At 30.8% G+C, this 45377-nt stretch carries 29 protein-coding genes and 1 pseudogene; 17 read left to right on the forward strand and 13 right to left on the reverse strand.

Features of this window, described 5'->3' with window-relative positions; genetic code table 11:
- From G507_RS0108430 to G507_RS16635, 3 genes and pseudogenes are all read right to left on the reverse strand, one after another.
- Positions 1-3312 (reverse strand): annotated as a pseudogene (locus G507_RS0108430) (DUF11 domain-containing protein); the annotation flags it as partial.
- Positions 3313-3315: 3 nt separating this feature from the next.
- Positions 3316-4704: a PorP/SprF family type IX secretion system membrane protein gene (locus G507_RS0108435; protein ID WP_084518955.1), complete on the reverse strand. Its 1389-nt coding sequence runs from the start codon at positions 4702-4704 to the stop codon at positions 3316-3318.
- 2 nt (positions 4705-4706) lie between these two features.
- The gene (locus tag G507_RS16635; RefSeq protein ID WP_035665891.1) at positions 4707-6902 is read right to left on the reverse strand and encodes a T9SS type B sorting domain-containing protein; all 2196 of its coding nucleotides are present in this window, start codon (positions 6900-6902) and stop codon (positions 4707-4709) included.
- Positions 6903-7143: 241 nt separating this feature from the next.
- Here G507_RS16635 and G507_RS0108450 point away from each other — a divergent pair, with 241 nt between their 5' ends.
- Positions 7144-8823, forward strand: coding sequence for a glutamine--tRNA ligase/YqeY domain fusion protein (locus G507_RS0108450; protein WP_026717094.1), 1680 nt, complete (start codon positions 7144-7146; stop codon positions 8821-8823).
- A gap of 8 nt (positions 8824-8831) precedes the next feature.
- Here the strand turns inward: G507_RS0108450 and G507_RS0108455 are convergent, their stop codons facing one another.
- The 3 genes from G507_RS0108455 to gltX all read right to left on the reverse strand — a co-directional run bounded on the left by G507_RS0108455 (position 8832) and on the right by gltX (position 12098).
- Positions 8832-9098, reverse strand: a complete 267-nt coding sequence (locus G507_RS0108455; protein ID WP_026717095.1) for a hypothetical protein — start codon at positions 9096-9098, stop codon at positions 8832-8834.
- A 458-nt stretch (positions 9099-9556) separates the two neighbouring features.
- Entirely contained in the window at positions 9557-10504 is a 948-nt protein-coding gene (locus G507_RS16640; protein WP_035665894.1) for an SPFH domain-containing protein, read from the reverse strand.
- A gap of 91 nt (positions 10505-10595) precedes the next feature.
- Positions 10596-12098 carry a glutamate--tRNA ligase gene (gltX, locus tag G507_RS0108470; protein WP_026717096.1) on the reverse strand — a complete coding sequence of 501 codons (1503 nt, stop codon included), beginning with the start codon at positions 12096-12098 and terminating at the stop codon, positions 10596-10598.
- Between the two features lie 207 nt (positions 12099-12305).
- Here gltX and G507_RS0108475 point away from each other — a divergent pair, with 207 nt between their 5' ends.
- The 6 genes from G507_RS0108475 to G507_RS0108500 all read left to right on the forward strand — a co-directional run bounded on the left by G507_RS0108475 (position 12306) and on the right by G507_RS0108500 (position 22166).
- Positions 12306-15623, forward strand: a complete 3318-nt coding sequence (locus G507_RS0108475) for a glutamyl-tRNA synthetase (RefSeq protein ID WP_026717097.1) — start codon at positions 12306-12308, stop codon at positions 15621-15623.
- Entirely contained in the window at positions 15623-16045 is a 423-nt protein-coding gene (gene ybeY / locus G507_RS0108480; RefSeq protein WP_026717098.1) for an rRNA maturation RNase YbeY, read from the forward strand. Before G507_RS0108475 ends, ybeY begins: the two co-directional genes overlap by 1 nt.
- Positions 16046-16146: 101 nt before the next feature.
- Positions 16147-18018, forward strand: coding sequence for a tRNA uridine-5-carboxymethylaminomethyl(34) synthesis enzyme MnmG (mnmG, locus tag G507_RS0108485; protein WP_026717099.1), 1872 nt, complete (start codon positions 16147-16149; stop codon positions 18016-18018).
- A 142-nt stretch (positions 18019-18160) separates the two neighbouring features.
- Positions 18161-19009 carry a class I SAM-dependent methyltransferase gene (locus G507_RS0108490; RefSeq protein ID WP_026717100.1) on the forward strand — a complete coding sequence of 283 codons (849 nt, stop codon included), beginning with the start codon at positions 18161-18163 and terminating at the stop codon, positions 19007-19009.
- 220 nt (positions 19010-19229) lie between these two features.
- A complete protein-coding gene (locus tag G507_RS0108495) occupies positions 19230-19799 on the forward strand; it encodes an OmpH/Skp family outer membrane protein (protein WP_026717101.1) in 570 nt (189 codons plus the stop codon).
- Positions 19800-19892: 93 nt separating this feature from the next.
- Entirely contained in the window at positions 19893-22166 is a 2274-nt protein-coding gene (locus G507_RS0108500) for a helix-turn-helix domain-containing protein (protein ID WP_026717102.1), read from the forward strand.
- 35 nt (positions 22167-22201) lie between these two features.
- Here G507_RS0108500 and G507_RS0108505 read toward each other — a convergent pair whose 3' ends face one another.
- Positions 22202-23341, reverse strand: coding sequence for a DNA polymerase III subunit (locus tag G507_RS0108505; protein WP_035665898.1), 1140 nt, complete (start codon positions 23339-23341; stop codon positions 22202-22204).
- 224 nt (positions 23342-23565) lie between these two features.
- Here G507_RS0108505 and G507_RS17325 point away from each other — a divergent pair, with 224 nt between their 5' ends.
- The 5 genes from G507_RS17325 (at position 23566) to G507_RS0108530 (ending at position 29925) form a co-directional block, all read left to right on the forward strand.
- Positions 23566-25518: a hypothetical protein gene (locus G507_RS17325; RefSeq protein WP_051191549.1), complete on the forward strand. Its 1953-nt coding sequence runs from the start codon at positions 23566-23568 to the stop codon at positions 25516-25518.
- Between the two features lie 97 nt (positions 25519-25615).
- Positions 25616-26803, forward strand: a complete 1188-nt coding sequence (locus G507_RS0108515) for a phosphoglycerate kinase (protein ID WP_026717104.1) — start codon at positions 25616-25618, stop codon at positions 26801-26803.
- Between the two features lie 68 nt (positions 26804-26871).
- Positions 26872-28395, forward strand: a complete 1524-nt coding sequence (locus G507_RS0108520) for a lytic transglycosylase domain-containing protein (protein ID WP_026717105.1) — start codon at positions 26872-26874, stop codon at positions 28393-28395.
- 22 nt (positions 28396-28417) lie between these two features.
- Entirely contained in the window at positions 28418-29395 is a 978-nt protein-coding gene (locus G507_RS0108525; protein WP_026717106.1) for a DUF4837 family protein, read from the forward strand.
- Positions 29396-29481: 86 nt separating this feature from the next.
- Positions 29482-29925, forward strand: a complete 444-nt coding sequence (locus G507_RS0108530; RefSeq protein ID WP_026717107.1) for a GNAT family N-acetyltransferase — start codon at positions 29482-29484, stop codon at positions 29923-29925.
- 9 nt (positions 29926-29934) lie between these two features.
- Here G507_RS0108530 and G507_RS0108535 read toward each other — a convergent pair whose 3' ends face one another.
- The 6 genes from G507_RS0108535 to G507_RS0108560 all read right to left on the reverse strand — a co-directional run bounded on the left by G507_RS0108535 (position 29935) and on the right by G507_RS0108560 (position 37358).
- Positions 29935-30723 carry an OmpA family protein gene (locus tag G507_RS0108535; RefSeq protein WP_245575610.1) on the reverse strand — a complete coding sequence of 263 codons (789 nt, stop codon included), beginning with the start codon at positions 30721-30723 and terminating at the stop codon, positions 29935-29937.
- Between the two features lie 35 nt (positions 30724-30758).
- A complete protein-coding gene (locus tag G507_RS0108540; protein WP_026717109.1) occupies positions 30759-32390 on the reverse strand; it encodes a S41 family peptidase in 1632 nt (543 codons plus the stop codon).
- Positions 32391-32461: 71 nt separating this feature from the next.
- Positions 32462-32833, reverse strand: a complete 372-nt coding sequence (rnpA, locus tag G507_RS0108545) for a ribonuclease P protein component (RefSeq protein WP_026717110.1) — start codon at positions 32831-32833, stop codon at positions 32462-32464.
- A gap of 60 nt (positions 32834-32893) precedes the next feature.
- Entirely contained in the window at positions 32894-34774 is a 1881-nt protein-coding gene (locus tag G507_RS0108550; RefSeq protein ID WP_026717111.1) for a M1 family metallopeptidase, read from the reverse strand.
- A gap of 79 nt (positions 34775-34853) precedes the next feature.
- A complete protein-coding gene (locus tag G507_RS0108555) occupies positions 34854-36440 on the reverse strand; it encodes a S8 family peptidase (RefSeq protein WP_026717112.1) in 1587 nt (528 codons plus the stop codon).
- A gap of 54 nt (positions 36441-36494) precedes the next feature.
- The gene (locus G507_RS0108560; RefSeq protein WP_026717113.1) at positions 36495-37358 is read right to left on the reverse strand and encodes an MBL fold metallo-hydrolase; all 864 of its coding nucleotides are present in this window, start codon (positions 37356-37358) and stop codon (positions 36495-36497) included.
- Positions 37359-37522: 164 nt separating this feature from the next.
- Between G507_RS0108560 and G507_RS0108565 the strand changes: the two genes are divergently transcribed.
- From G507_RS0108565 to G507_RS0108585, 5 genes are all read left to right on the forward strand, one after another.
- A complete protein-coding gene (locus G507_RS0108565; RefSeq protein WP_026717114.1) occupies positions 37523-37852 on the forward strand; it encodes a HesB/IscA family protein in 330 nt (109 codons plus the stop codon).
- Between the two features lie 16 nt (positions 37853-37868).
- A complete protein-coding gene (sufB, locus tag G507_RS0108570) occupies positions 37869-39317 on the forward strand; it encodes a Fe-S cluster assembly protein SufB (protein WP_026717115.1) in 1449 nt (482 codons plus the stop codon).
- Between the two features lie 36 nt (positions 39318-39353).
- Positions 39354-40103 (forward strand): Fe-S cluster assembly ATPase SufC, encoded by a 750-nt coding sequence (sufC, locus tag G507_RS0108575; RefSeq protein WP_026717116.1) that lies wholly within the window; start codon positions 39354-39356, stop codon positions 40101-40103.
- A 74-nt stretch (positions 40104-40177) separates the two neighbouring features.
- Positions 40178-41494 carry a Fe-S cluster assembly protein SufD gene (sufD, locus tag G507_RS0108580; protein ID WP_026717117.1) on the forward strand — a complete coding sequence of 439 codons (1317 nt, stop codon included), beginning with the start codon at positions 40178-40180 and terminating at the stop codon, positions 41492-41494.
- Between the two features lie 301 nt (positions 41495-41795).
- On the forward strand, positions 41796-45377 hold a 3582-nt coding region (locus tag G507_RS0108585; RefSeq protein WP_157496534.1), incomplete at its 3' end, for an IgGFc-binding protein.

Here is a 45377-nt window from a genome sequence, read left to right on the forward strand (position 1 = left end):
ATATTGATAAGGAGCTGTTCCACCAGTTACATTAAAGGCTTGAATAGTCCCTGTAGTTATACAAGTTAATTGTTGGGTTACCTGTGATTGACCTGTTATAGGAGTAGGTTCTGTTATTGTAACGTTAATTGTGTAATCACACTCATGTGTTGGTTTAGTGTATTTTATATCAATTGTATAAGTTCCAGAAGCTAATCCAGTAAAAACATTTGAATTTTGAAAAGTAATTCCTCCATCAATACTATAAGTTATGGCATATCCATTTGAAGGTAAAGCAGAAATAGTAGCTGTTCCATTACTCAACCCATTACATGTTACGTTTGTATGAGTTTCGGTAATTGTTACTGTTGGTTCAGCTGTAACTGTTACTATATTTGATAACGAAGTACAGTTATTACTATCAACAATTATATATTGATAAGTTCCAATTTGAGTTATATCATACTCAAATATTTCGTAGGTTTGATAAGCATAGTTTCCTGATGCTACTGGGATTCCATTGTAACTATAAACAGCATAATTGTATGGAGCTAAACCACCAGATGGTGTTAAAGTTACTTGACCATTTACACAACTAATATTTTGTGTTACTGCTGCACTAACTGCTAAGTCTGATAAATCTTGTATAGTAACTTGTTCTGTATATGTACAACCATCATCTGTAGTTGCTGTTACTGTATAATTTCCAGGGTTTAAATTAGAAAATAAATGATCATTATCTGTTGAAGGCCCAAAAGTTGCTATTGTCGTTGCTCCTTGCGAAATTTGAAAATAATACTGTGGCTCTACTCCATTAGTTTGCACTCTAATACTTCCAAAACCATCATTACAAAGTTTATCTGTAACAATTACATCAACATCTAAAATTTGATTTAAGATATTAATATTTGGAAACTCAAAAAGACATCCTCCAGTTACTCCTGTTTGTTGAATGTATACAGTATAATTCCCAGCAGTTGTTATAGGAATTACATTGTTTGATGAAAAAGGACCTGTAGGAGATAAACTGAATTCGTATGTAGAAGGAATATTATTTATAGTAATTGAACCAGGTGTTGTACAAATAATATTTGACGTTACAATATCAGGATTTAATGTGTTTTGGAAAACATTGAAATAAAAATTTCTAAAACACCCATTCTGGTAGTTAAATATAACTTGATATTCACCAGCAGTAGTTACGTTAAAGTTTGGCCCAGTTCCAACAGTATTCCATGTGCAACTAGGATTTGTATTAGCACAGTTATTAATTCCAACTGGAGCACAACTTCCAGGTACTAATTGTTGCCATTGAATGCTGATAGCATTGTTTACTCCAGATTGTATTAATACAGAATCATTCAATCCACATAAAAATATTTTTGGTAACTGTGAACCATCATTTGGACAAGTTTCTACAACGTTGGCATAAGGTATTGCCGGATTTGAACTTATCGCATTATTAAAATCAACAACTGTTACGGTTTCATAAATGGATACACAAGGAGGCGGAATTGACAAAAACACAGTATAAGTTCCTGTAGCATTAACAGTTATTGTTTGTGTATTTCCAATTGTATTTCCTGAAGAATCTTGCCATAAATACGTATCGTAACCATCAGCTCCTGTTAATTCTAAAGTATTTCCACATAAAATTTCTGTTCTTGTAAAAATACAATCATCAATATTTGCTATAAAATTAGTTGTTCCTGGTGTTGGATAATTACAATTGTCATATCCATTAAAACTAGGATTATCTGTAATAACTTGACTGTTTAATTCTCCATTATAAGAAACATAAGCTTGATTAATTACTTGATTAGTACAAGCGTCTCTAAAATCCTCACAATTTAAAGGCAACTTAACCTTAATTTTTATTGTATAAGCTGGATCTCCAATTTCAACTAAATTATTTGGTATGGAAAATGTAAATTGATTTGTTGTTGGGTTAAAAACATAAGTAACTCCTGGTGGTAAAATTAAATCTCCAGGCTGTATAGTTCCGTTTGCTGGAAATATTGCGTTACTCGGTAATATATCTGTAAGGGTAAAATTCAATGCATTATCATTTCCAGTATTTTGAAAAGTTAAGGTATAAAAAATTTCTTGACCCAAACTTAAGGTTTGGCCGTTAACATTATTGCCAGAAATATCTTCAACTTGTTTAATTAATGGAATTTGTGGTTCAATAATTTCAACATCAAAAGAAGTAAAAAACACATCATATTTATCACCACTTGAAACCGCTCTCAATGTTACACCAGTCTCATTATTAGGAATTACGCTATTTCCGGGATTATTAACTCTATTTAAGTGAGCATCCCAACCAAGTGTATTTAAACTATTTGGATTTCGGGCATTAAAAAAAGCACTATTTAAAGTAATTGAAGAATTAAAATAATTAGTTGTAACTGGAGCTGCAGGTGGCGGTGTATTTGACAATGTAGTGTATCCACCTACTGAATTTGCTTTAATTCTTAATTGATCACCTGTAACTCTATTATCACCTTCTAAAGTAGATATTCCTAATTTTGCTCTTACTGGAAAAGGTGCAGGTAAAGTAGAAAACCCAGAAACAGGAATATCTAAATTTCCTGCATTTGAAGCTACTACCGCATATCCATCAAAAGTTGATATTTTTTTACCAGGTAAATTAATGTTTTCATATACAATTACTAATGTCCATCCACCTGCTACACCTCCCGGTATAGAGAAAGATCCTGAACTACTTCCATTTGTACTTACTCTAATATTCCCAACAAAATAGGTTCCGTTTGGATTAGCTAATCCAGATATTAAAGTAGTTACATCAGCAAAGCATCCATAAGGACCATGCGTTACATTTGTTTGATTAGCATCAGCAAAACCATTATATAAAACTTCATCAGCAATTACATCAACATAAGCACCACCGGGTACTCTAAATTTTACTTGATTCCAATCTGTTTCTCTTCCACTAGAGGGATCATTACCAATATTATACCTGTAAGTTGCCGACCAATATAACCCTGCATGAACAATTTTTGAACATGAAGCATCAGCAATTGTTAAGTTTGCACTACTAGAGTTAAATGTTTGTGTTGAACCATCAATATCAATAAATTGCATATTGGTTTGGTCATTATAAATAGACGAATTTCCTGTAGTATTGTATGCCGTATTTGGGTTTGGACTTCTATTAACAATATTGTTAGAAATCATGGTTAAATCTCCTCTTACTGTTGTTTGAAATCGAACATCAAAAGGGTTTTTAATTTGTGCTGAAGACGTAATTGTTCCTAATGCTAAAATTAGAATAGCAACAAATTTTTGAGATAGGGTAATTTTTCTCATAGGTTATAGTATTGGTAAAATCCACATAGTTTCGGGGTACTTATTGTTGAATTTTGTTTGATATGCTTTTTTGGCGGCTTCATAACTTTCAAAACGTTCTATGTAAACATAGTTCCATTGATTTCCAGATGTTTTAAATGATCCACTTTTGTTTAATCCTTTTTTCTTTAACTCACTTATAAATTTCGACGCTTTCTTTTTATCTTTATAAATAGTAGCAATCACATAATATCCTTTCTTAACTCCTGTATTTTTTTCTGGGAGTAGTAAATAATTAATGTTATCGTTCTCAGCATTTAATACAAACTCTTCTAGTTTTTTAACAATTGTATTGTTAGTTTCTACAATAGTCTGATTATAAATATTTTGTTTAAACCTGTCAATTTCCTCTTGTTCTAGGGTTTGGTTTTTAAGTCTTTCAGCTTCTTCTTGTTTATCAACTTTTGGCTTTTTGGCATAAGCTGAAAATTCTTCATTACTATCTAATGTTAGGGCCAAAAATATTTCGTGAGTAGCTCCTAAATTTGTAATTTCTTTACCTAATCCTCTTTCATAATTATAACCTAAAGCAATTTTTTGTGAGATATTTATTCCTAAACCACCCGAAACACCATAATAATCACTATAAGAAGCTTGTATCCAACCTGCTCTTGGAACATTGTATAAGACTCCACCAGAGTAGTCAAAGTCTTCCATAGCTATATATTTTCCTCTTCCTAAAAAGGTTAAACTACTATTTTCAAATAAATTTGAAGCATTCTCCAAAGTGTATATATACGACAAATGACTTGATATCGTTTTTTCTCCAAATTTGGTTTGCATTTCACCTAACTTAAAATTATAATCCACCAAATTATCACCATAAACACCAAAGTTAAACTTTCCGATTTGAACAGATAATCCTGGATTTAACATCAGCATACTTGTATTATCATATTGTTCCAAATACGGATCTGCTTCACCAGTTATTATTTTACCTCTGTTTAAACCCGAATTAAAAAAGACCATATTAAATCCAAAAGACAATATAGTTTCGTCATTTAAACGGACTCCTTTTGCATAATTAGCAATAGCTCCAATGCTTTTCCAGACGCCTACTTCTTGTTGATAAATACCTAAACCATAACCACTATTTTCATAATTGTTGCCAGAATAATTTACCATGTAAGTTTTTGGCGATTCACCATAATCAAACCATTGATTTCTATGATAAGCTACATATTCTGATTTATAACTATTAAATATTGATAACGTTGGGTTAACTAAATTTCTATTAAAGCGCATAAATGTCTGAGACGGCATTATAAACTCATCACTGCTATCAGTTTGAGCATTAGTCATAACACAGCTTAAGGCAAGCCCTATAATAAAAAGAAGTTTGTGTCTATTCATTCTTATTGTATTACTGATATCGTTCCTTGATATATGGTCGAATTATCGCGTATTATTTTGTAATAAAAAATTCTATTATTTTTTGAAACTGGTTCAAATGGCCAATTATTCTGATAATCATTTGATCTATAAACAATTTGCTGATTGGATGAAAATATTACAATCTCAACATTATTTTGATAAGCAAGTTCCTCTGTAATTATCCAAGTATCATTTTTCCCATCATTATTTGGAGTTATAGTATTTGGAATTATAGCACTAAAAACTTTAGGTTGAATTAAAACAGTAAAATTTCTAATAATTTCACAGCCATTAAGTTGTGCAACTAGTTGAATCGTAATTTCTTGATTAACTATAATTTCGTTAGTTGAATTTTCTAAAACACCATCGATAAACCATTCATAAGAATCTGCCCCAGAAGCAGTAATTGTTATTTCCTCACCTTCATTAATGTAAATGTCTTCATCATAATTTGTTACTAATAGATTTTCATCTATTGTTGCAACGGCTATTATATCTGAATTTAATTCACAGCCTAAAAAAGATATTTTTAAATAGTAATCACCTGCTAAGGTTGCAATAAAAGTAGTATTTGTCCCTAAAACTGTAGCATCACCATCCATAAACCATTGATAAGTAAAAATTGGATCTGTAATAGATGAAGTAATTGTAACATCAGTATTAGTACTACATAAAATACCATCTGTTGTTAAGTTTATAGTTTCGTCAATTTTTAATTTAACATCCAAAGCATTTGAAGAAACTATTTGACCGTCTGTAAATTTAGCTTCAACACGATAATTTCCATTTTCACTATAATTAGGTATTGTATAGCTAGAAGAATTAGCTCCAATTATAGCAATATTATTTTTATACCATATATAAGTTACACCAATGTTTGATGGAACTGCAACTGTCAGTAAATTTGAACTTGCTTCAAAATCTTGAACTTTGAGAATTTCTGTAATATTCTGACAACTTGAATAATCCGCATCGTGAATTATTGTTAAATTAAATGAAGTATATAGAGTAACTAACGTAGAAACATCTTTTTCAAGAATACAGCCTGTATTTTGTTTTACTAAAACTTTATAAACTCCTGTTTGAGTTATGGCTAAAGAATTACTTACTTCTCCAATAATTTCTATGTTATTTTTATACCATTTATAGGTAGGACTTATTGCATTAGTAGTACAAGTTAATGTTTTACTTTGTCCAGGCAGCAAGTTAATTTCTGCTCCTGAATCTAATGAAAGAGTAAAACTATTTTCTGTTAGAGCTAAAACATTTGAATTAATCACACAAGCCGAATTTGAAGCCACTAATGAATAACTTCCCGCTTGCGTTGCATTATATGTTGCACTAGTTGCACCACTTATTGACATATTGTTTAAATACCATTGATATGTATAACCCGAACTAGCAATCACACTTGATAATAATAAACCTGTTGAAGGGCAAATATTTGTAGCGTTGCCTTGCGAGCTAATAGTTAATGTCTCTGATGGAGCTACGTTAACTGATACAGCATTGGAGTATGAATTATAATTACATGTTCCATTTCCATAATTGACGCTAGCAAAATAACTACCTGAATCTGTAATGAGTAAACTTGGACCAGTTTGTCCAGAAATAATCACGTTATTTTTTCTCCAAACATATGTTAACTGAGAAAAATTTAGAGGACTATTCGGTCCGCTATCAATAGTTAAATTGAAAGTTGAAGTGCTACAAATTGATTGGTTAAAAACACCATTGTTTATAGTAAAAGGTTGGTTATAGACAGCGTAATTTGCTGAAAAGGCAGAACTTGAAGGACTAGTACTTACTGGAGAAGAACTTTTTACACGAATTCTATAATTTGTTCCATTAACATCTGTTGGAAAAGGAAAAGAAACATTAACAGGAGAAGTTATTGCACTAGAAGTTGTTAATACTGTAGGTGAAGAAAAACTCCCAGCGGCATTAGATAATTCTATAGTAAATAAATTTCCCGAACCTAAATTTGAAGTAGGAGAAAATGAAAAACTAAGATTGTAATTGTTAAAAGTTGTTGAAGCACATACCGCGGTAAATCCTAAAGTAGGTGTGTTTATTGTAATTTGCGCTGTGGCAATAATACAACTTATTAACAAGGCTGTTGTTAAAAAAACTTTTTTGTTCAACAAAGCTAACGGGGCAATTAACTTTTGTAACATATTGATTTCTAATTTAATATAAGTATCCGCATATTATAATCACAAATATATAAAATTTTGTTAACAACCAAGTATTTTTTATCAACATTTCTTGTTGATAACCGTTAAAATCGATTAAAATACCCTTTTCTACGGTAAAACCACACTTTTTAAACTGCGAAACCGTATCAATATAATATTATATACCAATTCAATTTTTAGCCTTGATAATTTTAGTTATTTTTGCTAAAAATATACCGAAATGTCAGAACAAAAATCATTAAATTTCATAGAACAAATTATTAATGAAGACTTAAAAAACGGTTTATCTGATGATAAATTACGTTTTCGTTTTCCTCCTGAGCCAAATGGTTATTTACATATTGGTCATGCTAGTTCTATTTGTCTTAATTTTGGATTAGGATTAGATTATAAAGCTCCTGTTAACCTACGTTTTGACGATACAAATCCTGCAAAAGAAGAGCAAGAATTTGTTGATGCCATTAAAAAAGATGTAGAATGGCTTGGTTTTCAATGGGATAAAGAGTGTTATGCATCAGATTATTTTCAACAATTATATGATTGGACAATTGAATTAATCAAAAATGGAAAAGCTTATGTCGACAGTCAATCTTCTGAAGAAATGGCTATTCAAAAAGGAACTCCAACACAATTTGGTACAGATTCTCCTTTCAGAAATCGCTCTATTGAAGAAAATTTAGATTTATTCGAACGTATGAAAAATGGTGAATTTCCAGAAGGAACTCACGTTTTACGTGCTAAAATAAGCATGAACGCAACAAATATGTTAATGCGTGATCCATTGATTTATAGAATTTTACATAAAGAACATCACAGAACTGGAAACAATTGGTGTATTTATCCAATGTATGACTGGGCTCATGGCGAAAGTGATTATATCGAACAAATTTCACATTCATTCTGTACCTTAGAATTTTTACCCCACAGAGAATTATATGACTGGTTCTTAAATCAGATTTATGATGAGAATAAAGTAAGACCAAAACAACGTGAATTCGCGAGAAGAAATTTATCACACACTGTTGTTAGTAAACGTAAATTAGCTCAATTAGTTAGTGAAAATCACGTTTCAGGTTGGGATGATCCAAGAATGTCTACGATTTCTGGAATGAGAAGACGTGGATATACTCCAAAAGCCATAACAAATTTTGCCAATGCAATCGGAATCGCAAAACGTGATAACCTTATAGATGTTTCATTATTAGAGTTTTACGTTCGTGAAGATTTAAATAAAATTGCGCCTAGAGTAATGGCCGTTTTAAATCCTGTTAAGTTGGTAATAACTAATTATCCTGAAGGAAAAGAAGAACTTTTAGAAGCTGAAAATAATCAAGAAGAAGAGGAAATGACTTATAGAGAAGTTCCTTTTTCTAAAGAATTATATATTGAAAGAGAAGATTTTCAGGAAGAAGCACATAAGAAATTTTTCCGTTTGACTTTAGGCACAGAAGTTCGTCTTAAAAATGCGTATATTATTAAAGGTGAATCGGTTATAAAAGATGCTGACGGAAATATTACTGAAATTCATTGTACTTATGATGAAGATTCTAGATCAGGAAGTGGTTCAGAAGCAAGTCAAAGAAAAGTAAAAGGAACCATTCATTGGGTTTCTACAAATCATGCTGTTGAAGCAGAAGTCAGAGTTTACGACAGGTTATTTACGCACGAAAATCCTGATGGCGATAAAGAAGTAGATTTTAAAGAATACATAAATCCAAATTCATTAGAAGTTATAACTGGTTATGTAGAACCTTCTTTAGTAAATGCAAAAGAATTAGAACATTATCAATTTCAACGTTTAGGCTATTTCTGTGTCGATAGAGATTCAACAGCAGAAAAATTAGTTTTCAATAAAACAGTTGGATTGAGAGATACTTGGGCAAAAATTAGTAATCAATAAAAGCATTTTTATATAAGAGTATGTCTGTTTTTGCGAAGGTTATAATTATAATCCATTACAAATTTTTTAATACTCTCTTTATATTTTTTTTCTAAATTGATTTTTTCTTTTTTACCATTTTTTAGAATAACAACTAAATAATATTTTTTAAGAGAGAACAACCATTTTTTTTTAAAATTGACATATATTTTTTCAATTTCTATAGTGTTATAATTATAATTATTTTTATTACTACTTATTTTTATGACACTATTATTCTCTATTTCTATTTTCATCCTTTTAATATTTATTTTAAAAGTAATATTACTTTTTACTAATATTTCATTAAAAAGATGAATTATAGAAAAGCTATCGATAATTTACTTTTTTAATAGATGAACAACAAGTTTTCTCCATTTCCATTTATTATTTGAATTTAAAAAATTTCACTAAAAATCGTATTAATCAATTGATTTATTTAAAACGATAGTTTTTATCTATTAAAAACAACCTTCATAAATCAATTTTAAGACATTTTTAAATTTGTTCTACATGCTTTATTAAGTTTGCTAATTTTCTTTCAAAAACATCTTTTATTTGAGTTTTTAACTTCAAAAACATCTTTTATCAAATTAAGATTTATTTTTTTTGAGTTTGACTCTTTTTTCAACTTTCATATAAAAAAAAAGACCACTTTTTTTCAAAAGCAGTCTTTTTGTAATTTAGAATTTCCGAATTTGTAATTTCTTAAAATCTATTTTTCATTTTCTGAATCTTCAGCTTTTTTTCTTTTTGTAGAATTTGCTCTTTTCATAGATTCACCAACTTGGTTACTTGCCGTAAAACTCGCTACCATGTTATTCAACATTTCACTTCCAGCTTGTGGCGAATTTGGTAATAAGATTAAATTACTATTTGAATCTGCACCAATTGCTTGTAAAGTATCATAATGTTGTGTCACAACAATTAAAGCAGAAGCTTCTTGCGAATTAATTCCAACTCTGTTCAATACATCTACAGATTCTACCAATCCACGTGCAATCTCTCTACGTTGGTCAGCAATACCTTGACCTTGAAGTCTTTTACTTTCTGCTTCAGCTTTTGCTTTAGCTACAATTCTAATTCTTCCTGCTTCCGCTTCATATTCTGCAGCTGTTTTTTCTCTATCAGCAGCATTAATTCTGTTCATCGCATTCTTAACTTGAATATCTGGATCAATATCAGTAATTAAAGTATTGATAATATCATATCCGTAACCTGACATTGCTCCGTTTAATTCTCTTTTTACGGCAACAGCAACATCATCTTTTCTTTCGAAAACATCATCCAGTTTTAATTTTGGAACTTCAGCACGAACTACATCAAATACATAAGACGTAATTTGATCATGTGGATATTCTAATTTATAAAATGCTTCATAAACACTTTCTTGTAATACTTTAAATTGAACTGAAACTTTAAGTTTAACGAATACGTTATCTTTAGTTTTAGTTTCAATCATTACGTCTAATTGTTGAATACGAAGATTTACTCTTCCGGCAACTCTATCAATAATAGGTAATTTTAATTGTAAACCTGAAGTACGAGTACTTGCATATTTACCAAAACGTTCAATAACTGCTGACGTTTGTTGTTTTACTGTAAAAAAGGATGAAAATAAAATCACTACAGCTAAAAAAAGGAGAATGTAAATTCCGTACATAGTTTGTTTTTTAAATGGGTTATGTTAATTATACGTTTAATGTTGTGAAAAGTTACAAAAAAAAATCCCGAAACTTTCGGGATTAACTTTTTTATAAGGTTTGTATTGCTTTTTCAATACGTTTTATACTTTCTTCTTTGCCAATCATTTCAATGATATCGAATAAATGAGGTCCTTTTAAAGCGCCAACTAAACTCAATCGTAAAGGTTGCATAACTTTCCCCATTCCAATTTCATTAGTTGTCATCCATTCTTTTAATAAAGATTCAATGTTTAAAGATGTAAAATCTGAAATGTTATTCAGCTCAACAATCACTTTATTCATTAATTCAGGAGTTTCTTCTTTCCAATTTTTCGATGCTTTTTCATCATATGAAGTTGGTGCTTCAAAGAAATAGTCTGATAAATCCCAAAGTTCATTTACGAAATTGGCTCTTTCTTTTACTAATCCAACGACTCTTGTTATATCTAAATCTGTTGAAATTCCTTTAGTTGATAATTCGACTTTAAATAATTCAGCTAATTTATCATCTTCTTTAGTAATCAAATATTGGTGATTGAACCATTTGTTTTTCTCTGGATCAAACTTCGCTCCTGCTTTGTGAATTCTATTTAAATCAAAAGCATCAACTAATTCTTCTAAGGAATATAATTCTTTATCAGTTCCGTCATTCCAACCTAATAAGGCTAAAAAGTTAAGAACTGCTTCTGGAAAAAATCCTTGTTCTCTATAACCCATCGAAGTTCCTTCAGCCGTTTTCCAAGCTAATGGAAATACTGGAAATCCTAATTTATCACCATCACGTTTGCTTAATTTTCCGTTTCCAACTGGTTTTAGAATTAAAGGTAAATGAGCAAATTCAGGTGCTTCCAAACCAAATGCTCTATACAATAAGCTGTGTAAAGGCATACTTGGTAACCATTCTTCACCACGAATTACATGCGAAGTTTCCATCAAATGGTCATCCACAATATTCGCTAAATGATAAGTTGGCATTCCATCACTTTTAAACAAAACTTTATCATCTAATAAATTCGTGTCAAACTTAATATCACCACGAATAATATCTTTTAATTCTAAAATTTCATTCACTGGAGTTTTAAAACGAATTACATAAGCATCACCATTGTCAATTCTTTTGGCAGTTTCTTCTTTAGAAATTACTAACGATGTATCTAATTTTTCACGATTGTGCCAATTGTAAATGAATGTTTTTCCTTCAGCTTCGTGTTGTTTTCTGTGAGCGTCTAATGATTCAGCTGTGTCAAAAGCGTAATATGCCCAACCATTTTCAATCAATTGATCAGCATATTCTTTATAAATGGCCTTTCTTTCGCTTTGGCGATAAGGTCCAAATTTTTCATTTTTTCCAACTGTTTCATCTGGAGAAATTCCTAACCATTCTAAGGCTTCTAAAATATATTCTTCTGCACCTTCAACAAATCTTGTTTGATCTGTATCTTCTACTCTTAAATAGAATGTTCCGTTATTTTTTTTAGCAAATAAATAATTAAATAAAGCGGTTCTTACACCACCAATATGTAATCCTCCTGTTGGACTTGGAGCAAATCGTACTCTAACTGGTTTTGACATTTCTTAATTTTTTTCTGTTTTTTTACACTGAGCTTGTCGAAGTGTGGTGCAAAGATACAATTTGAATTTAGAAGTAAGAATTTAGATTTTGTAAATCTGCCACTTATCAACATAATATCAAGTTAAAGTTTTGCTAATCACTATTTAGTTTTGACATATTACATTTTAAGTTGTATTTTTATCGGTTATTAACAGATTATAAACAATTTGGAAACAAAAGCTATTATTTTTGTGAAATTAGAAGCCTTTATCAAGAGGTTTTACACCAATGAACTAATAAAAGGAGTTATTCTTTTTATTGGACTTGGGTTACTATATTTTCTATTTACCATTTTAGTGGAATATTTCCTTTGGTTACCAACTTCAGGAAGAACGATTTTGTTCTGGTTGTTTGTAACTGTTCAAATTTTCTTATTAGTTCGTTTTATATTTTTTCCATTGTTTAAATTGTTTAAACTTCAAAAAGGAATTAATTATGAACAAGCGTCAATAATTATTGGAAATCATTTTTATGAAGTAAATGATAAGTTGACGAATTTTCTACAATTATCAAATCAGAACGAGAATTCGGAATTACTTTTAGCTTCTATAAATCAAAAAGCTGAAACCTTAAGTCCAATTCCTTTCTCTAATGCGATTAATTTTAATAAGAACAAGAAATTTTTGCCTTATGCGATAGTTCCAATTTTATTATTGGCTTTGTTTTTTGTGTCTGGAAATTCAAAAGTGATTTCACAAGGATTGGATAGAGTTGTTAATTACAATACAAAATATGTTACACCAGCTCCTTTTCAATTTTTGATTTTGAATAAAGAGTTAGTGACACAACAAAACAAAGAATTCACTTTACAGGTTAAAACAGTAGGAAATATAATTCCTGAAAATGTTTCGCTTATAATTGGTGATGAAGAATATTTATTGGAAAACACGAATCCTGGAGAGTTTCAATATAAGTTTGATAACGTTATTTCGGACGTGAACTTTAGTCTGAAAGCAAATTCGATAAATTCTAAAGATTATAATCTGAAAGTAGTTAACGTTCCTACTATCAATAATTTTGAAATGATTTTATCTTATCCAAGTTATTTAAAACGTAAATCGGAAAGTATTAAAGGAACTGGAAATGCAATTGTACCAGAAGGCACGTCAATTCGTTGGAAATTATCAACTTTTGCGACAACCGACATTGCTTTTATTTCAAATAACAGCAAATCTGTTTACTCTTCAACAAATGGTGAGTTTAATTTCTCTAAAAATATTAGTCAAAATACTGAATATCAAATAGTAACATCAAATAAAAACGTAAAAAACTTTGAAAAACTAGATTATCTAGTAAATATCGTTAAAGATCAATATCCTTTTATAGCTGCTAATAAAGCTCCTGATTCCTTAAGCCTAAAAAAGAACTTTATTATAGGGCAATTGTCAGATGATTATGGGTTGAGTAAATTACAAGTTGTCTATTATCCCAAAGGAAAACCTCAATTAGTTAAACGTGGAACACTAGCTGTAAAAAACCAAACTGTGGATCAATTTGTTTATTCTTTTCCCACAGGTTTAAATGTAGAGCAAGGAATTGTTTATGAATACTATTTTGAAGTTTTTGATAATGATGCTGTGAATAATTACAAGTCAAGTAAGTCTTCAGTTTTTTCACATAATGAATTAACGGATGATCAAAAACAAGATGAATTATTAAAAGATCAAAATGATAATATTAATAGTTTAGAAAAATCATTAAACAATCAAGACAAGCAATTAAAAGAATTAGACAAACTCCAAAAAATGAAAAAGGAGAAAGCTAATCTTGATTTTAAAGATCAAAAAAAGATTGAAGATTTCATCAAAAAACAAAAAAATCAAGATGAAATGATGAAGGTGTTTTCTAAAAAACTTTCAGAAAATCTTGAGAATTTTAATCCAAAAGAAGAAGATAAACTTAAAAAAGAACTGCTTCGTCGTTTAGATGAAAGTCAAAAACAATCCGAAAAAAATGAAAAGCTTTTAAAAGAGTTAGAAGAATTACAAAAGAAATTACAAGACGATAAACTTTTCGAGAAAGCAGATAAATTAAAAAAGGATTCCAAAAATCAAGCTAAGAATTTAGAGCAACTTGTTGAATTAACGAAACGTTTTTACGTTGAAAAAAAGGCGGAACAAATTGCTGACAAATTAAATAAGTTAGCAGAAAAAGAAGATAAGCTAGCTAATGAAAATAAAAACAATTTAGAAGAACAGAAAAAAGTAGCTGATGAATTTGAAAAAATAAAAGAAGAGTTACAACAATTGGATATAGAAAATAAGGATTTAAAAAAACCTATGGATATTCCAAATGACAAAAATGAACAAGAAGATGTTCAAGACGATTTAGAAAAATCAGAAGAAGATCTAAAAAAGAATGATAAACCAAGTGCTTCAAAATCTCAAAAATCTGCGGGTAAGAAGATGAAAGAAATGAGTCAGAAAATGAGCTCTTCGATGGAAGGTGGAGAATCACAGCAAATGGAAGAAGATGCAAAAGCATTACGTCAAATTCTAGACAATCTTTTAGCATTTTCCTATGATGAAGAAGCATTAATTCAACCGACAAAATCATCTCAATCACGATCGTTGGCTTTGAATAAAATCCTTAAAAAACAACAAGAACTTAAATTACAGTTTAAACATGTGGATGATAGTATTTTTGCTGTCTCACTTCGTAACCCAATGATTTCAGAATTTGTATTAAACGAAATAGGTGAAATACATTATAATCTAGATCAATCTTTAGAAACCTTAGCAGATAATAATGTTTCTAGAGGAGCTTCTTTACAACAATATGTTCTATCAAGTGCCAATAAATTAGCAGATTTTTTAAGCAATGTTCAGAGCGATATGAATATGCAAATGTCTGGAAAAGGCAAAGGAAAAGGCAAAGGAATGCCAAGTCCGGGGCAAGGTAATCCTGGAAAACAATTATCTGACATAATTAAAAAGCAAGAAGGTCTTTCTGAAAAAATGAAAGAAGGAATGAAACCTGGTGAAAAACCCGGAGACAATCCAGGTGATAAGCCTGGAGAAAAACCTGGTGAAGGTAAGAAAGACGGCAAAGGAAAAGGAGAAAATGGAGAAGGTGAAGGTTCAGAAGGAAACGCTGGAAAGGTATTAGAAATTCTAAGAGAGCAACAACAACTTCGAGATGCTTTACAGAAATCTTTAGAGCAACAAGGCATTAATGGAAACAATGTTCTAAACCAAATGAAAGATATAGAGAAGCAGTTAATCAATAAAGGTTTTAAAAACGAAACCTTACAAAAGATGCTTAATCTTAAACATGAATTACTAAAATTAGAGAATGCAATTCAGCAACAAGGGCAAGATGAAAAACGTAAATCGAATACAACTGATGATAAGTTTTCTAACAACGCTTCTACCCTACCAAAGGAATTGCAAGAATATATTAAAAGCATAGAGATTTTAAACAGACAAAGTTTACCTTTGCAAAAAAATTACGACCAAAAAGTCAAAGAATATTTTAAGAAGTAATGATTACATTTAACTATGAAAATGATTTCCTTTTAGAGGATGAATCAATTTATCAAGATTGGATATCACGAATTATCCTTTCAGAAAACAAAACGGAAGGCGAAATTAATTACATTTTTTGTGATGATGAATATTTAATTAATATCAATAATGAGTATTTAAATCATGATACTTATACGGATATTATTAGCTTCGATTATTCCGTTGGAGACTTAATTGAAGGTGATATTTTTGTGTCTACAGAAAGGGTTGCTGAAAATGCAATTGAGTTTAATGTACCGTTTGATAACGAAATTAAAAGAGTGTTGTCGCACGGTATTTTACACTACTGCGGTTATAAAGATAAATCAGAAAATGAAGCATCAGTAATGCGTCAAAAAGAAGATGAGAAAATTGCTTTGTTCCACGTGGAACAAGAATAATCATCTATCAATATTAATTAAATGTTTCACGTGGAACATTATAAAAATTACATAACGAAGTTCGGACTTTCTGACTTCTGATTTTTAAATTTAAGATGAGTATATTTCAAGAAAAATACGATGTGATTGTAGTTGGTGCTGGGCATGCTGGTTCTGAAGCTGCGGCCTCTGCAGCAAATTTAGGCTGCTCTACCCTTCTGGTCACAATGAATCTACAAAACATCGCACAGATGTCTTGTAATCCTGCTATGGGAGGAATTGCAAAAGGTCAAATAGTAAGAGAGATTGATGCGCTAGGTGGTTATTCTGGAATTGTGTCTGATAAAACAGCTATCCAATTCAAGATGTTGAACAAGTCAAAAGGACCTGCAATGTGGTCTCCAAGAGTTCAAAGTGATAGAATGCGTTTCGCTGAAGAATGGAGATTGATGTTGGAGAGAACTCCGAATCTTGATTTTTACCAAGAGATGGTTTCGGGTTTGTTAATCGAAAATAATAAAATTGTCGGCATCAAAACATCACTTGGTTTGGAAATTAAAGCCAAAACAGTTGTGCTAACAAATGGTACATTTCTAAATGGTTTAATCCATATTGGCGACAAACAATTTGGTGGTGGTCGTGCAGGCGAAAGTGCTTCATTTGGAATTACAGAAGACCTTGTTAAAGTAGGTTTTGAATCTGGAAGAATGAAAACAGGAACTCCTCCAAGAGTTGATGGTCGTTCTTTAGATTATTCAAAAATGACAGAACAACCTGGTGATGAAAAACCACACAAGTTTTCTTATTTGCAAAGCATAAAACCATTAACTCACCAAAGGTCTTGTTACATGACTTACACTTCTCTTGAAGTTCATGATCATCTTCGTGAGGGTTTTGATCGAAGTCCTATGTTTAATGGAAGAATAAAAAGTATAGGTCCAAGATATTGCCCGTCTATTGAAGATAAAATAAATCGTTTTGCAGATAAAGACAGACATCAATTATTTGTTGAACCAGAAGGATGGAATACAGTAGAAGTTTATGTAAATGGATTTTCTACTTCTCTTCCAGAAGATATTCAATTTAAAGCTTTGCGTTCTGTTGCGGGTTTTGAAAAAGTAAAATTTTTCAGACCTGGATATGCAATTGAATATGATTACTTCCCTCCTACACAATTAAAACACACCTTAGAAACTAAATTAGTGGAAGGTTTGTATTTTGCTGGTCAAATTAACGGAACAACAGGATACGAAGAAGCCGCTTCTCAAGGATTAATGGCCGGAATTAATGCTGCTTTAAAAGTTCAAGAACGCGATGAGTTTATACTAAAACGTAATGAAGCATATATCGGAGTTTTGATCGATGATTTAATTACTAAAGGAACAGAAGAGCCTTATCGAATGTTTACTTCTCGTGCAGAGTATAGAACACTTTTACGTCAAGACAATGCGGATTCAAGACTAACCCCTAAAGGATTTGAACTAGGTTTAGCTTCAGATGAACGTTTAATTCGTATGGAAGAAAAGTTTTCGAAGTCAGATGCAATGGTTCAGTTTTTTAGAGATACAAGCGCAAAACCTGAAGAAGCAAATCCAATTCTTGAATCTAAAGGATCGAGTTTAATGTCTCAACCAGATAAGATGTTCAAAGTTTTTTCTAGACCACAAATAGATTTAGAAGACATTGTTAAGTTTGAGAAAGTTTCAGAATATATTAATACACATGTTTTGGATGATGAAATTATTGAGCAAGCTGAAATTGATGTTAAATATTCAGGTTATATTGAAAAAGAAAGATTACATGCAGATAAACTAAATCGTTTAGAAGACGCAATAATTCCCGATAATTTTGATTTTAATAAAATAAAATCAATTTCTACTGAAGCTAAAATGAAGTTTAATAAAATTCGTCCAAAGACAATTGCACAAGCTTCTAGAATTAGCGGAGTTTCACCAAGTGATATTTCTGTATTATTAATTTATATGGGACGTTAAAAAGTGCTTATTGTTCAGTCTTTAGTAAGCAGTTCTAACTGAATACTAAAGACTGAACACTGAATACTAAAAATTGTTTCACGTGAAACATACTTTGTTAACTCCTACATTTACTACCTTTGTTTAAGTTTTATTTTAAAATATGAATTTCTCACCCAACAATGTTTTTATAAAAGTTAAAGATCATTCTGTTTCAAAAGAATCATTTGATTTACTTTTAGACGAAGAGTTACAGTTGTTAAAAACTTCTCCTCAACCCTCTTTAGATAAACTTCCCTCCTATTACGAAAGTGAAGATTATATTTCTCATACAGACTCAAAACGAACTTTGTTTGAAAAATTATATCATTTAGTAAAAACAAATGCTTTAAAAAATAAAGTTGCATTAATCACTAGTGAAAATCCTCAAAAAGGAAATTTATTAGATATTGGTGCAGGAACTGGAGATTTTTTAAGTCACGCTAAAAAAGCTGGTTTCAACTGTATCGGAATTGAACCAAACGAAAAAGCAAAAAATATTTCTATTTCAAAAGGAGTTAGTTTTACGAATACTTTAGAAGAATTAGAAAACAATTCATTTGATGTAATTACAATGTGGCATGTTTTAGAACATGTTCCAGATTTAGAAAATCAAATCAAAACTTTAAAAAAATTATTAAAACCAAACGGGACAATTATTATTGCAGTTCCAAATTATAAATCTTTTGATGCTAAACATTATAAATCATTTTGGGCTGCTTATGATGTGCCAAGACATTTATGGCATTTTTCAAAAGTCAGTATTCAAAAATTATTTAGCAAAGAAGATTTACAATTAAATAAAGTTAAACCAATGTGGTTTGATAGTTTTTATGTTTGCCTTTTGTCAGAAAAATACAAAACTGGGAAAATGAATTTCGTTAAAGGGTTTTTCTACGGATTTGTATCAAATTGCTCTGGAATCTTCAAAAAGGAGTTTTCATCTCACATTTATGTGATAAAAAACATTTAGAACAGTATTTTAAACCGTTTTAAGAGCTTTTTTATAATTACACATGCATTTTATCACCTAGAGTAAGAAGATGTTTTAAAGATAAATTAAATACATTGTTTTTTATAAGCATTACCTATTTTAAAAAGAAAGAGTATAGTTATTTCTTATGCCTTAAAAATTAACTCTTGCATTACTATTTTCAATTGTTTACTTTTACCAAAATTTAGAAATAACGAATATGAAAAAATTATTATTTATTGCACTAGGATTTGCAATATTGTCTTGTAATAAACAAGAAGGACCTTCTGGTCTAAAAACAGCATATGTTGATACTGAAAAGTTAATGAAGGAACATCAACAAGCTATTGACATTGAAAATAAATACAAAGTAAAATCTGAAGAAATGGGACGTGAGCTTGATACAGAAGCAAAACAATTTCAATCAGATTATGAAAATGCTTTAAGACAAGCGCAAGCAAAAGGACCACAATGGGCTCAACAGAAAGCAGCAGAATTACAGCAAAGAGAACAACAATTGAATATTAAGCAACAATCAATGTATCAAGAAATTCAAACAGCAAGTAACGCTGAATTAGATTCTCTTGTAAAAGAAATTAAACTTTACATTAAAGATTACGGAAAAAAGAATAACTACGACTATGTATATGGTACTGGTTTAACTTCTCCTAGTATTTTATATGCTAAAGATTCTTATGATATTACAGATGAGATACTTAAAACTCTTAATGATAAATATAAACCAACTGAAGCCACTAAACCATTTGAAAAAGAAGAAGTTAAAAAATAATTTCTTTTAAAATCATTTAAAACCTCATTATTTTTTTAATGGGGTTTTTTATTTGTGTTTTTTTTATACTTTTATGGTGTTAAATATAAGCCAATGAATTCATTATCAGCCGTTGCAAGTTATACCTTGAAGTTTATTAATCAGACTAATAAATCTGTTTTTCTTACAGGAAAAGCAGGAACAGGTAAGACTACTCTACTCAAAGAAATTATTAAATCAACACACAAAAACACTGCTGTTGTTGCTCCTACTGGAATTGCTGCCTTAAATGCTGGTGGTGTAACTATTCATTCTCTTTTTCAATTACCGTTTGGCGGATTTATTCCAGATACAATTGCCCCGCATTTTAAAGACGCTGTTAAATTTGAGTCAAAAAGTACTCTTTCTCGTCATTTTAAAATGAGTGCTGTCAAACGAAATGTAATTCGAAACATTGAATTATTAGTTATTGATGAAGTAAGTATGCTTCGTGCAGATTTACTTGATGCAATCGATTTCATGATGCAATCTGTTAGAAGAAATAAACTTCCTTTTGGAGGTGCACAAGTTTTATTTATAGGAGATTTACTACAGTTGCCTCCAATTGTTAAACCAGAAGAATGGGATATCTTACGAAAATACTATCAAGGTAAGTTTTTCTTTCATTCTCACGTTGTGCAGCAAAATCCACCTTTATACATTGAATTAGATAAAATTTATCGTCAAACTGACAGTGAATTTATAGAAGTGCTTAATAATTTACGCAATAATACTATAACTAAAGATGACTTAAGTATTCTAAATCAATTTGTTAACCCTAATTTTGATTTAAAGAAGAATGAAGGTTTTATTACACTTACAACACACAATAGAAAGGCAGATTCAATAAATAATGAAGCTTTAAATGAATTAGAAGGCAAATCTTTCACTTATAAAGCTCAAGTTATAGATGATTTTCCAGATAAAATTTATCCTGTTGAAGATAATTTAGAATTAAAGGTTGGAGCTCAAATTATGTTTATTAAAAACGATCTTTCCTTTGAGAAAAATTATTTTAACGGCAAAATGGGAACAATTAAGTATTTGTCTAAAGATGAGATAACTGTTGAGTTTCCAGAAGAGAAAAAAACAATCGAAGTTGAACGATATGAATGGCAAAACATAAGGTATAAAGTCAATGAAACTACTAAAGAAATTCAGGAAGAAGTGCTTGGTACATTTACTCATTATCCCATAAAATTAGCATGGGCAATAACGGTTCATAAAAGCCAAGGATTAACGTTTGATAAAGCCGCACTTGATGTTTCAAGGGTTTTTCAACCTGGTCAAGCCTATGTTGCATTATCTCGTTTAAGATCTTTAAAAGGATTGGTTTTACTTGCACCAATTCAGATGAATGGACTTTCTAATGATAGTGATGTTATGCTTTACGCTGAACAAAAAGCTTCTGATGAATACATTCAAAAATCATTAGAACAAGAAACAAAAAACTATTTATTTAACTATTTAAAAGCGACGTTTGATTGGCAAGACTTAGCACAAGAATGGAGAAATCACAGATTTAGTTATAAAGAAGAAGCACCAAAATCACCAAAAGCTAAATATGCTAAATGGGCTGAAAACCAATCGAATAAATTTGATAATCTGGTTGTTCCTGCTCAAAATTTTATTAAGCAATTAAACAATATTTTTTCTAAAGAACCCTTTGAGGTTCAATACATTAATGAAAGGTTTCAAGCAGCGTACAACTATTTTTATAAAGATTTAGATAATTTTGTGTATGAATTATTACTTAAAATAGATGAAATAAAACGCATAAAAAAAGTTAAAACATTTTATGATGAATTAAATGATCTAGAAGATTCTCAAACTAAAACAATGCAACGTTTTATGAAAGCCAAATTGTTAATTGAAATGGTTGCATCAGGAAAAGAAATTTCGAAAGAAAATCTTATTTCTGAAGAAATACTTTCTTACAAAGCTATTAAACTTAAGAAAATCAAAGATTTCAACACTGTAAAACCAGGTGTTTTTGATGTTGATCCAGATGTTTCTTATTATGAACCAAAGGTTAAAAAACCAAAAGAAAGTAAAAAACCCACTATTGAAATCACTTTAGACTTTTGGAAAGAAAACCACACTATCAAAGAGATTTCTACCATTCGTAAGTTAACGGAAACTACAATTAGCAGTCATTTAGCAAAGTTAATTCAACAAGATTATATTGCCATTGAAGATGTTCTTTCAGCTGAAAAAATTAAACAATTACAAGTTTTGTTTAAATATTTTAAAGGAGAAAGTTTATCTGAACTAAAAGAAACCATTGGTGATAAGTTCTCCTGGGAAGAACTTAAGTTATACAAAGCAAGTTTGAAAGAAACACTTTAGTTTTATGTCCTTTATTGACTGAAAATCAATACTATCTATTTTTTATGAATTAAACGGGTCAATTTAATTGATAAATCAGTTAATATGATTTTACCGTTTCCATTTCGTTCAATATGGTAAATTGCCTCTGAAATTTCTTTAAAAATGTCATTTATATTACCGCCATTTACGAAAGGAGCAAATTTTTTCAACTCAAAACCGTCTAATCCTTCATCTAAATAGACCAAATCATCAGCTGTATAGTTCTGTAACATAGCTTGTCTAAAAAACTCAATACAATAATGTAAAAACTGCTTCTGAACTTCTCTTCCGTAGCTTGCCACTTCTTCGCTCCAACTTATTAAATCTAGAATAGAAGAAGCATTTCCTTTTGCTTTAAATGCAGATCTAACCCATTTGACGAACCATTCTTCAAATAACTTATCATCTTTTTCATTATTGGCTAATTTTAAGGCTTTATTGATGTCTCCTTGTGCTAAATGTGCATATTTCTTTGCAAGCGTTTCGGAAACGCCTTTTGTTTTTAATAAACCTTCAATTTCTTGTTGTTCAGGCTTTTTAAATTCAATGATTTGGCAACGAGAAGTTATAGTTGAGATGATTTCTTCAACATTTTCGGTAATCAATAAGAAGATTGTTTTTTGTGGCGGTTCTTCTAAAATTTTAAGAATTTTGTTAGAAGTGGCTGTATTCATCTTATCAGCCATCCAAATTATCATAATTTTATAACCACCTTCATACGACTTTAAAGAAAGCTTTTTTACAATCTCTAAAGCCTCATCTACTCCTATTTGTCCTTGTTTTTTTTCTACACCTAAATGTGTATACCAATCCTGAAGACTTCCAAAAGGTTGTTGATTAACAAATTCTTTCCATTCTTTTAGAAAATTATCACTGACAGGATGACTTTTTACGTTTTCAGTTGTAGTGACCGGGAATGCATAGTGAATGTCAGGATGAGACAGTTGGATGACCTTGTTTTGACACTTTTCACAATCAAAGTTTTCAACATTTTTACCATTACACAGTATATATTTTGCATAAGATATAGCAATTTGCAACAAACCAATGCCTTCAGGCCCAACAAATAGCTGTGCGTGCGCAAGTCTACTACCATCAACACTTGATGTTAAATAATCTACCGTTTTTTTATTTCCAATTACATTTTTAAACATTGTATAAGTGCTAAATTTTATATCTTGTTAATAACACAATAAAAATTGTTAATAAGTCGTTGTCTGTTGTTGATAAACCAAACACTATTCTTAATAGTTTAGTAAAAGATTTAAAAACATCTCTTTTATCATCATTTCGGAAGCATTTACTAACAAAAAAAGTAAATGTACACAAAAATAGTTGTTAATGAATCTTTAGTATAATAATTGTAAAACTAAGTATTATGTTAAGCAAAATTTCAAAATTAGGGTTAATGGTTGCAATTCTTTTTGCAACATCTTTTTCTTATGGTCAATTACCCGTTCCATTTAAAGTTAGATATCAATCTTACGTTAAAGGAGATATGACCGTGATTGCAAATAATATTGTGAACAGAAAAGATTATGGAAATAATCCAAATATGCCATACATGAATGCAACTAAAACAGCCAAACTTAATGATGAGTTTGAAATGTTTTATATTGATATTGATAGTGACATGTCTACTTTTAGTTCTAGTGCTGCAACATTATATCTTGAAAATGAAGAAAACAAAAAAATAGTTTACGCTGGTTTATACTGGTCTGCTACTTATAAATACAATAGCGGAATCAAAAAGAAACGCAACAAATTTAAGGCATTTGATAAAAACAGAGAAGAGTTTGATCAAATTAAATTAAAACTTCCTGGAGAATCTAAATATGTAGATATAAAAGGAAATATAATTTTTGATGGTTTAGACCAAAAAGGATTTGATGAAAGTGCTCCTTATGCAGTTTATGCCGATATTACTGATTTAGTTAAAGAATTAGGAAGTCCTACAGGTGAATATACAGTGGCAAACATTAAAGCAACTCAAGGAGTTATTGAAGGTGGTGTTTCTGGTGGATGGACAATGTTTTTTGTTTATGAAGATGATAATGAAACGGCAAAATTTATAACTTCATATGACGGGTTTGCTGGTGTAACAGATAAAGACACAGAAATCTTATTTACTGGATTTAAAACTTTACCTGAAGGAAATGTATTTGCTAAATTAGCTTGTGCTGGTTTAGAAGGAGATAATAACTTGGCTGGTGATCAATTGCAAATAAAATCTCAACTAAGTGAAATTTTTACATTATTGAGTAGTCCGTTAAAATTAGAAAATAATTTTTTCAACAGTAACATTATTATAAACGACCAATATTTTACCGACAGAAATCCAAACAGTAAAAATACTTTAGGATATGATACAAGTTTAATTACAATTGGTAATCCTAATAACTCTGTAATTCAAAATAATACAGATAATGTAACCTTAAAGCTTAAAACAGTAGGTGATAGATACTTTATGTTCTTTAATGCTTTCAATGTAGAGGTTCAAGATGTTGAAAAAGAACCAGATATGATTGTTTTAAATGACACTAACGAAACAGTAGTGCCTGAAACAATTCCTACTATAAGTGAAGCTGTTATTACAGATGTTACTGATACTACAAAGCCTACAACAACTATAGTTAAAAACGAAATAAAGTCAGAGCCTAAAATACCAACAAAAGAGGTTATTGTTGCTGAAACAGCTAAAGCAGAAGTTAAAGTAATAGAACCAATCAAAAAAGAAACAATAATTGTTGCTAAAGTTGATAACAGTCCAAAAGATAACACTAATAATGTTGTTTTAGCTCCAAAAAAAGAAGTTGTAGTTAGTCACCCAAAAGTTAAGACCGAGAACAATGAAGTTGTTGCATCAAACACAACAAGGATTGACCCAGTTATGATTAGCGAGAAATTGAGTCAAGTAGCACAAAGTCAACATGGACAAAAACAAAAAATTACTGCAATTCCGGGACCAATGGTTGAGATTTACAATCAACAACGTGGATTTTATGTAATTGCAAATGTCTTTGCTGTTCATAGAAATGCGACTCGTTTTGTTGCAAAATTAAGAAGCCTAGGTATTGATGCAAATTTCTTTATCAACCCAAAAAATAATTACAGATATGTTTTTGTAAGTAAAAATGATTCTTGGACAAGTGCGCTAAATTTATATTATTCAAATGTAAACGGAAAGTATTATGGAGATACATGGATAATGTTAGTAAATACAAGTCCAGATCAATTAGTAAGTAATGAACAGAATATAGATTATAATGACCCTTTTTGTCCCCAACAAAAAATGGTTGCCACGAGATCAAAAGAAGACGAGCTCGTGTAAACGTTAAATTAGTATTAAAAAAAGACTCATTTGTGAGTCTTTTTTAATTTTGTATAAAAATAGATCAATTTCAATAAACTGAAAACAATAACTTCTTATGAAAACAATCAATAATTTAGACTTTAAAGGTAAAAAAGCCATTATCAGAGTAGATTTTAATGTTCCTTTAGATGAAAATTTTAATGTAACGGATGCTACACGAATTGAAGCTGCAAAACCAACTATTGATAAAATCTTAAACGACGGAGGAAGTGTTATCTTAATGTCACATTTAGGAAGACCAAAAGGAAAGGAAGAAAAATATTCAATAAAGCATATTATTGCTAAAGTTTCAGAAGTTTTAGGCAGAGAAATACTTTTTGCAGAAGATTGTATTGGAAGCGATGCACACTCAAAAGCAAGTAATCTACAACCAAATCAAGTACTTCTACTAGAAAACCTTAGGTTTCACAGTGAAGAAGAAGCAGGAGATTCTGATTTTGCAAAAAAATTAGCATCGTTAGGAGATGTATTTGTAAATGATGCTTTTGGAACAGCACATAGAGCACATGCTTCAACAACTATAATTGCTAACTTTTTTCCAAATGACAAATTTTTTGGATTATTATTAGCCAAAGAAATTGAAAGCATCAATAAGGTGCTTAAAGATTCACAAAAACCAGTTACTGCAATTTTAGGAGGTTCAAAAGTGTCTTCAAAAATTACAATTATTGAAAATATTTTGGATAAAGTTGATCACATGATTATTGGTGGAGGAATGACTTTTACTTTCATTAAAGCTTTAGGTGGAAGTATTGGCGATTCTATTTGTGAAGATGACAAACTAGAATTAGCTTTAGAAATTTTAAAACAAGCCAAAGAAAAAGGAGTACAAATACATATACCAGTTGATGTAATTGCTGCTGATGCTTTTTCTAACGATGCTAATACTCAAATAATTGATGTAACTAAGATTCCAGATGGTTGGCAAGGTTTAGATGCTGGACCAAAATCGCTTGAAATTTTTGAAGAAGTAATTCTAAAATCAAAAACAATTCTTTGGAATGGACCAGTTGGTGTTTTCGAAATGCCTAGCTTTGCTAATGGAACAATTAAAGTTGGAGAATATATAGCTGCAGCAACTAAAAATGGTGCTTTCTCCTTAGTTGGAGGAGGTGACTCGGTTTCAGCAGTAAAACAATTTGGTTTTGAAGATCAAGTAAGTTATGTTTCTACTGGTGGTGGAGCAATGTTGGAAATGTTAGAAGGAAAAACTTTACCCGGAATTCAAGCAATTATTCAATAATAATACTATTTTTGACTTTTTTGAGTTATCATAGATTAACAAATTACTAAATTACAAATTCCTGCAAAATGAGAATCAAAAACATTTTATGCTTACTATTACCCTTAATTTCTTTTGCACAAGAAAGTGTAGAAGCTAATTTAATTGAAGAAACAGTTGAAAAAGTATCTTATTTAGATTCTTTAAAAGCATCTTTTGTTAACCATAGCACAAGCACTTGTATTGATAGCAGATGGATGGAAGAATTATCTAACCAAGAGCTTTTTGATACAATGTACGAAGATGTTTCTGAATTAAACATTGAAGAAGCAGTTGCCTACGAAATGTCAACAGAAGTACTTAAGAAAAGACTTAAGAAATTGGATGATAAGTCACCATTTAATATTGAGTACAATGCTTCACTAGAAAATGTAATAAAATCATTCTTAAAAAACAGAAAACCTAGTTTTGAGCGATTAATGGCTATTTCTGAATATTATTTTCCAATGTTTGAAGAACATTTAGCAAAATATGATGTGCCTTTAGAAATTAAATATTTAGCAATTGTAGAATCAGCATTAAACCCAAAAGCTAAAAGTAGAGTTGGTGCTTCAGGACTTTGGCAATTTATGTATCCTACAGGAAAACAATTTAATTTAGAAGTCAATTCTTATGTTGACGAAAGATACGATCCTTTAAAAGCAACTGAAGCAGCTTGCCAATATTTATCAAGTTTGTATAAAATTTTTGGAGATTGGAGTTTAGTTTTAGCTTCATATAATGCAGGTCCAGGAAATGTTTCAAAAGCAATAAGACGTTCTGGAGGAAGTCAAAATTATTGGAACATTAGAAAAAACCTTCCTAGAGAAACAGCCAATTATGTACCAGCCTTTTTAGCAACAATGTATATTTATGAGTACAAAAAAGAATTAGGAATTAAACCTAAAAAAGCAGCTTTAACTTATTTTGAAACCGATACAATTAAGGTTAGAAGAGAAATGAGTTTCAAACAAGTTTCGGAATTATTTGATATTCCTCAAGATCAAGTAGAGTTTTTAAACCCAATTTATAAATTAAACATAATTCCTTTTAACGAAGATAAACCTCATTTTTTAAGATTACCAAAAGACAAAATCGGTTTATTTGTTTCTAACGAAGAAGCGGTCTATGCTTACATTGATTATGTAAAAAATGGTGGAGAAAAAGCACAAGATGCTATTGCTGAAAATTCAACTCCAGAAGAAACAAATGTGGTTGAATATAAAGAAACCAAAACAAAAAGTAAATTAGCTTACCATTCGGTAAGACGTGGAGAAAGTTTAGGTTTAATTGCACAAAAATATGATGTTTCTGTTTCAGAAATAAAAAAATGGAATAATCTTAGGTCTTCAACAATTAAAACCGGAAATAAATTAAAAATTTATAGTACAAAAGAAGATAATTCAAAAACTTCTAGATCTACCAGCACAACTACTTATATTGTTAGAAACGGGGATTCATTATATACTATTGCAAAAAAATATCCTGGAGTTTCTACAGATGATTTAAAAAAATGGAACGATATTAGCGGTGATAATATTCATCCCGGAATGAAATTGAAAATAAACGGGTAAAATCTTATTAAATCAACCTAAAATGAAAAGATCTATTTTACTTCTGTTTCTTTCTTTCTTATTGTTTTCTTGTAAAGAAGAAGCGTCAAATAACAAAGGACTTTCCGAATCATCTGGAAATATTAATAATGTTTCTATATTTATAGATGAACCACTTTGGAATGGTGAAGTCGGAGATTCTTTACGTAAAAAATTTGCTGCTCCAGTAGATGGTTTACCACAAGTAGAACCGTTGTTTAACATCAATCAATATCCAACAAAAATATTTGATGGTTTTGTAAAAAAAGGAAGAAATATAATTGTTGTTCAAAAAGCGGACAAAAGTGGGTTTGGAGCTTCCAAAGATTTATATGCAGCGCCTCAAAATGTTTTTTTTATATCTGGAAAAACAAACGAAGATCTATTAAAAGTTATTGAAACAAAAGCTCAAGAAATAATTGAAACGATTAAAAACGGAGAAATTGTTGAGAATCAAAAACGAATGAAAAAATCATTGGTTAATGATGAAAAAATAAAGGATAAGTTTGGTGTGTCTATGAACATTGGTTATGGTTATGAATATGACACGGTTAAAGACAAATTTATTTGGTTGCGAAAAGAATATCAATCAGGTTATAATAGTCTTTTAATTTATGAGGTGCCTATAGAAAGTATTGAGAAAAATCAGGATATAGTTCAAAATATAATAAACATTAGAGATTCTATTGGAAAAGCAAATATTCATGGAATGTTGCCAAACACATGGATGATCACTGAAGAAGCTTATGCACCTTATTTGTTTGAAACTAAATTAGACAATAAGTTTACTTATTTAGCGAAAGGTACTTGGGTTTTAAAAAACGATTTTATGGGAGGTCCTTTTGTAAATTACGCTATTAAAGACACCAAAAATAACCGTTATCTTATTGTTGAAGGATTTACTTACTTGCCTACAAAAGCCAAAAGAGATCATATGTTTGAATTGGAAGCGATAATCAATTCAACAAAATTTATAAAATAAAAAGATTTAATTAGTATTTTATCGAAGAGCAAAGTAACTCATTTTTTAAAATAGTTTTTTTGCTCTTTTTTTAATTCATTTTTCAGATGCTAACATTCCAAATAAAGCGATTTAACGAACTTTCTATTCACGAACTATATCAATTACTTAAATTACGAAGTGAAGTCTTTGTGGTGGAGCAAAATTGCATTTATCAAGACATTGATGGTAAAGATGAGAAAGCTTTACACGTTTTAGGGTTTTATGAAAATGAAATTGTGGCTTACACCAGATTATTCGATAAAGGATATTATTTTGATGAAGCTTCAATTGGTAGAGTAGTGGTTAGCCAAAAAGTAAGAGCTAAAAAATGGGGACACGATTTAATGAAGATTTCTATTGATGCGATTGAAAAAGAATTCAAAACATCAACTATTACAATTTCAGCGCAAGAATATTTAAAAAAATTCTACGAAGCACATCATTTTGAGCAAACAAGCGAAATGTATCTAGAAGATGATATTCCTCATATTCAGATGAAGAGGATTTAATAAGATTTATTAATCAATCTTAGTAATCACCAACTCAACTCTTCTGTCTTGTTCAGTACTATTTCCAAGTGGTTGTGTATTTCCGTAACCGTTATAAATTAATCTTTTTTCATTAACTCTTCTAGAAATCAGATATTTATAAACTGATTTTGCTCTGTTTACAGATAACTCGCGTTTTCTGGTGTCTTTGTCAATAGCTTCTTTTTGATAAGAAGGAGTACAACAAATATGTCCTTGAACTTCAAGCTGTATTTTTGGAAAACGGTGCATTTTTATAGCAATTTTATCTAATTCTTTTTTTGCAGAAGTTGTTAGTCTACTACTTCCTCTATCAAAAAAAACCTTGTCTAGTGTGATTTTGTCTCCAACAATGACATCTTTTCTCAAAACAGTATAATTTTCTGGCTTTGTTCTCTTTTCTTTAAGTAAAGGTTTAAAGTTTATTAAAACATCAACACGTCTATTTTTGGAACGAACATCAGGAATATTTGATTCTAAATCTTCATCGATTACAATGCTTCCTTTTCCTTCAATAGAAACAATAATTTTATTTTTTATGCCATTTAATAATAATGAGTCTTTAATTGTATTGGCTCTTTTTGTAGATAAGTCAAAATTATAAGCATCTTTTCCTCTATCATCACAATAGCCATGAATTTGTATTGATTCTACTTTTGATGTATCAATAGTTATAATGAATTTTTGAAGTTCTTTTTGTTGGTCTTTGCGTATGTCAAACTTGTCAAAATCAAAATAAATAGATTGTATTACTTCATCGTCTTGAGCATATGAAGTCATGATAAAAAGTAGAAAAATGTATTTAAGAAAGCGCATTATTTTTTTAATATTTTGTTATAATCTGATGTGTTTTTTAAAACGGCTTTGGCTTTGTTGATTTCAATATTGTTTTGGGTATCATAATCATACAAACCTTCTTTATATTGAAAACGAGTAATGATTTCATCGTTCAAAAGCATAATGATTTCAACTTTATTTTTGTCAAGTTCTTTTTCGTTACTTTTTTCAATAGCTGCTTTCAACAAATTATATTCAGATTGAATGTTTCCGTCAATGTTCTCTCTTTTGGCTACTTCTAGTGTGTTTTCCAGTGCCTTTTCAGTTTCTGTGTTCATTTTGTACTGATTCTTTTTAACGAACTGTTTAAAGCCGTCAAAATCTGAATTAGTAAAAAGGACATTAGGGTTGTTTTGGTTTTTATAATAAAACTCAGTTACATAATTAAAAATAGCATCATTTGCCGTCAATGCTTTTGAAATTGTTGAAGGTTTTGTTTCTAAAACTTCCATATCTGGCATAATTCCACCTCCATCATAAACGGTTCTACCTTTTTTAGTTTTAAAAGCTGTATAATCTTTTTGGTCAGTACGAATAGCTTTTCCATTTTCATCTTTATGTGAATAATCTAAAGCCTGAATACATCTTCCCGAAGGTGTGTAATATTTAGAAATTGTGACTTTTACTTGTGTTCCGTAGGATAAATTCAAAGGTCTTTGTACTAAACCTTTTCCGAAACTTCTATTTCCAACCACAACGGCTCTATCTAAATCTTGTAAAGCACCGGCAACAATTTCAGATGCTGAAGCACTTCTTCCATTCACAATAATAGCTAACGGAATTTCTAAATCAACCGGCTCGTTTCTTGTTTTATAAGTACTGTTGTGTTTTTCAACTTTCGACTTTGTAGTAACAATTGTTTCGTTTTTTGGCACAAATAAATTACAAATGTTTACTGCTTCACCCAATAAACCACCTGGATTTCCTCTTAAATCTAAAATAATTTTGGTAGCTCCTTGTTTTCTCAAATCTAATAAGGCTGCTTTAGTATCTGAAGACGCTTTTTCAGTAAATTTTGATAAAACGATATAACCAATATTGTCTTCCAATAATTTGTAATATGGAACCGCTTTTAATTCAACTTCATCTAAAATAATAGTTCCGTTCGTTTTTTTACCTTGTCGGAAATAAACGATATTTACTTTAGTATTTTTTGTTCCTTTTAGCAATTGCGATGCGTCTTCTTTAAAGTCTTTTAGTAAAACATCATCAATTTGAATGATTTCATCACCAGCTTTTAAACCAGCTTTATCTGCAGGAAAATTTTTGTAAACTTCTTTTAAAATGACTTTATCTTCTTTTCGAGTAATCATAGCTCCAATTCCAGTATATTCTCCTGTATTGTTGATTTTGAATTTGATTACATCTTGTTCATTAAAGAAAACGGTATAAGGATCAAGCTCTTTCAACATGCTTTTTATTCCTTTATCCATCAAATCACCAGGATTAGTTTCATCCACATAATTTTGATTCACTATTTTGAATAAGTTGGTAAAAATTTCAATTTGTTTGGCTAATTCAAAGAAATCTCCTTTAAAACTAACTCCAGCAAATAAAAACGAAACAGCTATAATGGGAATAATGATTCTTTTTCTAAAAATGGACTTCATAACAATAGAATTAAGTAAAATGAACTACGAATGTAATTATAATTGATCAAAAAGTAAACCAAAGTTAGGTTTTACTTAACATTTTCAACAAATTTTTGAAAAAGTTTAATGGTTTTCTCGTTAATTTCTTGATAAGTCAAACGATCTTTTGATTGATAAAAAAACATGAAAGCATAAGGTTTTTCAAGGTTTTCTGTTAAAATATGTTTGTTTAAACGATAACATTCACGCAAAACGCGTTTAAAATAATTTCGGTCAACAGCATGTTTAAAATACTTTTTAGAAACCGAAACGCCCATTTTAATTTTCTCCTTTTCTTCTAAAGGATTTTCCACAAAAACCAGTCTTAAAGGATATTTAGATACAGATTTTCCTTCACTAAAAAGTAAATCTATAGTGTTTTTGCTTTTAAGCTTTTCGTTTTTTGGGTAAGTGAATGCCATGTGGCAAAGGTATAAAAAAAGCTGTCGTAAAACAGACAGCTTTTTTCAATTTTGTTGAGGTTATTTTTTCTCGTAAACATTATCATCTCTTTTAACATCGGCCATTAACCCACTTGGATCAACAACAATTGCTTTTATTGACGATTTAGTTTTTGGAATTTCAACAGAATAAGTTGGGTAAGCCCAATCCCATCCGTTTAAAACAGTTCTTTTTATGTCTGAATAAGGATTTTCCTTTTCAAAACGCATTAACGTATTTGGAATATAAAATGTTTCTTTTGAACCATCTTCATAAACAACTAATAAATCAATAGGCATTGGTGTTCTACCTTTTCTTTCTAAAGTTAAAATTGTTTTTCCATTATTTTCTTCTAAATCTTGAATAGCATAATCAATTGTATTTGTAGTTTGTGTCCAATCTATTAAATACCAATCCAAATTTGCACCTGAAACTCTTTCAGCACTTCTTTTAATGTCATTTGGCGTTGGATGCGTTAATTTATAATCGTAATAATAACGTTTTAAAGTTTTCATTAAATTATCACTTCCTATTAAATAGCCTAACTGAGCTAAGAAAACTTCCCCTTTGCTATAAGCTCCAATACTATAACCCATATTATAATCATAGCGATCAGCGTGAGTTGATAAAGGTTGTTCTTTTCCAGAATTAGCCAAATAAACATAATTTCTGTAAGCACTTTCAAAAATATTATCTTCTTTTTCTTTTGGAGGCATAATTTCGTTCATAGCTAAATCTGAAATAAACGATGTAAATCCTTCATCCATCCATTCGTGTTTAGATTCGTTTGAAGCCAATACAAATTGAAACCAAGAATGGGCAAACTCGTGTGCAGTTACTCCTACTAAGCTGCCATAACTTCTGTTTCCAGTTATTAATGTGCACATTCCGTACTCCATTCCACCATCACCACCTTGAATAACTGAGTATTGTTTGTACGGATATGGTCCCACGTTTTTATTGTAAAACGCTAATAATTCAGCTGTTTTAGGTTGCATTTTTTTCCAATTGTCTAAATTTTCTGCTTTGTTTTTGTAAAGAAAATGCAGTTCCACATTATTTTCTCCAATCAAGATATCATGAATATAGTTATTGTCTGCTGCCCAAGTAAAATCGTGCACATTTGGAGCTACAAAATGCCAAGTCAGTTCTTTGGTTTTTTTAGGATACTTTACTTCAACACCTTTGTCTTGATACCCATGACCAATTTCGTTTTTATTTTGAAGATAACCTGTTCCACCAACAGTGTAGTCTTTGTCGATTGTTAGTTTTACATCGAAATCTCCCCAAACACCATGAAACTCACGGCCAATATAAGGATCAGCGTGCCAGCCTTCAAAATCATATTCAGCCATTTTTGGATACCATTGCGTCATAGATAAAGCAACTCCTTCTTCAGAATTTCTACCTGAACGTCTAACTTGTAATGGTACTTGACCATCAAATGTTAGTGAAAAGGTTGTTTTTGATTTTGGCAAAATTGCTTCAGCTAAAGTAACTTCTAAAACAGTTCCAACGACTTTTGTTGTTGCCATTTTACCGTTTTGTTTGAAATTTGAAATTTTTAAAAATCCTATTTCATCAGGTTTTAAAGTTTTAATTCTACTTTCTGTAACTTCTTTTTCGGCAACTTTGAATTTTCTTACCATTCGTTTATCAGGATCAGAAATAGTTTGTAAACGAATATCCATTGCACTTCCTGGCTGAAAAGCATTTGGATATAAATGATAATATACTTTTCGTAAAGTATCAGCAGAATTATTGGTATAAACTAATTCTTGTGTTCCTGTATATTGATAATTTTTTACATTCATTTTCACGTCCATTTTATAGTCAACGTGTTGTTGCCAATAACCTGGATTAGGATTATTTTGAGCAAATCCAATAAAGGAAATTAGAGCAATTAAAAGTGTTTTTTTCATAGTGATTTATTTAAAAAAACCACAAAGCATAGTATTCGTATGACTTTGTGGTTTTATATTTGAAACTTAAAAAGTTTTATTACATTTTTGAAGCCATAAGTAATGCGTTATAAGCATTTACTATTCTACCAGATTTTGAAATTTCAGCAAAATTAGCATCATGTTGATCATCTCCAGCTAAAACAGCATTTTTTAATGGAGTTCCACTAAGCATAATAATTTGTTTTACTTGAGCAGCAGATAATTTTGGATAATAAGAACGAATTAAAGCTGCAACTCCAGCAACATTAGGTGAAGCCATTGAAGTTCCTTGTAAATATCTGTAGTTATTATTTGGTGTAGTAGCATAAATTTGCATTCCCGGAGCGAAAACATCTACGTTCTTTTTTCCATAGTTTGAAAAAGGAGCTACCATGTTTGTACTGTAAGTTGTATTCAATGCACCAATGATTAAAACATTGTCAGAAATTTCAGGAGCACCATCATAAGAATCACTTGGATATTTATTTACTACATCTAAATCTTTAGCATCATTTCCGGCAGCAAAAATTACTAAAACATCTTTTTTAGCTGCATATTTTAACGCATCTTGAACCCATTCTTTATGAGGAGAAAAATATTTTCCAAAAGAGCCATTGATTACTTTGGCACCGTTGTCAACAGCATAACGAATTCCTAATGCGATATCTTTATCATATTCATCACCATTTGGAACAGCTCTTACAGCCATGATTTCTACTAAGTTCGCTACACCGTCTCCACCTAATCCATTACCTCTTACTTGCGCTACAATTCCAGCAACGTGCGTTCCGTGTAATGCGTCTTCTGGGTTTGGTCCAACAACATTGTTGTTTCCGTATTTTGTATCATTGATGTCGTTTGGATTATCTCCAACAACTTTACGACCATCAAAATCTGGATTTAAATTATAATTTAATTGGTCATTAAAATGATCAACTCCACCTTTAACTTGTTCAGAAAAATCAGCTAAAGAAACTCTTGATAAAACTCTTGTAAAGAAAGCTTTATTATTATTTACAGCTTCATTATCTGAAGTAATTCCTTTAACATCTTCTAATGTAAAGTCATCTTTTTTAAGATATTCTTTTAAATCTTTTGCTGATTTTAAGTAACCTTCATACATTTCCTTTCCTTGAAGAGCATCTCCTCTTTCTGCATCTAGTTGCGCTTTAGCTTCAACATAATCTGCAGCAGTTGGACCCATTTTAACGATTCTAGTCAATTCTAATTGTTCGTTAACAGCATCTCCTAAGAAATTCCATCCATGAACATCATCAATGAATCCGTTTTTATCATCATCTTTTCCGTTATTAGGGATCTCTTTTGGATTATTCCAAATAACTGTTTTTAAATCTTCATGATTTATATCTACACCAGAATCTACAATTCCAACAATTACCTTAGTTCCTTTTTTTCCTTTAAGTAATTCAGCATAAGCTTTATCAACACTCATTCCTGGAACTGAATCTTTAACTAAATCTAAGTGACTCCAACGTTGTAATTCGTTTTCAGTTAATTTAGTTGTTTTTGTTTGAATAGCATCAATGTTTTCAACAGGAGTTGATACCATTTGTGAAACTCCACCACAACTAGCTAATAAAAGAGCTAATGCAGCAGAAACATAAAAGGGTTTAAATGTTCTCATTATTTTGAATTTATTTATAGTTATTAGACAATTATTTTTTAAAAAAGTTACATGTTATAGATTAAAAACCTCGTTACAAGTTAAAATTTCGTTTAAACGTATTCCTTTTTCTGTTTTTTGAACAGTTATAATTTCGTTATGGGCATCGTGCTCTAAAATTAATTTAAAGTTTTTTTCAGCAGCCATTTCAAGAAAAATTTCTTTTTCTCCAAGCGTTAGCAAAGGTCTTGTGTCATAACCCATAACATAAGGTAAAGGAATGTGACCAGCAGTTGGCAATAAATCTGCCATGAAACAAAAGGTTTCTCCATTGCAATTAATCATTGGAATCATTTGCTTTTCTGTATGACCATCTGCAAAGAATATTCCAAAACCTAATTCAGATTCTTCTAGTAAGGCATTTTCTGATCTATTAATAAAATTTAAATGACCACTTTCTTGCATTGGAATTATATTTTCGTGCAAAAAAGAAGCTTTTTCTCTATTATTTGGTTTGGTTGCCCATTCCCAATGATTTTCATTAGTCCAATATTTAGCATTTTTGAAAGCTACTTCATAACCTGTTCTGTCTTTATTCCAAATTACACTTCCTCCACAATGGTCAAAATGCAAATGTGTCATAAATACATCAGTAACATCATCACGATGAAAACCATATTTTTCTAACGATTTATCAATAGAATGATTTCCCCAAAGCGAATAATAACCAAAAAACTTGTCAGATTGCTTGTTACCCATTCCGGTATCAATCAAAATTAAACGATCTCCATCTTCAATTAACAAACATCTTGCAGCAATGTCAATTAAATTGTTTTCATCAGCTGGATTGGTTCTATTCCACAAAGTCTTAGGAACAACACCGAACATTGCACCGCCATCTAATTTAAAATTTCCGGCTTCAATAGGATATAATTTCATTTTAAAAATTTGATTGCAAGTTACAAAAAAAGCTATATTCAATTAAGTGTTTTAGGTATAAATCTATTTTATAGTCTCATAAGTTATAAAAATGTTAGTATCCATTGTAAAAAGAGCTAAATACCTTATATTTGCCGTTAATTTAGACAAAATCAAAATAACAAATGATAAAAGTTTCTGATACAGCAAGCAAAAAAATTTTTGCTATGATGCAAGAAGATGGTTTTGACGCTACTCAAGATTTTGTTAGAGTAGGCGTAAAAAGTGGTGGATGCTCTGGTTTGTCATACGAGTTAAAGTTTGACAAAGAATTAAGAGAAAACGATAAGGTCTTTGAAGATAATAATATAAAAATAGCCGTTGAAAAAAAGAGTTTTCTTTATCTGGCTGGAACTATATTAGAATTTTCAGGTGGATTAAACGGTAAAGGTTTTGTGTTTAACAACCCAAACGCGCAAAGAACTTGCGGTTGTGGAGAAAGTTTTTCACTTTAATCATTAAAAAAACAAAATGTCAAAATATACAGAAGACGACTTAAAAGTCGAATTAGAAAATAAAGAATACGAATACGGATTTTACACTGAACTAGAATCAGAAACATTTCCTATTGGTCTTAATGAAGACATAGTTCGTGCAATTTCTTTAAAAAAAGAAGAACCAGAATGGATGACCGAATGGCGCTTAGAGGCTTTTCGTGCTTGGGAAGAAATGATTGAACCTGAATGGGCAAATGTGCATTACACAAAACCAGATTTTCAAGCCATTTCTTATTATTCAGCTCCTAAAAAAGTTGATCCAAATAAAACATTAGACGATGTTGATCCAGAATTATTAGCCATGTACAAAAAGCTAGGAATTTCTGTTGATGAACAAAAGAAAATGAATAATGTTGCTATGGATATTGTAGTAGATTCTGTTTCAGTAGCTACAACTTTTAAGAAAACACTTGGTGAAAAAGGAATCATTTTTATGAGTATTTCTGAAGCTATCAAAGAGCATCCAGAATTAGTTAGAAAATATTTAGGAACTGTTGTTCCTCAAAAAGATAACTTTTACGCAGCTTTAAATTCTGCTGTTTTTTCTGACGGAAGTTTCTGTTACATTCCAAAAGGTGTTCGTTGTCCAATGGAATTGTCTACTTATTTCAGAATTAATCAAGCAGGAACAGGTCAATTTGAAAGAACACTTCTAATTGCGGACGAAGGAAGTTATGTTTCATACTTAGAGGGATGTACTGCACCAAGTCGTGATGAAAATCAATTACACGCAGCAGTTGTTGAATTAATTGCCTTAGATGATGCAGAAATTAAATACTCAACCGTTCAAAACTGGTTTCCTGGAAACAAAGAAGGTAAAGGTGGCGTTTATAATTTCGTAACCAAAAGAGGCTTGTGTGAGAAAAATGCAAAAATTTCTTGGACACAAGTAGAAACTGGTTCAGCCATTACTTGGAAATATCCTTCAGTTATACTAAAAGGAGATAATTCTATCGGTGAATTTTATTCAATTGCAGTAACAAATAATTACCAACAAGCAGATACTGGAACAAAAATGATTCACTTAGGGAAAAACACTAAGTCAACCATTATTTCAAAAGGTATTTCTGCCGGAAAATCACAAAACAGTTATAGAGGTTTAGTCCAGATTTCGTCAAGAGCAGAAAATGCACGTAACTTTTCACAATGTGATAGTTTATTAATGGGAAATGAATGTGGAGCACACACTTTTCCTTATATAGAAAGTAAAAACACTTCATCAATTATAGAACACGAAGCTACAACTTCAAAAATTGGAGAAGATCAAGTTTTCTATTGCAACCAACGTGGAATTCCAACTGAAAAAGCTATTGCGTTAATCGTAAATGGTTTTAGTAAAGAAGTTTTAAATAAGTTACCAATGGAATTTGCAGTAGAAGCACAAAAATTACTAGAAATTTCGTTAGAAGGTTCTGTAGGATAATCAACTATTAATAAGAATAAAAAACACATTCATAAAATGTTATCAATAAAAAATTTACACGCTTCAATTGAAGATAAAGAAATATTAAAAGGAATTAACCTTGAAGTAAAAGCTGGAGAAGTTCATGCTATAATGGGTCCAAATGGTGCTGGAAAAAGTACTTTAGCATCAATCGTTGCAGGAAACGAAAATTATGAAGTTTCTCAAGGAACAATCGAATTAGAAGGAGAAGATATTTCAGAATTAGCTCCAGAAGAAAGAGCTCATAAAGGAGTTTTCTTATCTTTTCAATATCCAGTTGAAATTCCAGGAGTTTCAGTAACTAACTTCATGAGAACAGCTATTAATGAAAGTAGAAAAGCTAAAGGTTTAGCCGATATGCCAGCCAACGAAATGCTAAAATTAATTCGCGAGAAATCTGAATTATTAGAAATTGATCGCAAGTTTTTATCTCGTTCTTTAAACCAAGGTTTTTCTGGTGGTGAAAAGAAACGTAACGAAATTTTTCAAATGGCAATGCTAGAACCAAAATTAGCTATTTTGGACGAAACGGATTCTGGATTAGATATTGACGCTTTAAGAATCGTTGCAAACGGTGTAAATAAATTAAAAAGCAAAGATAATGCAGTAGTTGTAATTACGCATTACCAAAGATTGTTAGAATATATTGTGCCTGATTTCGTTCACGTATTGATGGATGGAAAAATTGTAAAGTCTGGTGGAAAAGAATTGGCTTTAGAATTAGAAGAAAAAGGATACGATTGGATTAAAGCTGAATTAGTTTAAAAATTTGTTTCAAGTTTTTTTGTTTCAAGTAAAATATTTGAAATCAAAACTACCTGAAATTTGAAACCAAAACAATGGATTTAAAAGAAAAATTAGTTTCGTCATTCATGGCTTTTGAAGAAAGAATAGACACTTCTTCAGCATTACATGATGTACGAACAAACGCTATAAAGAATTTTGAAAATAAAGGTTTTCCTTCAAAAAAGGAAGAAGCTTGGAAATATACTTCACTTAATGCAATTTTAAAAAATGACTTTTCTGTTTTTCCTAAAAAAGAAAATTCAGTAGAATTTGCTGAGGTAAAAAAATATTTTTTGCACGAAGTAGATACTTATAAAGTTGTTTTTATTGATGGAAAATTCAGTTCCTTTTTATCTGCTACAACGCATGAAGGAATTGATGTTTGTTTAATGTCATCGGCATTAACAAAGCCAAAATATAAAATAGTTATTGATGAATATTTCAATAAAATTGCTAATAAAGATGAAACATTAACGTCACTAAATACTGCTTTTGCCTTAGAAGGTGCGTACATTAATATACCAAAAAATAAAATTGCAGATAAACCAATCGAAATTATTTATTTTACAACTGGAGTTGAAGATGCTCTAATGGTTCAGCCAAGAAATTTGGTTATTGTTGGAGAAAATGCTCACGTTCAAATTATCGAAAGACATCAAAGTTTAAATAGTAATCCTGTTTTAACGAATTCGGTTACTGAAATATACGCTCAGAAAAGAGCTATAGTAGACTATTATAAAATCCAAAACGATAATTTAACAGCTAATTTAATTGACAATACTTATATTTCTCAAAAACAAGAAAGTAGAGCTTCAGTTCATACTTTTTCTTTCGGTGGAAACATAACTAGAAACAACTTAAATTTCTATCATTTTGGAGAACATATTGATAGCATTTTAAAAGGAATTACAATTATTGGTGAAAAACAACACGTTGATCATTACACTTTGGTACAACATGCTACACCAAATTGTGAAAGTCATCAAAATTATAAAACTATAATTGGTGATAGTGCAACTGGAGTTTTTAATGGAAAAATTTATGTTGAAAAAGAAGCCCAAAAAACAAATGCTTTTCAACAAAACAACAATATTCTACTTAGTGAAAAAGCAACTATAAATGCAAAACCACAATTAGAAATTTTTGCAGATGATGTAAAATGCTCACACGGTTGTACAATTGGACAATTAGATGAAAGTGCTATGTTTTACATGCAACAACGTGGAATTCCAAAAAAAGAAGCAAGAGCTTTATTGATGTTTGCTTTTTGTAACGAAGCTATTGAAAGTATAAAAATTCCAGAATTAAAACATAGAATTACTAAAATTATTGCTTCAAAACTAGAAGTAAAATTGGGATTTGATTTGTAGAAAAAATTATATTAAATAAAAAAACCATCTTTTAAAGGTGGTTTTTTGTTTTAAAAAACTTCTCCTCAAAAATACAACCACATAAACTTACAACTTAAATTCTATGATTCTTAAAAGTAAGCAAGCGATGCTTAATTGTTATATTTTTATCAAAAAATTGATTTTTTGTTATATTTTAAAATTTTAATGTTAAAAATGCACTAAAAACAAGTTTATATTAAATATTTTTTATAAAAAAAGGTGTAATTGACAACATACTTCATTTTTTTTTTTATTTTTACTTTCTTAAAAATATATTAAAATGCGTTTATATTTATTATTTACATTATTGTTTACATCTTTTATGTTTGGTCAACTTAGTGATAAACACTGGCTTCCCCCATTACACTCAAGAAGTGCAGGTGTAATTGGACAACATGTTGTATATCTTTCTACGCCTGAAGTTACACCTTTTCAAGTAACAGTTACAAATGGTAATGGACTACCTGTTGGGACCTACACAATTTCTTCAGGGAGTCCTGCACAATTTACAGTTGGAACAGCACAGCCATCAGATATGTTTGTAAATCGATCAGGATTACATACAGTCTCAGGAGATGATGGTCTTATTATAAGTGGTTCAAGTGAATTTTATGTAACGTTTAAGCTTGATGCTGGAGCACATGGTGAAATGTTCGTTTCTAAAGGAAGAGCAGGTATTGGTAAAGACTTCAGATTAGGTAGTTCACCTCAAGGAGGATCTGATAGTTTCAGAAATTTTGTTTCTAGTTTTATGGCTACTGAAAACAATACAGTAGTTACAATTTCTGACTATGGCACTGGGGTTACTTTTACTACTCCTACTGCAACTAATAATAATGGATCACAAATATTTACTTTACAAGCTGGCCAATCTGTTGTTTTATCTGGATATGCAGATGTGAACGCAAATTGGACTGGATTTATCGGGGCTAGACTAACTGCTACAAAGCCAGTTGCAGTAATTACTGGTAACGTTACTGTTAACCCCTCAACGCAAAGTGGTAATGACGTTTGTTTAGATCAAATTGTTCCTATTGAAAAGATTGGAACACAATATGTCTTAGTTAAAGGTAATGGAACTGTAGATACTGAATTGCCAATTGTTATAGCAACTGAGGATAATACTCAGGTTTTTGTTAACGGTAATGCCACTCCTATTACTACTATAAATACAGGTGATTACTATATTGTACCTTTTTCATATTTCCAAGGGGCATTTAATCAAAACATGTACATAGAGACGACTAAACCTGTTTACCTTTACCAAATTTTAGCTGGTTCTACAGCTTCTTATACTGTAGGCTTGAACTTTATCCCACCATTAAGTTGTTCTTATCCAAAAGTTGTTGATTTAATTCCTAGCATAAATTCTATTGGTTCAGGTGTTACATTTGCTCCAAATGATACTAACGTTATTCTAATTGCAGTTGCTGGTTCTGTTATTTCATTAAATGGTGTTCAAACAACTGCATTTCCTCAACCTGTGCCGGGAAATTCAAACTGGGTTACTTATAGAATCTCAGGATTAACCGGAAATGTAAAAGTTGAATCCACAGGGTCAACAGCAGTTGCTGTATTAGGGCTAGAGGGTACAATGGGTGTTGCAAGTTTTTATTCTGGATTTGGTACAGTAAATTTAACATACCAGGCAGGACAAGGCGCTATTGGTCTTGAAGAATCTGATATGACTATTGCAAATGGCTTAGCACCTTGTCCAGGAGATATAAGAGTTTTAAACACAAATTTGGAACCTGCCGATTTTTCTTTTGAATGGACGGTTGATACTGGTTCTGGACCAGTTGTTTTGACAGGTGAAACAGGACCTTCCTACACCGTAACTAGTCCAGGAACATATTGTGTTACAACCTCTAATGGTTTTATAGGAAGTAACTGTACACAAACGGATTGCGTTGTAGTTGAGTATCAACCTGGCTTTGTAATTAACAACAATCCAGATGATTTATTAAGTTGTAATAATGATTTTGACTTAAGTGAAAATTCTGCAACAATTTTAAATGGTTTAGATCCTTTTACTTATGATGTTTTGTTTTACGCAACAATGCAAGATGCCATCGATAATATAAACCAAATACCGGCCCTTCAAACTACTACAGCGACAGTAACTACCTTTTATGTAAGAGTTGAGACTTTTGGAAGTACCTGTGCTCAAATTACTCAATTTGATGCTGTAGTTTCTCCATGCCAAGCCAGTACTGCACCAGACATGATTGTCTGCGACGATATTACTAATAATGGAACTGAAACGTTTAATTTAACAACACAAAACGCAGCGGTTTTAGGAGGTTTAGCGGCAGCAGATTTTACTATAACTTATCATTTAGATCAAGCTGGAGCTGATGCTGACAATAATTTAGCTTTACCAGCTACAGCTTACGTTGGAGGGCCAAATCAAGTGATTTATGTCCGTATGGAAAGCAATGCAAATCCTACTCAATATAGCACTTCAACATTTAATTTAATAGTTAATCCATTACCAACAGCAGCTATTGGTGCAAGTACAATTTGTTCGGGTCAAACAGCTACTGTTACAATTAGTGGAACACCTGGTGCTACTGTTAGTTATCTAGATAATTTAGGAGTTACACAAACTGTTGTTTTAAACAGTTCAGGTTCGGCAACAGTTACTACACCTGTTTTAACTTCGAATGCTACTTATTCTTTAGTTGATGTAACTTCAGTTGAAAACTGTACACGAGCTGTAAACGGTTCGGCTACAGTTACGGTATTGCCATTGCCTACTGCTTCAATTTCGGCAAATACTATTTGTGAAGGCACAGCTGGTACAGTAACAATAACAGGGACTCCAAATGCTACGGTTAATTATACGGTAGATAGTGGGTCAATTCAAACAATAATTTTAAACGGATCAGGAACTGCAGTGATAACTTCACCAGTTTTAACTTCAGACTCCGTTTATTGTGTTGAAGAAGTTATTTCTGCTACGACCCCAGCTTGCTCTGCAACATTGACTAATGTTTGTGCTTCTATAACTGTATTGCCATTACCAACTGCTGTTATTTCGGCTAATACTACATGTGTTGGTTCAACAGGAACTGTAACTATTACCGGAACAGCTAATGCTACGGTAACTTATACAGTTGATGCAGGTATTAATCAGACGATTGTTTTAGACGCTTCTGGAAATGCTTCAATAACTTCACCAGTTTTAACAGCAAATTCAGAGTACTGTTTAGTTGACGTAACTTCAAATACTACACCAGCTTGTACTCAAACTGTAACATCATGTGCAACCATTACAGTATTACCACTACCCACAGCTACTTTAGTAGCTAATACGGTTTGTTCTGGAACATCTGGCACGGTTACTATAACAGGAACTGCAAATGCTACGGTAACCTATACAGTTGACGCTGGAGCTAATCAAACGGTTGTTTTAAATGCTTCTGGAACTGGAACAATAACTACACCAATATTAACAGCAAATTCTCAATATTGTTTAGTTAATGTAACGTCTAACACGACACCAGCATGTACACAAACATTAACAGCTTGTGCCACCGTAACAATTAATCCATTACCAACGGTTTCAATTTCGACTACTACACCTTCTATATGTTCAGGTACCTCTGCTACTATAGATTTTGCAGGAACGGCAAATGCTACGATTACTTACACGATTGATGGAGTTTCTAGTACGATTGTATTAGATGGATCAGGAAATGCTTCGGTAAGTTCTACTGCAACATCAACGTATTGTTTAGTGGGTGCTGCTTCAAATTCGACACCAGTTTGTACTCAAGCTTTTACGGATTGTGTTACTATTACAGTAATTCCTTTACCAACGGCTTCTATCACTGGAGATACAATTTGTGATGGCGAT

Origin of the sequence: Flavobacterium gelidilacus DSM 15343, assembly GCF_000422685.1 — a bacterium.
Lineage (GTDB): Bacteria > Bacteroidota > Bacteroidia > Flavobacteriales > Flavobacteriaceae > Flavobacterium > Flavobacterium gelidilacus.

Bases quoted from the DNA above. Each gene is read 5' to 3' on its own strand.
- G507_RS0108555 (WP_026717112.1), bottom strand. From the start codon at position 36,440: ATGAGAACATTTAAACCCTTTTATGTTTCTGCTGCATTAGCTCTTTTA.
- G507_RS16640 (WP_035665894.1), bottom strand. From the start codon at position 10,504: ATGTACGGAATTTACATTCTCCTTTTTTTAGCTGTAGTGATTTTATTT.
- ybeY (WP_026717098.1), top strand. From the start codon at position 15,623: ATGATTACATTTAACTATGAAAATGATTTCCTTTTAGAGGATGAATCA.
- G507_RS0108520 (WP_026717105.1), top strand. From the start codon at position 26,872: ATGAGAATCAAAAACATTTTATGCTTACTATTACCCTTAATTTCTTTT.
- G507_RS0108535 (WP_245575610.1), bottom strand. From the start codon at position 30,723: ATGACTTCATATGCTCAAGACGATGAAGTAATACAATCTATTTATTTT.
- G507_RS0108455 (WP_026717095.1), bottom strand. From the start codon at position 9,098: ATGAAAATAGAAATAGAGAATAATAGTGTCATAAAAATAAGTAGTAAT.
- gltX (WP_026717096.1), bottom strand. From the start codon at position 12,098: ATGTCAAAACCAGTTAGAGTACGATTTGCTCCAAGTCCAACAGGAGGA.
- G507_RS0108565 (WP_026717114.1), top strand. From the start codon at position 37,523: ATGATAAAAGTTTCTGATACAGCAAGCAAAAAAATTTTTGCTATGATG.
- rnpA (WP_026717110.1), bottom strand. From the start codon at position 32,833: ATGGCATTCACTTACCCAAAAAACGAAAAGCTTAAAAGCAAAAACACT.
- G507_RS0108540 (WP_026717109.1), bottom strand. From the start codon at position 32,390: ATGAAGTCCATTTTTAGAAAAAGAATCATTATTCCCATTATAGCTGTT.
- G507_RS0108500 (WP_026717102.1), top strand. From the start codon at position 19,893: ATGAATTCATTATCAGCCGTTGCAAGTTATACCTTGAAGTTTATTAAT.
- sufD (WP_026717117.1), top strand. From the start codon at position 40,178: ATGGATTTAAAAGAAAAATTAGTTTCGTCATTCATGGCTTTTGAAGAA.
- G507_RS0108505 (WP_035665898.1), bottom strand. From the start codon at position 23,341: ATGTTTAAAAATGTAATTGGAAATAAAAAAACGGTAGATTATTTAACA.
- G507_RS0108490 (WP_026717100.1), top strand. From the start codon at position 18,161: ATGAATTTCTCACCCAACAATGTTTTTATAAAAGTTAAAGATCATTCT.
- G507_RS0108515 (WP_026717104.1), top strand. From the start codon at position 25,616: ATGAAAACAATCAATAATTTAGACTTTAAAGGTAAAAAAGCCATTATC.
- G507_RS0108525 (WP_026717106.1), top strand. From the start codon at position 28,418: ATGAAAAGATCTATTTTACTTCTGTTTCTTTCTTTCTTATTGTTTTCT.
- G507_RS0108450 (WP_026717094.1), top strand. From the start codon at position 7,144: ATGTCAGAACAAAAATCATTAAATTTCATAGAACAAATTATTAATGAA.
- G507_RS16635 (WP_035665891.1), bottom strand. From the start codon at position 6,902: ATGTTACAAAAGTTAATTGCCCCGTTAGCTTTGTTGAACAAAAAAGTT.
- G507_RS0108435 (WP_084518955.1), bottom strand. From the start codon at position 4,704: ATGAATAGACACAAACTTCTTTTTATTATAGGGCTTGCCTTAAGCTGT.
- G507_RS0108495 (WP_026717101.1), top strand. From the start codon at position 19,230: ATGAAAAAATTATTATTTATTGCACTAGGATTTGCAATATTGTCTTGT.
- G507_RS0108530 (WP_026717107.1), top strand. From the start codon at position 29,482: ATGCTAACATTCCAAATAAAGCGATTTAACGAACTTTCTATTCACGAA.
- sufB (WP_026717115.1), top strand. From the start codon at position 37,869: ATGTCAAAATATACAGAAGACGACTTAAAAGTCGAATTAGAAAATAAA.
- G507_RS0108560 (WP_026717113.1), bottom strand. From the start codon at position 37,358: ATGAAATTATATCCTATTGAAGCCGGAAATTTTAAATTAGATGGCGGT.
- G507_RS17325 (WP_051191549.1), top strand. From the start codon at position 23,566: ATGTTAAGCAAAATTTCAAAATTAGGGTTAATGGTTGCAATTCTTTTT.
- G507_RS0108550 (WP_026717111.1), bottom strand. From the start codon at position 34,774: ATGAAAAAAACACTTTTAATTGCTCTAATTTCCTTTATTGGATTTGCT.
- sufC (WP_026717116.1), top strand. From the start codon at position 39,354: ATGTTATCAATAAAAAATTTACACGCTTCAATTGAAGATAAAGAAATA.